Consider the following 57,671-nt stretch of genomic DNA (forward strand, 5'->3'; position numbering starts at 1 on the left):
TAGACTGGCCCCCTGAATCTCCAGACAACCAATATCACTTAAATAAGTGATAGTCTTAATACTAGTTTTTAGACTAGTCATTGGAGAGCAGATGATTGATGTCTTAGGACCGGAGAAACGCAGACGGCGTACTACACAGGAAAAGATCGCTATTGTTCAGCAGAGTTTTGAACCGGGAATGACGGTCTCCCTTGTTGCCCGGCAACACGGTGTGGCAGCCAGCCAGTTATTTCTCTGGCGCAAGCAATACCAGGAGGGAAGTCTTACTGCTGTGGCCGCAGGAGAGCAGGTCGTTCCTGCCTCTGAACTTGCTGCTGCCATGAAGCAGATTAAAGAACTCCAGCGCCTGCTCGGCAAAAAAACGATGGAAAATGAACTCCTTAAAGAAGCCGTTGAATACGGGCGTGCAAAAAAGTGGATAGCGCACGCGCCCTTATTGCCCGGGGATGGGGAGTAAGCTTAGTCAGCCGTTGTCTCCGGGTGTCGCGTGCGCAGTTGCACGTAATTCTCAGACGAACCGATGGCTGGAAAGATGGTCGCCGCAGCCGTCACTCAGATGATACGGATGTGCTTCTCCGTATACACCATGTTATCGGAGAGCTGCCCACGTATGGTTATCGTCGGGTATGGGCGCTGCTTCGCAGACAGGCCGAACTTGATGGTATGCCTGCGATCAATGCCAAACGTGTTTACCGGATCATGCGCCAGAATGCGCTGTTGCTTGAGCGAAAAACCGCTGTACCGCCATCGAAACGGGCACATACTGGCAAAGTGGCCGTGAAAGAAAGCAATCAACGATGGTGCTCTGACGGGTTCGAGTTCCGCTGTGATAACGGAGAAAAACTGCGAGTCACGTTCGCGCTGGACTGCTGTGACCGTGAGGCACTGCACTGGGCAGTCACTACGGGCGGCTTCGACAGTGAAACAGTACAGGACGTAATGCTGGGAGCGGTGGAACGCCGCTTCGGCAACGAGCTTCCGGCGTCTCCAGTAGAGTGGCTGACGGATAATGGTTCATGCTACCGGGCTAATGAAACACGGCAGTTTGCCCGGATGTTGGGGCTTGAACCGAAGAACACGGCGGTGCGGAGTCCGGAGAGTAACGGCATAGCAGAGAGCTTCGTGAAAACGATAAAGCGTGACTACATCAGTATCATGCCTAAACCAGACGGGTTAACGGCAGCAAAGAACCTTGCAGAGGCGTTCGAGCATTATAACGAATGGCATCCGCATAGTGCACTGGGTTATCGCTCGCCACGGGAATATCTGCGGCAGCAGGCCAGTAATGGGTTAAGTGATAACAGGTGTCTGGAAATATAGGGGCAAATCCAGTAAGTCCAGGTATCGTAAGTAGTAGCATTCGCCTGAGAAGTGATTGCCAGAGTGCAAGCCAATGCTAATTGTGAGACTACAAGTTTCTTTTTCCAGGAGTGCATTTGTCATCCCTCCTCAGGGACGTAATATAGTTGATCCATCAATTATCAATGCATAAAAACATACAGATGTTTAGCAAGAAGGATTATGCGGCGTCATTGCTAAAAGGTTCAATTATTCTTTATCCTCAGTCCGGATTCGGACATGAATTAAAAAGACGTAATAAAAGGAAATTTTATAATTGAAAAGCATTCTTTTTCATGACCTTACAAGAAAATAAAAAAACAAAATACATATAAGATAAATATGGATTAAAGAAAAACAAAATAAACATGAATAATGTTGAAACCCACATTTACTTAAATGACGATGAAATAAAACTAAAAACAACGTAAAACTAATTCTTATTTAAAATGATATAGTGCCTGAGGTATTAATCTTCGGTATATAAAGGAAGAGTCATGTTCTGCTGCCGCTGAGGCTGCGCCTGCTACGTTAAGGACCGTTTTCGTAAAACATCTGCCTGCAGATTCAGGTATACTGGGCCTTCGATTCCACAAACATCAGGCAGACCATGACAGACCTTATCCATCGCCCTCGCCGCCTGCGCAAATCCGCTGCGCTGCGCGCTATGTTTGAAGAGACAACACTTAGCCTGAACGACCTGGTGTTGCCGATCTTTGTTGAAGAAGAACTCGACGATTACAAAGCTATTGATGCCATGCCCGGCGTAATGCGTATCCCGGAAAAGCAGCTGGCGCGAGAGATTGAACGTATCGCAAATGCTGGCATTCGTTCCGTTATGACCTTCGGCATTTCTCACCATACTGATGACACCGGCAGCGATACCTGGAAAGAAGACGGCCTGGTGGCAAGAATGTCCCGCATCTGTAAGCAAACCGTGCCGGAGATGATCGTTATGTCCGACACCTGCTTCTGCGAATACACCTCGCACGGCCACTGCGGCGTGTTGTGCGAACACGGTGTGGATAACGATGCGACGCTGGCCAACCTCGGCAAGCAGGCCGTTATCGCGGCGGCGGCTGGAGCAGATTTTATTGCGCCCTCCGCGGCAATGGATGGACAAGTCCAGGCTATCCGCCAGGCGCTGGATGCCGCCGGTTTTACCGATACGGCAATAATGTCCTACTCCACTAAGTTCGCCTCTTCTTTCTACGGCCCCTTCCGTGAAGCAGCGGGTACCGCGTTAAAAGGCGACCGCAAAACGTATCAAATGAATCCGATGAACCGCCGTGAAGCGATTCGTGAATCACTGCTCGACGAAGCCCAGGGCGCGGATTGCTTAATGGTGAAACCGGCCGGCGCGTATCTGGACGTGCTGCGTGAAATCCGCGAACGCACAGAGTTGCCGCTTGGCGCTTACCAGGTGAGCGGTGAATACGCCATGATTAAATTTGCTGCTATGGCTGGCGCCATCGATGAAGAAAAGGTCGTGCTGGAAAGTCTGGGCTCGATTAAACGCGCCGGCGCCGATTTGATCTTCAGTTACTTCGCGCTGGATCTGGCTGAAAAAAATATTCTGCGTTAATTCTGTTACAGGGCGGCGCGCTGCCGCCCTTTCCCGACTTTACACCCCACTATTCAGTCGCAAACGCTAACCCGTTGCCGGACGCGGCTTATCCGGTTTACGGCTATTCCTCGATCGCCTGGCGAATTTGCTGCAACGACGCAGGATCGTCAATGGTTGTCAGATCGCCCGGATCGCGGCCTTCGCAGATCGCCTGGATCGTGCGGCGAAGCATCTTTCCGGAACGCGTTTTGGGGAGCTGCGAGACAAACCAGACATGCGCCGGACGACCAAAGTGACCGATCTGGTTGTCCACCAGCGCCATAATCGCGTTTTCCTCGTCGCGCGCCGCCTCGCGATCCGCCAGCGTATCGCTCTGCTTCGGAATGACAAACGCCACCGCAACCTGCCCTTTCAGAGCGTCTTTTATCCCCACTACCGCCACTTCCGCTACGTTCGGGTAGCTGGAGATACTTTCTTCTATTTCTCGCGTTCCCAGCCGATGGCCCGCAATATTAATCACATCATCGGTACGGCCCAGAATAAAGTAATACCCCTCGGCGTCGCGGATTCCCCAGTCGAAGGTGGCATAAACCTGACGGGCAAACAGCGACCAGTAAGTCTTCACAAAACGCGCATCGTCGCCCCAAATAGTCTGAATACAGCCCGGCGGCAGCGGCCCTTCGATCACCAGCATTCCCTTTTCATTTATGCCGCAAGGTTCGCCGGTGACTTCATTGAGTAGCTGGACGTTATAACCGTACATCGGCACGCCGGGACTTCCCAGACGCGACGGCCTGTCGTCCAGCGCGCGGGCCAACGCCATGATCGGCCAGCCTGACTCCGTCTGCCAATAATTGTCGATAACCGGCACACCCAGCGTCTCCGTCACCCAACTGGCCGTCGGCTCGTCCAGCGGCTCACCGGCCAGATAAAGCGCCTCCAGCGAGGAGAGATCGTGATTGCGGATTTGCGCCGTCGGGAATTTTTTCAGCACGCGAATCGCGGTCGGGGCGGAAAACATCCGGTTAACCTGGTATTTCTCGACAATTTTCCACCAGACCCCGCAGTCCGGGTACGTCGGCAGTCCTTCATAAACAATAGTCGCCATGCCTGCCAGCAGCGGCGCGTAAACGATATAGGAGTGGCCGACGACCCAGCCGATATCCGATGCGCAAAAGAATACGCCGCCCGCCTTGCCGCCAAAAATGGTGTCCATCGAGGTTGCCAGCGCCACCGCATAACCGCCGACGTCGCGCTGGACGCCTTTCGGTTTGCCGGTAGTGCCGGAGGTGTAAAGAATGCACGAGGTTTCATTGGATTCCAGCCACGCCACCGGCACGCTCGCGCCGAGATGCTGCTGGCGCAACGTGGCAAAATCCAGATCGCGCCCATCCACCCACGCCATTTTCGCCAGCCCTCTGTCCACCAGCAGAACGTGTTTCGGCTGATGCTGCGCCTGCGCAATAGCGTCATCAAGCAGCTTTTTATACGGCAGGATTTTACCGCCCCGCGCTCCGGCATCCGCCGACACAATCAGCGCCGGTCTGGCATCGTCAATGCGCGCCGCCACGCTGTGCGAGGCAAAACCGCCAAAGACCACCGAATGGATCGCGCCAATGCGCGCGCAGGCCAGCAGGGTTATCTGCGCTTCGGCAATCATCGGCATATAGACCAATACGCGATCGCCACGCTGCACGTCCAGCGACAGCAACATGGCGGCCACAGCGTTGACTTCATCATGCAACTGGCTGAAGGTAAATGTGCGCTCTTCATCGGTCTCTGATGAGACGGCAATCAGCGCCAGCGCCTCCGGCTGTTTATCCCGCCAGCGGTCAACGGCGTTATGACATAAGTTAGTGGTGCCGCCGCAAAACCAGCGGGCAAACGGTGGGCGGCTATGATCCAGCGTCTGCGTAAACGGCTGTCGCCAGTCGATACGCCGGGCCTGCTCGGCCCAGAACGCCTCCGGTTCGTTAATGGAACGCTGATAAAATTCGCTAAAAGACATCACGCTCTCCTGTTGAACTTACGCCTTACTGCTGGCTGGTTCAGATGACATATAAATCGAGGTATTCGTTAACCGGCATCTGCTCCAGGCGGGCTCTGTCCAGGGAGACATCCAGAATGCGTTGCTGCTGGCGAGTCGGGAACTGACGCGCCAGGTTAATTTTAAATTTTTCGATAAGCTTCGGAATACCGTCGGCGCGGCGACGCGCATGACCAATCGGATACTCCACGACAACCTCGCCAAAGCGTGAGCCATCAGTAAACTCCACGGTGATCGCATTGCCGATAGCACGTTTTTCCGGGTCGTGATAGTCGGCGGTAAAAGCCGGGTCCTCATAACACACGATTTTCTCGCGCAGGGCGTCAATACGCTTGTCCTGCGCCACCTCGTCTTCATAATCCGCCGCGGTTAACCGTCCGAACAGCAGCGGCACGGCGACCATATACTGGATACAGTGATCGCGGTCCGCCGGGTTATTGAGCGGGCCTTTTTTATCGATAATGCGAAGACAGGCTTCGTGGGTACGGATGGTCACTTTCTCGATATCCGCTGCCGTTTTGCCCGCGGCCTGCATCTGCTTATACAGCGTCATCGCCGCTTCGACGGCGGTTTGCGAGTGGAATTCTGCCGGGAAAGAAATTTTGAATAGCACGTTTTCCATCACGTAGGAGCCGTAAGGACGCTGGAAACGGAACGTTTCACCTTTGAATGAAACGTCGTAGAAGCCCCAGGTTTTGGCGGTGAGCGCCGAGGGATAGCCCATCTCGCCGGTTTTCGCCATCAGCGCCAGACGTACCGCGCGCGAAGTCGCATCGCCCGCCGCCCAGGATTTGCGCGTACCGGTATTCGGCGCATGACGATAAGTGCGCAACGACTGCCCATCCACCCACGCCAGCGATACCGCGTTGAGGATCTCATCGCGCGTCAGCCCCAGCATTTCAGCGACCACCGCAGTCGAGGCTACTTTCACCAGCAGCACATGGTCAAGCCCGACACGGTTGAAGGCGTTTTCCAGCGCGATGCAGCCCTGAATTTCATGGGCTTTGATCATCCCGCTCAATACCTGTTTCATGGTCAGCGGCGCTTTGCCGGCGGCGACGGCGTTGCGTGACAGCCAATCCGCAATCGCCAGAATACCGCCGAGGTTATCAGAAGGATGGCCCCACTCGGCGGCAAGCCAGGTATCGTTAAAATCGAGCCAGCGGATCATCGCGCCAATGTTAAAGGCTGCCTGTACCGGATCGAGCTGGAACTGGGTGCCCGGCACGCGTGCGCCGTTGGGCACCACCGTGCCTGGCACGATTGGCCCAAGCAATTTTTTACAGGCCGGGTATTCCAGCGCTTCCAGACCACAGCCGAGCGTGTCGAGCAGGCAATAATGCGCGGTGTCGTACGCCACCTTTGAGGTGATCTCGTAGTTCATCACGTAATCCACGATATCGACGATTTCGCGGTCAAATTCCGGGCGGATGTTCAGTTCTTGGGTAGACATAGGGTACGTTTCCTGCGTTTTATTTTTAATAAGAGTGAGTTAGCAACGATCGTCTATCGAGACAAACGGACGATCTTCCGGCCCGGTATAGTTGGCAGAGGGGCGAATAATTTTGTTGTCCTGACGCTGTTCAATAATGTGCGCCGCCCAGCCGGTAACGCGGGCGATGACAAACAGCGGAGTGAACATTTCGGTAGGGACGCCCATCATGTTGTAGGAGACCGCCGAAAACCAGTCGAGATTCGGGAACATCTTTTTGGTCTCCCACATCACCGTTTCCAGACGGTCGGCGATGTGGTACATCTTCAGCGAGCCGCCTTCTTCTGAAAGCTGTTTCGCCACCCGTTTAATCACCTGATGGCGCGGGTCGGCGATGGTGTAAACCGGATGTCCAAAGCCAATCACCACCTCTTTGTTTTCCACGCGTTTACGGATATCCGCCTCTGCCTCGTCCGGTGTTTCATAACGCTGTTGAATTTCCAGCGACACCTCATTCGCCCCGCCGTGTTTCGGGCCGCGCAGCGCGCCAATCGCGCCGATAATCGCGGAGTAGACATCCGAGCCGGTTCCGGCAATCACCCGGCTGGTAAACGTCGAGGCGTTGAACTCATGCTCGGCATACAGCACCAGCGAAATATGCATCGCCTTTTCCCAGCTTTGGGTTGGCTTTTCACCATGCAGCAGATGCAGGAAATGGCCGCCGATGGAATCATCGTCGGTTTCCGGCTGAATACGTTCGCCGTTGTGGCTGTAGTGATACCAGTAAAGAAGGATAGAGCTGAGCGAGGCCAACAGCTTATCGGCAATATCGCGCGCGCCGGAGACGGTATGTGCCTCTTTTTCCGGCAGGGTGCAGCCCAGCGCGGAAACGCCGGTACGCATCACGTCCATCGGGTGCGAGGCCGCCGGTAACGCTTCCAGAACGGTACGGACATTGGCGGGTAATCCGCGCAGCGCTTTTAACTTGCTTTTATACGCGTTCAGCTCGTCGCGGGTCGGTAATTTTCCGTGGATCAGTAAATGCGCGACTTCTTCAAATTCGCAGTGCTCCGCCAGATCGAGAATGTCGTAACCGCGATAGTGCAGATCGTTACCGCTTTTTCCCACGGTACACAGAGCGGTATTTCCGGCAGGTACGCCGGAAAGCGCGACCGATTTTTTAGGCTTAATGACATGCGTGTTGTTTTGCAGGATCGTCGTGTCTGTCATATTGTCCTCGTCATTATTGTAATGTGTAGGGTATTGAGGCGTGTAGGCCGTACCGTAGGCGGGTTAAACGTAGTGCCATCCGGCATTGCCTGATGGCGGCTTCGCCTTATCAGGCCTACAGGCTACGATTTTTTATTCCTGTACAGCGCGTCCAGCTTCTCTTCGAACTGGTAGTAATTGATGCTTTCGTACAGCTCGTTGCGGGTCTGCATGATGTCGATCACGTTCTTTTGCGTCCCTTCCTGGCGCAGCACGGTATAGACTTTTTCTGCGGCGCGGTTCATGGCGCGAAACGCCGACAGCGGATAGAGCGCCATCGCCACGTGTGCGCTGCGCAACTCGTCGGTCGTAAACAGCGGCGTCGCGCCAAACTCAGTGATGTTGGCGAGGATCGGCACCTGCGCCACGTCGGCGAACTGACGGTACATCGACAGTTCGGTGATCGCCTCCGGGAACAGCATGTCAGCCCCCGCGTCCACGTAAGCCTGCGCACGATCGAGAGCCGCCTCCAGCCCTTCCACCGCCAGCGCATCGGTACGCGCCATGATCACAAAGTTCGGATCGGTGCGCGCATCCACTGCCGCCCGAATTCGGTCTACCATCTCCTCTTTCGAGACGATCGCTTTGTTTGGACGGTGTCCACAGCGCTTAGCGCCAACCTGGTCTTCAATATGCAGCGCGGCGGCGCCCGCTTTGGCTATGGACTTTACCGTCCGCGCGACATTAAAGGCGGAGGAGCCAAAGCCAATATCCGCATCCACCAACAGCGGCAGCGGGCAAACATCCGTGATGCGCCGGATATCGGTTAACACATCATCCAGCGTAGAAATCCCCAGATCCGGCAGTCCGAGCGAGCCCGCCGCTACGCCGCCGCCAGAAAGATAGATAGCCTGATACCCGGCCCGTTGGGCCAACAGAGCATGGTTGGCATTAATAGCGCCGACAATTTGTAATGGATTCTCTTTAGCGAGCGCGGCGCGAAATGCCTGCCCCGGCGAATGTAAAGACATATCTCGTCCTCATGTTAGTAAATTGTTACTCAGAATGTATTCACCAAAGCAAAGGCTATGCCAGGCAAAGAGGCTGCGAGAAAATTAAATACAATGAGATTTAAAAACAGGTAATTACAGTCATTCCTGTTATGAATAAGCGCGATTAAGGGAAAAGAAAAACGTGTCAGCTAACGTTTCATGAAACGAATCGCCCTGTTTCATTGCAACATTTATGAAACACGTTTAAAACAAAAAATCGCCCCTTAAAGATGAACCTACTGCGATGACGACTGCCCACAGCGCTCCGCGCGATAATAGCGATAAACCGGTGATCTGGACGGTCTCCGTAACGCGTCTGTTCGAACTGTTTCGGGATATCAGCCTGGAATTCGATCATCTGGCGACCATCACGCCTATTCAACTCGGCTTTGAAAAGGCGGTGACCTACATTCGCAAAAAACTGGCGACCGAGCGCTGCGACGCGATTATCGCGGCGGGTTCGAACGGGGCCTATTTAAAAAGTCGCCTGTCAATACCGGTGATCCTCATCAAGCCCAGCGGATTCGATGTATTACAGGCGCTGGCGAAAGCGGGAAAGCTCACCTCGTCTATCGGTATCGTGACCTATCAGGAGACCATTCCGGCTTTACTTGCCTTTCAGAAAACGTTTCACCTCCGTCTTGAACAGCGAAGCTATGTCACCGAAGAGGACGCGCGCGGGCAAATTAACGAACTTAAGGCCAACGGTATTGAAGCCGTCGTCGGCGCGGGATTAATTACCGATCTGGCGGAAGAAGCGGGAATGACTGCCATCTTTATTTATTCCGCAGCGACCGTTCGTCAGGCTTTCCATGATGCGCTGGATATGACCCGTATGACACGGCGACAGCGCGTGGATTACCCATCCGGCAAGGGATTACAAACCCGGTATGAACTGGGCGATATACGCGGCCAGTCGCCGCAAATGGAGCAGCTCCGCCAGACGATTACGCTCTATGCCCGCTCCCGTGCGGCAGTGCTGATTCAGGGGGAAACAGGGACCGGAAAAGAGCTGGCGGCGCAGGCGATTCACCAGACGTTCTTTCACCGCCAGCCTCACCGTCAGAATAAGCCATCCCCTCCCTTTGTCGCCGTCAATTGCGGCGCGATTACCGAGTCGTTGCTGGAAGCGGAACTGTTTGGTTATGAAGAGGGCGCGTTTACCGGTTCACGACGAGGAGGCCGGGCGGGGCTGTTTGAAATCGCACACGGCGGCACGCTGTTTCTGGATGAAATCGGCGAAATGCCCTTGCCGTTACAAACCCGACTCTTGCGCGTACTGGAGGAAAAAGCCGTCACTCGCGTCGGCGGACACCAACCGATCCCGGTGGATGTCCGGGTGATCAGCGCTACGCATTGCGATCTGGATCGGGAAATAATGCAAGGACGTTTTCGCCCCGATCTCTTTTATCGCCTGAGTATTCTGCGTCTGACGCTTCCTCCTTTGCGCGAGCGGCAGGCTGATATTTTGCCGCTGGCGGAAAACTTTTTAAAACAGTCGCTGGCGGCGATGGAAATTCCGTTTACCGAATCGATACGTCATGGATTGACACAGTGTCAGCCGCTTTTGCTGGCCTGGCGCTGGCCCGGTAATATTCGCGAACTGCGTAATATGATGGAGCGCCTGGCACTTTTTTTAAGCGTCGATCCCGCGCCAACGCTGGACAGGCAATTTATGCGGCAGTTATTACCTGAGCTTATGGTGAACACAGCAGAGCTGACGCCTTCAACCGTGGATGCGCACACGTTACAGGATGTACTGGCGCGCTTTAAGGGCGATAAGAGCGCCGCGGCGCGTTATCTGGGGATTAGCCGCACCACTCTGTGGCGTCGTTTAAAAGCTGGTGCCAAAGACCAGTCGGATAATTAAGACAAATGACAGCGTCCTGAATGCCTGATGGCGCTACGTTTACTGCAGGCCGTCATCCGGCAAAACGGATGCCGGTTGCCAGGAATAAATATACCCGCCGGAAACCCAGGCGGGTATTTTTATGATGCAACGCTTTTATTTCTTTTTATAAATATCAGCCGTACCATGAATTTTATTTTCTGTCTGCCCGGACGTCAGCACCACCACATCCGCCCCTTTTTCATCCGCCTTTTTGATTAAATCTTCTCTGGCGTCCAGCGGCGACATTTCCCCGGTGGTGGAAATCGTGCCAATTTTCGTGTATTCGGAGGCGACTTTATCAAAGTCCGTTTTTTTCATGATTTCTGCGGCATAAACGTTTGTCACGACAAACGCTAATGCGCCAAGCATAACCTTGTAGCCAGTTTTCATAGCAAAACCCTCGTTTTATTATTACGCCATCATCGCTTTATCAGAACAAAAAGGCCGTTCGGACTGATTAAATAAGTAGTGTAGATTGCTGGAAAAATCCAGTCAGCCCCCGCTCTGTCGGCGTAACAACGCGGATTAAAACGCCCCTGCTTTGTGATCTCACTCGCAATCATCTGGTTTGACTATTAATAAGATGAAGGTTATTTCTTGAGGCTAAGAGAAGAGTTGCCTATGGAGCCGTTTCATGCCGTTGTGCTTACCGTCAGTCTGTTTGTGTTAACCTTTTTTAATCCCGGCGCGAATCTGTTTGTGGTGGTGCAAACCAGCCTCGCATCAGGACGCCGGGCGGGAGTCATCACCGGCCTGGGCGTCGCCACGGGAGACGCCTTTTATTCCGGGCTGGGGCTTTTCGGTCTGGCGACGCTCATTACGCAATGCGAAGCGGTATTTTCTCTTATCAAAATTGTCGGCGGCGCCTATTTATTATGGTTCGCCTGGAACAGTATTCGCCACCAGGCGACGCCGCAAATGAGCACGCTCCAGACGCCGATTGCCGCCCCGTGGACAATTTTCTTTCGCCGGGGATTAATGACCGATTTATCCAATCCGCAAACCGTACTGTTTTTTATCAGTATTTTTTCCGTAACGCTTAGCGCAGAAACGCCCACATGGGCAAGGTTAATGGCCTGGGCCGGAATTGTGCTGTCATCCGTTATCTGGCGTATTTTTCTCAGCCAGGCCTTTTCGCTCCCCGCAGTCCGCCGCGCTTATGGACGAATACAGCGCATTGCCAGCCGTGTTATCGGCGCCATTATCGGGATGTTTGCGCTCAGACTTCTCTATGAAGGCGTGACGCACCGCTAATGTTTGCCCGGTAGCCTTTGCTACCGGACGATAAGCGTTATCAAAACGCCCATGACACGCTGCCTACAATGCTACGCTCGGCGCCAAAATAACAATAAGAGAGCGAATTACAGGCAGCGACATAGCGTTTGTCCGTCAGGTTATTTACGTTGAGCTGGGCGCTCAAGCCATTTAACCCAATGCTGGATAAATCATACCCAACTACCATGTCGACCAGTGTATAGGACGGCAACGTGTGGGTATTCAGGCGATCGCTGGTCACGCCGTTGACGTACCGGATGCCGGAGCCCAAAGTCAGCCCCTCTAACAGACCGCTTTTCACATCGTAGCTTAGCCAGGCGCTGGCCTGGTTCCGTGGAGCATAAACCGCGCGCTTACCCTGCTCTTGCGGGCTACTTTTCTTATAACGGATATCAGTATAGGTATACGCCGCCTGCAAACGGACGCTATCCGACAAATGGCTAATGGCCTCCAGTTCAACCCCTTTAGACTCAATTTCACCAATCGAGCGGTACGGATCGGTAGGTTCTTCTTTGGTCGCGATATTGGTCTGGTTAATACGATACACGGCGGCGCTAAACTGGCTGTTCCCCCCCAGCGGTTCGTATTTTACCCCCGCCTCCCACTGCTTGCCTTTCATCGGTTCCAGCACATTGCCGTTTTCGTCGGCGAAGCTGGTCGGCGTAAACGCGGTAGAATAACTGAGATAGGGGGCGACGCCATTGTCGAACAGATAAAGCAACGCGGCACGGGTGCTGACGTTGTTTTTATCGAGATCGCTGCGTGAATCATGAAGTTTGTCGATGTTAGACACGCTGACCCGATCGTAACGACCGCCCAACGTAAAGCGCCAGCGATCCCATGACATCTGATCCTGTAAATAGTATCCGGTCTGCCGCAGCTTATGTTTTTCACGGCTATACAACGTAATGTAATCCGGCTGAGCGCCATAAACAGGGTTGAAAGCGTCAATCGGCGGAAACGCGCCATAATAGCCAGTAGTATGATTACTGCGATCCTGATAATCGATCCCCACCAGCAGACGATGATTAATCGCCCCGGTATCCACGCTGCCGTCGAGCTGATTATCCAGCGCGATAGCCGACATTTTCTCCCCGGAGCCGGAATAGCCGCGATTCAGCGCCGTTTCATTCAACCAACCTGCGGCATAGACCTGATTCAACGTCACTTTGGTATGCAAATAGCGCAATTTTTGCCGTACCGACCAGCCGCTATCGAACAGATGCTCAATGTTATAACCCACCATATTTTCACGGCGATCGTATTTGTCGTAGTCATCTTCACCTTCAAAGAAAGTGTTAGAAATTTTTCCGCCGTTATAAGGTACAACCGTGCCTTGATAAGGCAGTCCGGAGTGGCTACCGCCTTCCGGATCACGGTGCAGATAGGCCATAAGATCAAGACGCGTCCGATCGGTAATTCGCCAGGTCAGGCTCGGCATCAGCGCATAACGTTCCTCTTTCAAGGGGGTAAACTGCGAATCGGCGTAACGTGTCATGCCGCTAAGACGCGCCGCCACACGTTCATTGTCATCCAGTGGGCCGGTCACATCAAAAGCCGCCCCGCGCTGGTTGTGATTGCCGGCAAACAGCTTCACCTCTCCCCCGGCATCAAACGCCGGTTTTCGCGACGTCAGCGCGACAATGCCGCCTGGCGATGAACGTCCATACAGAACGGACGCCGGGCCGCGTACCACCTCGATATCTTCCAGAAACCAGGGGTCAACCACCAACGAACTGTGCGAATTGGTGTCGCCCATCATTTTTAACCCGTCGAGATAGACGTTATCCAGACTACCGTCCGAAAAACCACGCAATACGATGTAATCAAAGCGGTTAGAGGCGCCTATCTGATTACTGTATACGCCTGGGGTGTAGCTGACCGCCTGACGCACGCTGGTTGCGCCCTGCTCTTCAAACTGCTGGCGGGTAATAATGGATACCGACTGCGGCGTTTCAATATCTGGCGTCGCCAGCTTGGTCGCGCCACTCTGAACGGGCGAGGTGACAATGACGGTATCATTTTTTGTGGTTTCCTGGGCAGAAAGAGGAAAAGTCGCGCCGCCGATAGCTCCGCCTATCAATAGCGCCATACGCGTTGTCGCAAACATGAACATCTCCAAAGGCATCTTTATTGTAAATAAGAATTATTACCTTTTAGAGATGACGGACCACTATGCGTAACGCCAGATTGCCTATGCGCAATGATAAAAAATCACCCAAAGCGGCAGAAAACCGGGTTAGCAGCGGATATTACCGCTCTGGCGGGGCGCGTTACGCACAGTGGCGGGACGCCGTCAGAGACGCGTCACGCAGCTCGCCGGGCGAGCAGCCATAACGCCGACGAAATGCCGTCGCAAAGTTTGTGGCATGTTGATAGCCTGACATCCAGGCGGCCTGCTGCACGCTGTATCCCTCCATCAGATAACGACGCGCGCGCGCCAGGCGGCAATCACGCAGATAATCAAACACGGTACACCCATAGGCATGGCGAAACTTGCACCGCAGGCTACTTGGACTCATTGCCGCCCGACGTGCCAGTTCGTTCAGCGTGTAAGCTTTTTCCGGCGTCTGCTCCAGTAAACGCCGAATGAGCTCCAGCCGCTGATATTCACCGGTGACGGGAAGCCCGCGTTTTTGCGTTGCGGGCTGACATAGATTTAGCGCATAGCCCAGTAATTGCAGCATGATGCCTTCCAGCATTAACTGGCGTGACGCCGCATGAGGTCCGGGCTGCTGCGCATAACGTAGCCCCGAAAGCAGAAACTCCGGCACCTGCCAGACCCTCGCCGAGGCAGCGCTATTTTCCCACTCGTCTGCCAGCGAGACAGGCAAACGCTCCCGCCATCCGCCGTCCGGGTACATTCCCAGCGATAAGGTGCGCAATTTACTGTCTGCGCCGTGATGGGCGCGTATCGTCTGCTGCTCACTCAGTTGCGAGCAAAACGCCATCCCCGCGCTCAACAAAAAGGTCTGCTCATTGACAGCCAGCGCGACGTTACCTTCCAACACCACCAGCATATACAGCGGACTGCTATGGCGAGAGGTGGTTTCATAAGGTTGTAACACGTGAACATCCGAGCGTGTAATGCAAATCCCGCCGGGAAGCGCTATCTCTTCGATATCGCCATGAAGTACGGGACTACTCTGCGTATACTGCGGTAACGCAGGGAAGCGGTAATCAATGCCATAACGCTCGCCAAACGCGATGAAGTCGCTGACGGAAAAGATCTTTTTCATCGCCGGGGCGGCGGAAGAGTTACAGGAGATCGGAGACATTATCAATACCGTTTATCTGCGTTATACCAGAGCGTTAGCCACTGTGTAACCATATCACTGCGGCCCGGGAACGACAATAAAGATGAGAATAATTATCAACCGCTGTTGAGGGGAGAGATAAGGCGAGCAAAGGTGATCGATAAACGCCGATCTGTCGATAAAAACGCGCTTTCGCCAGCGACGAAAGCGCGTCCGGGGGTATCAGTCAGGAGCGAAATCCTGCGGAGGTCATGAGCAGTCTGAACAACATTCCGACGCCCGCCAGCAGAAGCACGCTGGCGCACCATATCGCGACCATCCATACGACTCGCCGCGACCATTTTTTCACTTTAACCATCAGTGATATCCCTCACCATGTCGCACTTTTCCACGGAAGACGTAGTAGCTCCAGAAGGTATAAGCCAGAATAATCGGGATGATTATCAGCGCCCCAACCAGCATAAAGCTTTGACTTTGCGGCGGCGCGGCGGCGGCATACAGCGAAATATCCGGTGGAATAATATTCGGCCAAATACTGATGCCCAACCCGCTGAACCCCAGAAAAATCAACCCTAGCGTGAGAATAAATGGACGCGCATGGGATTCTGGTTTTTTCACGCTGCGCCATAGCCAGACGCTAAAAGCCAACACCAGCACAGGCACCGGCAGGAAGTAGTATAAATTGGGCAGCGTGAACCAGCGCTCGGCGATGTCGTCGTGGGTGAGCGGCGTCCACACGCTGACGCCTCCCATCACCAGCAACAAGACGATCAACAACGGGCGCGACAGCGCGCACATCCGGCTATGCAGCGGATCTTCGCTTTTCATAATCAGCCAGGTAGCGCCCAGCAGCGCGTAGGTGACAACCAGACCGACGCCGCAGAACAGGTTAAACGGCGTCAGCCAGTCAAGCTGCGAACCGCTAAAGGTTCGCCCTTCCACCTGAAAACCGCTCACCACCGCGCCCACCACAACCCCCTGGGCAAAGGTCGCCAGGATTGACCCGACGATAAAGGATTTATCCCAGAACGCGCGATGCGACTCGGTGGCTTTAAAACGGAATTCAAAAGCGACGCCGCGAAAGATAAGACCAAGCAGCATAACCACCAGCGGGATAGTCAGCGCGTCGGTGATGACGGCATAAGCCAACGGGAACGCGCCAAAAAGCCCGGCCCCGCCCAGCACCAGCCAGGTTTCGTTCCCGTCCCATACCGGCGCGACCGAGTTCACCATAACATCGCGATCGTGTTTATCGCGAATAAACGGAAACAGGATACCGACGCCCAGATCGAACCCATCCATTACGATATACATCAGCGTGGCGAACACGATAATAGCAAACCAGATAACCGGAAGATCGATGGTCATTCGCGTTTCTCCTGCTCAAGCGATTCACCCACGGCAGAGATAGGACGCGCGGGTCTGCCATCGGTTTCAGCGGTCGGTGTCTCCGCCGGCTGCGGCCCTTTCTGGATAAGGCGAATCATATAAATATAGCCAACCCCAAACACCAAGGAATAGACCACAAAGAAGGCCAGCAAACTGATGCTCATTTGCAAGGTGCTGTGCGCGGAAACCGCATCACGCGTTCGCAGCAGGCCATAGACCACCCACGGCTGACGTCCTACTTCAGTCGTCACCCATCCGGCAAGGATGGCGATAAGCCCGGACGGCCCCATCCACAGCGCAAAGTGCATAAAGGGCCGCGAATGATACAGGCGGCGTCGGTAGCGTAGCCACAGGCTGGCCAGCCCCAGGAAGATCATCAGTACGCCCATGCCCACCATCAGACGGAAAGACCAGAACACCACGGTAGAGTTGGGGCGATCCTCTTTGGGATAATCTTTTAGCGCAGGCACCTGTTTGTCCAGGCTATGCGTCAGGATCAGACTGCCCAACGCCGGGATCTCAAGCGCATAGCGGGTCCGTTCCGCCTCCATATCCGGCCAGCCTACCAGCGTAAGCGGCGTTGGCTCGCCGGGCGTATTTTCCCAGTGCCCCTCAATCGCGGCGATTTTGACCGGCTGATGCTTCAGGGTGTTAAGGCCATGCATATCGCCAATCAATGCCTGAACGGGCGCCACCACGACCGCCATCCATAACGCCATCGAGAACATACGGCGGATAGCCGGCGTATCGTTACCTTTCAGTAAATGCCAGGCTGCGGACGCGCCGACAAACATCGCGCTACTTAAAAACGCCGCAACGGACATATGCAACAGGCGATACGGGAACGACGGGTTGAAAATCACCGCGAACCAGTCCACCGGGACCACCTGACCGTTGTGAATTTCAAATCCCTGCGGGGTATGCATCCAGCTGTTAGACGCCAGAATCCAGAACGTCGACATTAACGTGCCCAACGCCACCATACAGGTAGACAAGAAATGCAGGCCCGGCCCGACTTTGTTCCAGCCAAAAAGCATCACGCCTAAGAATCCCGCTTCCAGGAAGAATGCGGTGAGCACTTCATAGGTTAATAAAGGCCCGGTGATACTGCCGGCGAACTGGGAGAAACCGCTCCAGTTCGTTCCGAACTGGTAAGCCATGACCAGACCGGAGACCACGCCCATCCCGAAGTTGACGGCAAAAATTTTGAGCCAGAACTGATAGAGCGAGCGCCAGACAGGATTACGCGTTTTTAGCCATAAACCTTCCAGTACCACCAGGTAACTGGCTAAGCCAATCGTAATCGCGGGGAAGATAATATGAAAAGAGACGGTAAAGGCAAACTGGAGTCTCGCTAAAAAGAAGGCATCAAACTCCATGTTCCCTCCCGTTTATATATAGTCACTTCGTGTAAAATATTCACTGTTCGCAACCAGGTTGAAACGAAACGGTTATTTTCCCCAAACGTATAAACGTCGGGGAATATCCAGATAAATTACGATTTTTTTTGCGGCTGGCTGTCAGGTTTATCGCCCGACTCTGGCGCTTCGGAGGGGTCGTCTTTTTCGACAGCGAAACGGTAGTATCTATTTAGCATAACATGTCTCCCTTAGTTACATTCACTTGGCAATATCTACCTGGCCGTTATAAAAATAACGGCAAAACAAAAAAACAGCGTCTTCAAGACTATTTGCAATTTCAGCAAAATACGCTTAGCTGAAAGTTAAGAATAGACGTAAAACGATAACCTTCAAGTCAACGCAGTTTACGGGACGGGGGATTAGCACAGGGAGAATGACCGCAACGCTCGCTGCGCGGCGGCCATTTTATATGGTCTATCAAAAAGATAACCGTTAAGGTCCATTCAAACCCGTTAGTTTGCCTTCCCCTCAATCAAGCCATTGATGGTAGAAAATACCGCCAGCGCGCTGGTCGCTTCCGCAAACTCGACATTAATATTTTGCCGACGCAGCATATCGAAGAATTTACGTTGCGCATCAAGAATAACCTGATCGCCTACGCGCATATTTTCTGCTTTAGTTTCAACCAGTAAATAAACGCTGTCGGCGTCCTGACGCTCAATACGGTACACAAAATCCGGCGTAGTAGAGCCCCCCGTATATTTGGGGATCTGAATGGCCCGCTTAGGCAGTTTGCCAAACACAGAAACCTGTTGCGGATAATCGTATTTTAATAGCGGCAATTCTGGATCGACGCTGTCATAACGCAACGGCGGTATTTGATAGAGAGAACGAGGATCGTCTATCGCATTCTCATCCACATTTTTCCCCACAATTTCAGCGCTAATCTCCTCTCTGAACTGCCGTGCCGTGGAATCAAATACCGACGTTGAAGCCTGAAAATCGAGAGGCAGATAATCGTGGCGCTGCGCAAAATGCGCATTAATCCGCGTCTGTAATGCGCGGGTCATATTGTCCAACGAGATCTCGCTTAAATAGCGTGAATCTCCGTGCAAAACATCACGCAGCATCGCCATTAACACCGGGTGCAGGACGTTAACCGGCAGACTGGTGCGTAACGCCAGTTGCTTAAGAAAATGGCCATATTTCATGCCCGCCATAAATTCGCTGGCGGCTAATTCGCCTTCCCGCTGCGCCACTTCAAAACGGCCATTATCTTCATTCGATACCAGCCGTTGTTGCACCTGGCTTGGCTTCTGGCGTATATACAGCGACGGATCGCGCAGCACCTCGGCGGCAATCTGTTCCAGAGAAGCGCCGCTACGCTCGAATTGCAGCATATAACGGCGGGAAAACTGCTCCCAGATACTGCTAAGTTGTTCCCAATTCTCTTTGCGTAACCTGACTCGCAGTCGGGAGGCGGGCTTATTGTCACGAATGCGATCCGCTCGCACCCGCGCCTGCGTCAGCTCAGGGTAGAACTCCAGTAGCCACGCAAAACCACTTTTGGTTTCCCCGTTAAGCGTGACGCTGGGTTTAAACTCATTACTCCGGTTGATCAGTTTTTTATCATCCAGATCTTCCAGCAAACGAAGCTCCGTAAACGCAGGATCGACTTTTTGCCGCTCGGTGACGATGAGTGTGATCATCGCCTCATCCAGTTTCTGCTCGTTAAGCTGAACTTTGCTGTCGCGATTAATCTCATCAACCAGCATACTGGCAAACGCTTTTTCATCATAACCAATCAGAAACGACAGTCGGGACGGCCACTCTTCCTGATGAACGCGATGGCCGTTTTCATCTACCGGTAGCCGCAGGCCGCGCCCCACTTCCTGAATTTTGCTCGACTCGCTACCGGAAGAACGTAATTTAGCAATGACAAAAACATTCGGGTTATCCCAGCCTTCGCGAAGCGTCCATTTTGAAAACAGAAAGCGGCGCGTTTCCCAGTTGCCGTGATGGTCTGAAAAACTGAGCAACTTCTCTTTATTTTTCAGAATATCATCTACCTCAGCCTGGATCGCCTCATCGCCGCTTCCGCGGTCTTCGCCAAAGTAACCAGCGTGGACGTTTTGGTTATCCGAGTGCAGGCTGGCGAGCGTGGCCTGCAGAAACGACAGATACTCCACTTCTCGCGGCAGGGTCTTGCGCTGATAATCGTCAATCAGTTGCGTCAGTTTCTTTTTCAGCAAACGCTCAAAAGTGACTTTCAACCAGCCTTCGTCATCACGATAGCTTTTAATACTGTCAATAAAGAAAAGGCTTAAGGTCTTAATACGCGGGGCATTATTTTCTGGCTCATTGCTGCGTAAGAAATTTGCCTGCTCGGTGTCAAAATGCTTATCAATGGCGTCCTGAATAATCAGTTCCTGGTAGCTCGCGCCAAAGGTTCCTGGCACCAGCGCCATCCCTGCCTCCAGCTCCAGATCGTTCGACAACATTTTACTGCCGGCATATTCGATACTGCCTTCAAATCCTGCATCGACATCGGCGAGATTTTCGCCCACGCCAACCTCGGCAATTTTGCTCCCCCGTCGGAGGATTAATTTCTTTGCCGTGACGCTGTCAACGATATAACGATTGTTGGCCTGTTCTTCGGGGAGATTCGGGTAATAAATATCAATACCTTTCACCAAACCATCGTTAAAACTGTCCACCGCGTTGAGATCAAACTGCGGTTGCCGGCGATAGTAATCTTTACGTACACATTTATTTTTACCCTTACCTTCGACAATATCCGGGAAGGTAGCGCCAAAGCGGACGATCATTTGCGGCTGAATAGCCTGAATCGCTCGATAAAATTTGTTATCTCGCGCAAAACGATGCGGTTCATCAATAATGACCACCGGTCGCGTCATTTGCAGCCCTTTAACAGGCGACGTCAGCCCACCCAGTAGCGTTTGATCGTAATCGTCTCGCGTCATACTGGCGGAATTGAGCATTTGCGCATTGATCAGCAAAACCTGAATCGTATGGCTATCACGACGGCTGGCATCAGTAAAACTTAATAGCTGGGCCGGAAAATTTTTACGCCCCGACTTTACTTTAAAATCACCGGCGTTAATGGTGCAAAGTTCCATCCGCGTATTTTCGTAGAACTGTGAAAAATGCTGTCTGGCGTAATCGCTGGTGATAAAGTTCCGCGCGCCTTCTTTAATGGCTGGCGTCGGCACCACCAGCACAAATTTGAAGAGCCCGTAGTTCTGATGCAGTTCATACATCAACCGGGTATAGACATAGGTTTTGCCCGTCCCGGTCTCCATTTTAACGTCAATATTGGCCTTATCGTCGTAACGTTCCTTAATCAGCGGATTAGCATAGTGATTATGATCGGCCTGCGCGTGATCGATACCGGTGAAACTCGCCAGAATCGCCGCTAACGCCTGTTCCTGATGGGGAAGTTCTTCCAGTAAAATATTCATCATCATCCCCTCTTAATAACGCTTCACCAGGTTCACTTTTTGATCAAGCTGTTTTAAGCCGATTTCCAGTTCACGAATGGATTCAAGGTCGAAAGAGTAGCCGTAAATGACAATAGTCTGAACCGGAAGCTGATGCGTACCAATGTGGTTGAGAAGATCGCGGGTCTGCTCGGTTCCCCATCGTTCATCAATCAGATACAGGCGCGTATTATCAACATACCTGGCGCAATAGCCGGAAAAATCAACGGCCTGTACGTCAATATCCATTTTATATCCATCGGCGACCAGCCATGTCGTTAATAAGGTCTCTTCGCCGCTTGCGCCGCCCGGCACGCCCAATCCTCTGGCGGAAAAAGGATTGATCATGTCGGTAAATCCTGACTCGGTGAAAGCGGCCAGTTGACCGCTGGTATTGATAAAATGGCCGGTAGCAATATCGAAGCTATCCAGATCGTCCAGCGTCTGCTGTGTCGGAGTGGCAAAACGATAATGTTTAAAACCGAGGTCGCTATTGGTGGTGGGATTGTTGGCGCGGATCTTCGCCGCAACGCGTGTAATTCGCTCGCGGCTGATTTCATCAATAGTGTTATAACCTGCTTTTTTCGCGATAGTGTTATTGCTTAATGCCTGATCGATAGTACACAGAATAAACGTGCGCTGCCCCCCATCTTCTTCATTCAGCGCCATCACCGCATGGGCCGTAGTGCCGGAACCGGCAAAAAAGTCCAGGACGACGCCGTCTTTATCGATAGCGAGCTTGATGATTTTCTTCAATAATGCGGTCGGTTTCGGCGTATCAAAAACGTTGTCGCCGAAGAGATCCAGAATCTCCTTTTTCCCCTCTTTATTCGACGCTACGTTATCCCAGTAATTGGTCGTTGGCTGCCCTTTACTGTGATGCGCGTACATGACTCGCTGGGGAATACCGCCGTTATCTTTGCCAAAATAGACCAGATTATCGGCCACCAGTTTTTGGTAACTGGCTTCAGGATAAGCCCATAGTCTTTCGTGTACCGTACCATTCGGCGTGGTAATTTTATAGGTATAGCCGCCGCCGCTCAGCCCTTTTGACACCGTTAACGGCACCGGTCGCCATTTCCCTTCTGGAAACTGTTCGGTCGGTTCTTTATAGGATTTCTGAATATACTCTTTAGAAAGCGGTTCTAAACGTAAAGCGCCCTGACCGGTTTTGGCATAAACAAGAATGTATTCTCCCTGGATGGAAACGTTATCAGAGTCGTTAGAAATCTCTTTTTTGCGCTTCCACATCACATTGGTGACAAATCCGCCTTCGCCAAAAATCTCATCCATCATTAATTTAAGATTGGCGTACTCATTATCGTCGATAGAGATAAAAATAAATCCGGTATCTTTCAGGAGCTTCCTAGCCAGGAAAAGACGCGGATACATAAAAGATAACCACGCGGAGTGCGTCGATTTACCCTGAATGGATTTTAAACGTGCCAGTTCAGTATCATTAAGACCAAACATATCCTGCAACGCCCGATCGCTATATTCAAAATGATCGGGATAGACAAACCCGTCCGATCCGGTGTTATAAGGGGGATCGATATAGATCATATCGACGGTATCGGCGTAATTATTTTGCAGATGGCGTAACACATCCAGATTATCTCCGGTCAGAAAAAGATTATGGCTGTTTTTATTTTCTGCCAGAGTATTGTGTTCCACGTCAGGAACGATAACGGTAACGGATTTTTCACCCGCCTGTTTTTTTGCGTAATCTTTGCCAATAAAATCAATCTGATAACCGCTAGTCAGCTCATCAATATTACGCGCTTTCAACGCGCGCTCAAATTTGGCGAGATCAAATCCGCCTTTCGCGATCAGTTCGCCCTGCTCGTTATAGCGATCGGCGGTAAAAAATTCCGGTAATGCACGTTGTAACTCAGACAGAAAGGCGCTATTCGGGGCAACAGACTCGTTGTGTTTTTGGTTATCTTTCAACATGATATCTTCGCTCCGTTGATAATTTTAAGGTCCAACAATCAATTTCTTATAAAGAAAAAAGTAAGCGATGATTGTAATGGTCACGAAAGGCAGATGCCATCATTAACCTTTGTTGTTCGTTGAAAGGGCGTGAAAACGACGGGGGGAAGGCGTGCTCCCGGCGACAGTATGCGCCAGGAGCGTAGTGTTTACGTGCGATGACTGATGGCCGACTCCGGGAGGGCGTCGCTATCTGTACCGGAGATGACGACTCCCCGGGTCTCGCGACCAAATGCCACAAATACACAGATTAAAATAGCCACCGCGCCAGCCACGATCGCCATTGCCAACCCGTAATTGCCACCATGCGTTTCCGCGATGCGGGCCTGTAACGTCGCATTAACCGACGCCAGTAAATTACCGAGTTGGTAAACAAACCCTGGCAGCACGGCGCGCGCATTCGCCGGAACCAGCTCGTTCAGCCAGGTCGGCACGACTCCCCAGGCGCCCTGCACCATAAACTGCATCAGGAACGCGCCCAGGCCAATCGTGAATGATCCGCTGGAAAATGCCCATAGCGGGAGTACCGGAAGCGCAAGAAAGGCGGCGATCATGATCGCTTTTTTACGCCCAATACGTTCCGATAGCGTACCGTAGAAAATACCGCCGAGCATGGCGGCAATGTTATAAAAAATCGCAATGATACTGATCAGATGCGGATCAAAACCATGCTGCATCTTCAGGAAGGTAGGATAGAGATCCTGCGTGCCGTGACTGAAAAAGTTAAAGAACGCCATGACCAGCACCAGATACAGACACAACTTCCACTGTTTGCGCAGAACAGGAAGCAGCGCGGTATTCTCTTTACGCGCTCTGGCCGCCAGCCAGACGGGGGATTCCGGCACTTTAAACCAGATATAAGGCAGCAAGACAACAGGCAGGGCGCCAATCAGGAACATGCCGCGCCAGCCTACCATACTGTAGAAGAGGCCAAAAATAACCGAGGCGAACAGATAGCCGCAGGGATAGCCCGCCTGAAAAATGCCCGACATCAGGCCACGCGAACGATCGGGAATGGTTTCCATCGCCAGTGATGACGCAACGCCCCATATCCCGCCCATCGCCACGCCGTACATGACCCGAAAAATCAGAAATGCCATGAAGGTGGGCGACCAGGCGGAAAGCAGTTCAAACACCGTGAAGAACAGAATATTGAGCATCAGTATCGGTCGACGTCCGTACTTTTCCGCCATTCGGCCAAACAGCAGCGCGCCAATGGGACGTACCGCCAGGGTCAGCATAATCGCAATGGAAACGTCCGATACGGAAGCGTGAAACCATTCGGCGAGATCGCTAAGTACAAAGACAAGGATAAAGAAATCAAACGCATCCAGCATCCAACTGGTAAAGCTGGCAAACGCCACATGTCGTTGTGTCGTCGTCCAGTTCAGGGGGGTGTACATAGGTAGTGTCCTGCATCAAAAAATAACATCAAGCTTTGAAGCGGCGAAACGCTGGAGCGCTCCCGTCGTCAAAGCGACGTAACAAGGTAGCGTTGCGCTACTTATTTGTTATCTTTTTGTATATAGCAGGTAAAATGTTAGCAAAAATAGACAAATCATTACATATTATTAACAAAGCTTACTGGCACATGATTTGTCACAGTTTTTATGGGGATTATCTCATGCAAAGGAAAGCGAAGCGTGGCTAGCGTATCGCGACCGGCCTGTCGCCAGACCGATCGCCATTGACGATTACCTCTCGCGCGGCGGGAAACCGGCCTTTTGCAGGGCGGCGGCAATCTGCTCCGCGGATAGCGACGTTTCAACGTCAACCAGACGCGTCGCCGGGTCAGTTCTCACCGTCGCATTAGCATCGAGAGTCAGAATCGTCTTTTTTACCGTACTGGCGCAGCCGCCGCAGGTCATGTCATCAATATGGAACTGCATAGTGAACTCCTTTTGTGTGGGAACTGTTGCCAGTCTGGGCCTTGCCAGTGTTGGAAGGTCAAGCGTAATCTCAGGACTTACAGACGCTTTGCCAGTCCGTGGCGACGAGGACGGCGCAATACCGCTCCGGTACGCGCCTCCGGCTCGCTATCGTCAGGTTGTCCAAGCGTATGCAGAATGGGGCAATCTGGCAGCGCGTCGCCGGCGCAGCAGTGAATCAGCGCTTTGAGGGTTTGCGCCATGTGCTGCATGTTCTGGATACGTCTGTCCAGTTCATCAATGTGCGTCTGCGCCAGGCGTTTGACGTCAGCGCTTTGCCGCGACTGGTTATTCCAAAGATTCAGTAAGTCGCTGATTTCAGCAACTGAAAAGCCGAGGTCGCGCGCGCGGCGTATAAAATGCAATTGATTAACATCAGCCTGGGTATAGGCCCGATAGCCGGAATCCGTCCGACTTGCCGCGGGAATCAGACCAATCTGTTCATAGTAGCGAATCATTTTGGCCGAAACTTTCGATGCTTTAGCTGCTTTACCGATGTTCATGACGCTCCTCCTCATGTCGTGGATGTGTCGGATGGGGTTGCCATCGGCGCCCGGAAACGGCGCAGCCGCAAAGCGTTGCCCAGCACGAACACGCTCGACATCGCCATCGCCCCTGCGGCGAATACCGGGGACAATAATATGCCCCATACCGGAAATAGCGCGCCTGCCGCGACAGGAATCAGCGCCGTATTGTAAGCAAAGGCCCAGAACAGATTCTGGTGGATATTGCGGATGGTCGCTTTAGACAGCGCGATAGCATTCGGCACGCCTTGCAGGTTGCCGGACATTAGTACGACGTCGGCGGATTCCACCGCCACATCGGTGCCGGTGCCAATCGCCAGCCCCACGTCGGACTCCGCCAGCGCTGGCGCATCGTTGATGCCATCGCCGACAAACGCCACCTGCCCATACGCCGCTTTCAGGCGCCGTATCGCCTCGACTTTCCCTTCTGGCAATACCTCGGCGACCACGTCATCAATCCCTAACTGTCTGGCGATAGCCTGTGCCGTGCGGGCATTATCGCCAGTGATCATGGCGACCTTAATGCCGAGCTGATGTAAAGCGTTAATTGCGGCGGGCGTACTGGGTTTGATCGGATCGGCCACGGCGATAATCGCCGCCAGTTGACCGTCAATAGCCGCATAGAGCGGCGATTTCCCTTCCTGCCCTAACCGTTCGGCGGTGGTGGCGAAGCCGCTAATATCCACGCCAATTTCGCGCATATAGCGATCGGCCCCCACGTCAACACGCGTACCGTCAACGGTAGCGTATACGCCCATCCCGGTCACCGATTCGAAGCCGCTCATGCCTGGTAGCGCGATCCCTTCCTCTTCTGCCGACACGACAATCGCACGGGCAATCGGATGCTCTGAACGCGATTCTACCGCCGCGACTTTCGCCAGCACCTCACGGCGCTCAAAGCCGCTGGCCACGTCGAGATCGGTCAGTACCGGGCGGCCTTCGGTAAGCGTCCCGGTTTTGTCTACGGCCACCACCTTAGCGTCTTTGAGTAGCTGTAACGCCTCCCCCTTACGGAACAGCACGCCCATTTCCGCCCCACGACCGGTTCCCACCATAATGGAGGTCGGCGTCGCCAGGCCCATCGCGCAAGGACAGGCGATAATCAGCACCGCAACGCCATTGATCAGAGCGAAAGTCAGCGCTGGCGACGGCCCAAACGCCAGCCATACCACAAAGGTCAGCGCAGCAATAAGCATTACCATCGGGACAAACCACAGCGTCACTTTATCCACGACGGCCTGAATCGGCAGTTTTGAACCCTGCGCCTGTTCCACCAGACGAATGATTTGCGCCAGCATGGTCTGTCCGCCGACGGCGGTCGCCCGCAGCGTGAGCGCGCCTTTTTGGTTTACGGTACCGCCCACCACCGCGCTTCCTGCGGATTTCTCAACCGGTATCGGTTCGCCGGTAATCATCGACTCGTCAACGAAGCTGCGGCCTTCGGTTACTTCGCCGTCAACCGGTATCCGCTCGCCTGGCCGAACCTCCACACAGTCGCCCAGCACAACCTCGTCGACAGGGATATCCACGATGCGGCCCTCGCGTAACACATGCGCGACCCGCGCCTGTAGCCCCACCAGACGTTTAATCGCTTCGGAAGTCCGCCCCTTCGCCCTTGCCTCCAGAAAGCGCCCCAGCAGAATAAGCGCGACAATCACTGCGGCGGCCTCGTAATAGACGTTTACCGTCCCTTCAGGCAACAGGTCGGGCGTAAAGGTCGCCACCAGCGAGTAGCCGAATGCCGCTGCGGTTCCCACGGCGACCAGCGAGTTCATGTCCGGCGCCAGACGCGCCAGCGCCGGGAACCCTTTAAGGTAAAAACGGCGACCGGGGAGCGTCAGCACCAACAGGGTCAGTGCAAATTGCCAGTACCAGCTTTGTTGCAGGCCAATCGTTTTTATCACCCACTCGTGCATACCAGGAATAAGGTGCGAGCCCATTTCAAGCACAAAAACGGGGAGCGCCAGCACGCTGGCGAGAATCAGATCGCGCTTCAGCCTGACGCGCTCGGCCTCTTTTTTCTCTTCAGAGTCGTCTTCACCCTGCCCCGCCGTCTCTATCGGTCGCGCCTCATACCCCGTTTTTTCAATCGCCGCGATCACCGCCTCCGCCGACGCCGTCCCGCGAACGGTGGCGCGCTCCGTCGCCAGATTCACCGTAGCGTCCGTTACGCCAGGCACAGCCTTAATACCTTTTTCAACGCGAGCGACGCACGACGCGCAGGTCATACCTTCAATAAGCAAGCTTATCGTGTCGTGACGATTTTCTGACTGACTCATGACGAGTTCCCCATCCTGACTATTCGGTATCAGAAAGCCTAAAGCTTGCCATTGTGGGAAGGTCAAGCGTATTCAGGCTGCACGGTTCGGCGAGAATGTGAGATGGCTCATAAAAGAGGATGATGCGAGACATTTACGCCACGATGCCGACCCACGCCCCGAAAAAACCCGTCAGGAACGCTTGACCTTTCCTTCGTTGTAACGCCTAGCCTTTGCCAAAAATTCTGCGGCAGCGTTGCGGAATGGCCGACACGCTGCGGTAAAGAGGGAAACGACATGCGTAGAACATTCAAAATTATGTTGATAGCCGGCGTCATCGCCGCCATCGGGGGCGTGATTTATATGGCCGGCGAAGCACTATGGGATAAAGACAACGCCGTCGGACCACCGGCCAGCGCGCCGCCTCCACCGTCGGTACCGGTTGCTAAAGCCCTTAGCCGCACACTCGCGCCTACGGCGGAATTCACCGGTTTTCTGGCCGCGCCGGAGACCGTGGAGCTGCGTTCGCGCGTGGGAGGAACCCTTGACGCCGTCAGCGTTCCGGAAGGACGTCTGGTAAGCCGCGGACAACTGCTGTTCCAGATCGATCCGCGCCCGTTCGAGGTCGCCCTCGACACCGCCGTCGCGCAATTACGTCAGGCTGAAGTACTGGCCCGCCAGGCGCAGGCGGATTTCGATCGCATTCAACGACTGGTCGCCAGCGGCGCCGTATCACGTAAAAACGCTGACGATGTCACCGCCACGCGTAATGCGCGACAGGCGCAGATGCAATCGGCCAAAGCCGCCGTCGCCGCAGCGCGCCTTGAACTCTCCTGGACCCGTATTACCGCGCCCATTGCCGGACGCGTTGACCGCATACTGGTGACCCGGGGCAATCTGGTCAGCGGCGGCGTAGCGGGTAACGCCACGCTTCTGACGACTATCGTGTCTCACAATCCCATGTATGTGTATTTCGATATTGACGAAGCCACCTGGCTGAAGGCGTTACGGCATACCCGCTCCGACAAAAATCCACCGGTAGTCAACATGGGGTTAACCACCGATAACGGGCTGCCTTATCAGGGCGTACTCGACTTTATGGGCAATCAGATGAACCGCAGCACCGGCACTATCCGGGCGCGCGCCGTGATTCCTGACCCCGACGGAATGCTTTCTCCCGGCCTGTTTGCCCGAATCAGTTTGCCCATCGGCGAGCCGCGGGAAACCGTGCTGATTGACGATCTGGCGGTGAGCGCCGATCAGGGCAAAAACTATGTGCTGATCGTCGGCAAGGAGAATCAGGTGGAGTATCGTCCGGTTGAGCTGGGACAAATGGTCGATGGACTCCGCGTCGTTACACAGGGAGTACTGCCGGGAGAAAAAATCATCCTCAAGGGGCTGGTGCGTCCTGGCATGACCGTTGCGCCGCGTCTGGTGCCGATGCGGCAGAATGTGACCGACAAACAGACCGCGACATTGACTAAAGCGGACGGCGACAGTGCGCCGAAGGCGGTGCGCCAATGAAATTCACCCACTTTTTCATCGCACGACCCATCTTCGCCATCGTCCTGTCGCTGTTAATGCTGCTGGCTGGCGCTATCGCCTTTTTAAAACTGCCGCTGAGTGAATATCCGGCCGTTACGCCGCCCACGGTACAGGTTAGCGCCAGCTACCCCGGCGCTAACCCGCAAGTGATTGCCGATACGGTAGCCGCGCCGCTGGAACAGGTGATCAACGGCGTTGACGGCATGTTGTATATGAATACCCAGATGGCCATTGATGGCCGCATGGTTATCTCTATCGCCTTCGAACAGGGAACCGATCCTGATATGGCGCAAATTCAGGTGCAAAACCGGGTATCCCGCGCGCTGCCTCGCCTGCCCGAAGAAGTCCAGCGAATTGGCGTTGTAACGGAGAAAACGTCCCCCGATATGTTGATGGTGGTCCATCTTGTCTCGCCGCAAAAACGCTATGACTCGCTTTACCTGTCTAACTTCGCCATCCGGCAGGTTCGCGACGAACTGGCCCGTTTACCTGGCGTCGGCGATGTTCTCGTCTGGGGCGCGGGCGAGTACGCCATGCGCGTCTGGCTGGACCCGGCGAAAATCGCCAACCGCGGTCTTACCGCCAGTGATATCGTTACGGCGTTGCGGGAACAAAACGTACAGGTCGCCGCCGGTTCCGTCGGGCAGCAGCCGGAGGCCTCCGCCGCTTTTCAGATGACGGTAAACACGCTGGGCCGCCTGACCAGCGAAGAACAGTTCGGCGAGATTGTGGTAAAAATCGGCGCTGACGGCGAGGTGACGCGTCTGCGTGATGTCGCCCGCGTCACGCTGGGCGCAGATGCCTATACGCTGCGCAGTTTACTGAATGGCGAAGCGGCGCCAGCGTTACAGATTATTCAAAGTCCGGGCGCCAATGCAATTGACGTATCTAACGCGATTCGCGGCAAAATGGATGAGTTGCAGCGAAACTTCCCGCAGGATATCGAATACCGGATTGCCTATGATCCTACGGTCTTCGTGCGCGCATCGCTACAATCGGTGGCGATTACGTTGCTGGAAGCCCTCGTGCTGGTCGTCCTTGTCGTGGTGCTGTTCCTGCAAACCTGGCGGGCGTCCATTATTCCTCTGGTGGCGGTTCCCGTTTCGCTGGTCGGCACCTTTGCCTTGATGCACCTGTTTGGCTTTTCGCTGAATACGCTTTCGCTGTTTGGTTTGGTCCTGTCGATAGGTATCGTTGTCGATGACGCCATCGTTGTGGTCGAAAACGTGGAACGGCATATCTCGCAGGGCAAAAGCCCCGGAGAGGCGGCAAAGAAGGCGATGGATGAAGTCACTGGTCCCATTCTTTCTATTACCTCGGTGCTGACGGCGGTCTTTATCCCTTCCGCATTCCTGGCGGGCCTGCAGGGTGAGTTTTATCGTCAGTTCGCGTTGACCATCGCTATTTCGACCATCCTTTCGGCCATTAACTCGCTGACGCTCTCCCCTGCGCTGGCTGCCATTTTGCTAAGACCGCACCACGATACTGCGAAGGCTGACTGGCTAACGCGGTTGATGGGCACGGTCACTGGCGGTTTTTTCCATCGCTTTAACCGTTTCTTCGACAGCGCGTCGAACCGCTATGTTAGCGCCGTCCGTCGGGCCGTGCGCGGCAGCATCATTGTGATGGTGCTCTATGCTGGCTTTGTGGGGCTGACCTGGCTTGGCTTCCATCAGGTGCCGAACGGGTTTGTGCCTGCGCAGGATAAATACTATCTCGTCGGCATCGCCCAGCTCCCAAGCGGCGCATCGTTGGATCGCACAGAGGCGGTCGTAAAACAGATGTCCGCTATCGCACTGGCGGAACCCGGCGTCGAAAGCGTCGTCGTCTTCCCCGGCCTGTCGGTTAACGGCCCGGTAAATGTGCCAAATTCGGCGCTAATGTTCGCCATGCTAAAACCCTTTGACGAGCGTGAAGATCCTTCGCTTTCCGCTAACGCTATCGCCGGAAAGCTAATGCACAAATTTAGCCACATTCCCGACGGGTTTATTGGCATCTTCCCACCGCCGCCGGTTCCAGGGCTTGGCGCGACGGGCGGCTTTAAATTGCAGATTGAAGATCGTGCGGAACTGGGATTTGAAGCGATGACAAAGGTGCAAAGCGAGATTATGTCTAAGGCGATGCAGACGCCCGAACTGGCCAATATGCTGGCCAGTTTCCAGACGAACGCCCCGCAATTACAGGTGGATATCGACCGGGTAAAGGCGAAATCAATGGGGGTATCGCTCACCGACATCTTTGAAACGTTGCAAATTAACCTCGGCTCGCTTTACGTCAACGATTTCAACCGATTTGGCCGCACCTGGCGGGTGATGGCGCAGGCCGATGCGCCATTCCGTATGCAGCAAGAGGATATCGGCCTGCTTAAAGTCCGCAATGCGAAGGGCGAGATGATCCCGCTTAGCGCTTTCGTCACGATTATGCGCCAGTCGGGGCCGGACAGAATCATCCATTACAACGGCTTCCCCTCGGTAGATATTAGCGGTGGACCGGCTCCGGGCTTCTCCTCCGGACAGGCGACGGACGCGATTGAAAAGATCGTGCGTGAAACGTTACCGGAAGGGATGGTCTTCGAATGGACCGATCTGGTTTATCAGGAAAAACAGGCCGGCAACTCCGCGCTTGCTATCTTTGCGCTGGCGGTGCTGTTGGCCTTCCTGATCCTGGCGGCGCAGTACAACAGTTGGTCGCTGCCCTTCGCCGTCCTGCTTATTGCGCCTATGTCATTACTCTCAGCCATTGTCGGCGTGTGGGTATCTGGCGGAGATAACAATATCTTTACGCAGATTGGTTTCGTGGTGCTGGTCGGCCTGGCGGCCAAGAACGCCATTTTGATTGTCGAGTTTGCCCGCGCCAAAGAACACGACGGCGCAGACCCGCTGACCGCCGTGCTGGAAGCGTCCCGCCTGCGTCTGCGTCCTATCCTGATGACCTCATTCGCCTTTATCGCAGGTGTAGTACCGCTGGTACTCGCGACGGGTGCCGGCGCGGAAATGCGACATGCGATGGGCATCGCCGTGTTTGCCGGCATGTTGGGCGTCACGCTCTTCGGCCTGTTATTGACGCCTGTATTTTACGTGGTGGTTCGCAGGATGGCATTAAAGCGTGAGAACCGCGTTGATTCGCATGATCAGCAAGCATAATGATGGGAATGGCATAATGAAGATCACTTTTACAGGCTATCGGCAGACCGCCACGCTGGCGACGCTTGCTTTCGTCACCACGCTTGCTGGCTGTACGATGGCGCCGAAGCACGAACGCCCCGCATCGCCGACTGCGATGGTCTATCCCTACGCAACGTCAACCGTTTCTGGCGCGCCGGATGCCGCTGACATTGGCTGGCGTGATTTCTTCCACGATCCGCTTCTACAGGAACTGATCGCGATCGCGTTACGCAATAATCGGGATTTACGCAAGGCAGGGCTCAATGTTGAAGCCGCCCGGGCGTTACACCGTATTCAGCGCGCGGAGATGCTGCCGACGCTCGGCATCGCCACCGCCATGGACGCCGGTCGCACTCCCGCCGATCTCAGCGTCACGGACGAGCCTGAGATTAACCGACGCTACGAGATGGCTGGGGCGACGACGGCCTGGGAACTGGATCTCTGGGGGCGAGTGCGAAGCCTTAGCGACCAGGCATTAGCCGCCTATATGGCGCTTGATGAGACGTACATTGCGGCGCGAATGAGCCTGGTTTCCGAAGTCGCCAGCGCCTGGCTGACGCTACTGGCTGACCGGGAGCTGCTGCGCTTAACCGAAGATACGCTGGCCGCGCAAAAAAGTTCATACACATTGACAACCCAGCTTGCCCGGACAGGCAACGCCACACAGCTCGATCTGCGTATGGCGGAGATCGCGCTGCGTTCTGCGGAAATCAATCGCGCGGCGTATACGCGACAGTTGGCGCGGGATCGTAACGCGCTTGAATTGCTGTTGGGCCAGCCGCTCACGCCTGAGCTGTCGCGTCGACTAAACGAGGCGGTCACGCTTACGGAAGGCGCGATCCCGACCACTCTGCCAGGCGGATTACCGTCAGATCTGCTGGTACGCCGCCCGGATATTCGCGCCGCCGAGTACAGGCTGCGTGGCGCAAACGCCCGGATAGGCGCAGCGCGCGCCGCCTTCTTCCCGACCATCAGCCTGACAGGCGCGGCGGGAACGGCCAGCGCGTCTCTTAGCGGACTCTTTGAACCGGGATCGGGAAGCTGGCGTTTTCTACCGCAAATCACCTTGCCTCTCTTTCACGGCGGCGCATTACGCGCTGACCTGGATAGGGCGCATGTCCAAAAACAGATTGAAATCGCCAGGTATGAAAACGTTATTCAGCAAGCCTTTCGCGACGTGGCGGATGGTCTGGCGGGACAGCGTACGCTGAATGACCAGGTGCAATCAGAACAACGCGCGGTTGAAGCCAGTCAAATCGCCTATGAGCTGGCCGGACTCCGTTTTCAGGAAGGCGTCGATGACTACCTTACGCTGCTTGATACCCATCGTATGCTTTATGGCGCGCAACAGCGCCTGGTACGCACACGGCTCATGCAACAGCTAAATATCATTAATCTGTATAAAGCATTAGGCGGCGGTTGGCGGGAATACAGCGAGAAAAAGCAAGGTTAGCCCAAATAGCGCGCGCGTCGCCAGTGCGGCGCGCGCGCTAAACAGGCATATATTGCCTGCAAAATAAGGTTAACGAGGGCAACGATAAACGTTCCCGCTTAACGTGACATTGGTTTGTTTGCTTGAGCCAGAACCGTGCCATGAACTTCCTGTCTGGCCTGCACGCTGGGTTAACAGGACTACCGTATTTCCGCCCATTTTATAAGCTTTGTTTTTCAGATCGTTACGGGCACCCGTTTCCAGGTTACTGTTGGAAGTCCAGCCACCGGTAAAGAAATTCCCCTGGCTGCCCGTGATATCCCCTAAGTAGCTGCATTCCTTACCTGGCTCGCTGGTCATCACCCGTACCTGTTCAGCGCCATAATTCAACGAATTAGCGCTACATGCGGTTAAAGCCAAGCCGACGAAACATACTAAGATCTTTTTCATACTAATACCTGGTCTATTAATCATTAAATAATAACGCGTTCTTGCTTCTGAACGCCGTCAAGGAACTATATTTAAGATGTAACGAATGTCTTTCATTTGCTGAAGAAAAGTCTCTGTCATGATGCTATCATGTATGCTTGAGGCTATTTCTTGTTCAGTTTTTTCAATATGCTCTCTGAGCCTTATTTTTGTTTTTTCGTCAAGCGCCGAGATAAGTATCTTAATGGCAAGCAGCATAGTAGGATTGATGCTTTCACACTCTCTCATCGTTAACTTTTTCATCTTGTTTGCTTCAAGCCTGATCGGCGTTTTTGTCTACACGGCAAATTTTAGATGCGAAGATATGGCGACTTCTTTGGTAAATAAATAGCAAATGGAAAAAGCGTTTGAAGCCATATTTACGACAGATACGCAATCTATGAATGTACAAAGTCTTACGACTCATGCCATAGCTACTGGCGATCTGACTCATCGACTTTTTATATAAAAAGTGCCATAACAACTCCTCCTCCTTTTTTGTCAACGGCGCAAGTTCACCGACCGCTACTTCGTTTGCACAAGCGTATTTAATGAAATGCTCAATAAAAACAGGCTTTGCCAAATCGGGATCGATATCAGGATCTCTATCGCAGCCATGTGGATAAAGTTTTCCAATATCTCTGCGCGTGAGCCAGATTCGACGAGCATGTGGATAATGCTGCATGAGCGCCTTAAAACCTTTCCAGACCCCCTGAATCAAAACTCGTCCATCAATAATAATTATGATATCTTCGCTAGCTGATATCTGACACGAATTATATTCTCCATTGAGTGGGAACATAAAGCACTTCCCATCCTCAAAGAGTGAAGCGATGCCTAAATAAGTATAATAATCATCCGTTAAAACTATACCTATCGTTTTTAACGGAAGTTGTTCCGATAGTGAATTTATCATAATTTCATCAATAGAATAACGCTACGGTGAGTGTTTTATCTTCCTCTTAAGATTACCTGAGCGCTCATAACCATCCCTATTCTGTAGCAGCGCCATATTATTTTTAATTCCTTGCCATAAACGTAACGCTTATACTTTTAATATCAGAAGCGATAACCTACGCTGACACCAAATGTATTGGTATCCACAGCGAAGAAACGACTGGCTTCCCATGATGCATCGATAGATATACTCTTAACTGGATTAAATATTACGCCAGCGCCGTAGGCAAAGGAGTCTTCTTTTGAGTGTTTATTAAATTTCATCGTCGCTATACCCGCATTACCGTACAGGCTCACATAGTCATTAAAACGATATGTTGGTCCAAACATCAAAGAACCATAGTCTACAGAATCGGAACCATTTTTATGCAATTTCCCCTCTTTCCAGGTGTAGTTCTCCATTTCATTGCGCGTCGCGGTGAATGAGCCTAACATCCCCCAGGTCTCATTAAACTCGTAACGATATTTAAAATTAAAGCCTCGCAGATCTTTGCTATCGCTATTTTTCAATGAACTGAGATGAGTTTGTGCATAACCAAACGATACGGTGTGCTGATCGTTAGCCAAAGCTAAAGGTGACGCTAATAATAAACCTAAAAAAACAAGGAACGAAGACCGTCTTTTCATTAAAACCACTCCATTTTTGATATATAATTAAGGCGGTACCGAAACTTATGGCACACAAATAGCATTTAGATTAAGAGCACCTAATGCGCTTATTACCAGTCATGCCAACTGCGGAGGTAATATAACCTGATATATTCGATAATGGATATGAAATCAGTCTTACAGAGTTCTTACTTTTTTATTAATGGCGGATTCATAGTTGCTTCAGACCCGATCCTGGCATCGCATCCGTCAGGCGGACTGCGAGAGGTTATCAGCGAGTATCAGTTACCTCCCTGACGAGTAAAAAATTCATAACTCATTGTTTTGCATGTATTTTAATTGATTATTGAGTTAACCTTTACCCTTGCGGAGGGCAATTTCGCAACTCGCTTTCTGACACATTCAGACAACATTCAGATCTACTGCGCGGTACAAACGTTATAAAGCTGCCGATTAAGAGAATAAAAAAAGGTTTTCTCACCCACTTTAGATATTCGAATCTCATTAGCCGCTTCCGGATGCAGAACCCGTAAATATGATAACAGATCGCCAGCCGTGTCCGTGGCAAAGACTTTTACCTGGGATACTTCGAACGTATAAACACCAGGCGCTGTTCGATGTAAATTTTTCATATATACGTCCCGGTATAATATTTTTACACCGTTATCTTTTGTTTTTATTTCATATTGAAGCGTAATTCTCTTCATCTTAAAATCAAGAACAAGACTGCCATCGGCATGGATATCTTTAGGCTGTATCGTCGTTACCGTTCTTGTCGTGCATAAAAATTCATTAGTATTAATAGAACTATGGCTACTGTTTCGTACCCAAACTACCATCAGTACGACTGAAACAGCCAACATACCAAGCGTCGCCACGCTTAATAACGTTCTTTTATAGAAATGCATTTCGGCTCCGCTATATCAAGTTGGTTAAGACACTGGACAAAAATATTTGTATTAGGAACGCGAATGTAATAAATGATTTTTCCGTTTTGTTTATGTATTTCATTACTCATCTCAGAGTACGCTTCAACGATATCCGTCAGATGGGTTTTATCATGCCCGACACTATAAAAAGTGTATCCATCATACGAACCCTGAAGGGTAAAGTAATCAATATTTTCACCCTTAACTTTATACATCATAAAAAACATTAGAAGCGCGGCCAGGCAAAAGTAGAGCCAATCTTTTTTATTCACAGCGCCCGGTATTGGGGGGATAATAGTGTCATCGCGTCGCACTTCAACCGTCGATAATTCTGTTTCAGCAACAGCAGGCAACGGCGTATTTTGCGCCTCATCACTCAACGGTTCAATGGAAACTGAGAGTAAAACACCCACGCGAGGACGAGTCACAACAGACGCCCCCTTAAGACCAATTTTATCAAATGACCCTCGTAGCTGGTTAATCAATTTATAATAACTGGCATCAGAGACCACGACACCTTTGCGCCCCCAGACATAGTTAATTAAATCATCTTTTTTAAAAAGGCCTTCATGAAAAGCGATAAGCAAACTGCGTTCCGATTCAGATATCGTTATCGACTCTCCGGCGCAGGAAAGCGTCATTCGTTCACAATCAAGAATAACTCTTTTGTCAATCAGATAATTGTTCTGACTCATAAAAATATCCGCCCCAGTGCTATCACGTTTCTTCACGGCATAAACATATTACCAGGATATATCGCGCTATTGAATTTTTTTCCGTAGCGAGCTCCTGTATTATTCAGCCACCAGACCGCTCGCAGATTCGTTTTCCCCCTTGAGCAGACCATTTTGCCTCTGGGCCGACTTGCCAAGCCAGCTCATAAAGTCATTAGCCCCCATCGGCCTGGCATAAAGAAATCCCTGAACGAATCCTACCCCGTGGCTTAAGATGTAACGCAATTGGTGCTGGGTACTGACCCCTTCGGCAACCACATTGAGCCCCAGTCGCTGACTCAGCGTAATGATAGTATCCAGGACAGGAACATCATTGCTGCTGGTATCAATGGTATCGATAAACGTTCTGTCTATTTTAAGAGAGTCTACAGGTAATTGCTGGAGATAGGAGAGTGAGCAATAGCCGGTTCCAAAATCATCAATCGCTATTAACACGCCTTTTTCACGGAGCGTTGAAAGTTTTTCTGCGACCTGTGAAGGTTCTACAATCAGGCTACGTTCGGTGAGCTCCAACATAAGCGTTATCGTTCCCAAACGAGTCCTGAGCGCCTCTATATCTTGTATAAAACCGTCATCCATAAGATGCGCAGGCGATATATTTACGCTGATATAGAAATCATCCGGTACAGTCCAGTTTATCACGTCATGAGCAATCAGTTCGAACAGATGACGAGAGAGTGGAATAATCATGCCTTCATTTTCTGCGGCGGTAATAAAAATATCCGGGGTTATAAAACGGCCATCCGGTTGCGGCCAGCGCATTAGCGCCTCCACGCCACCGCAACTACCGTGTTTAACATTAAAAACAGGTTGATAATGTACCGTAAACTCATTGTGCGTTATTCCCCTGGCAATCTCCCGGGCCAGAGATAAACGTTTTAAATACCAGCGCCTGTAGAACAATATCATCCCTACAGAAAGACACAATGACAGCGGAACAAAAATAAAAAGGTTTTGTAACCAGTATGCCGATAACGTTGAGAAAGGGGTTCGCACCATCAGCTGGATAGTGTGATCGGTTGAGGTGAAGCGCTGCGTTAAAAACGCCTTACCGCGCAACGTCGCAGCGCTGGTAATTGCCTCCCCTGCGCCGAATGTCAGGCTAAAGGCTGATGCTCTCTCTGCAGCCAATATCTCCATGAGCTCCTGGACATACTGCGAATCCACAATGACGAAGGCCGCTTTATTCGCTGCTACTTTTTTCACATAAACCACAACAAGGCGATCGGGTCCTTCGGCCATACTACCGATAGATCGCAACCACCGTTCCGGATAAGAAGCAGGTAAAGAAAGCCCTGCCAGCCGGGAAAAATGATAGCGTTCGGTTCCTGTGACAAAGGAGCAAGTGATATCACCATTTTCCAGAAACCCAATGTCACGGACATAAGGAGTGAAGGCCCGCGTTCTGGACAGTTCTTTCAGCGTGTCAGTACAGGAACTCTCAGCCAGTCTGGCGGCTTTTCCGGCGACTTGCCAGGAGGCGGCAGATATATCCGCGCTAAACCGCAGCAGCGTATTGGCGCTGACGGCGATATCTCGTTTTAGCTGGAAGATACCCGCGAGTAACCCCACCAATATCATTACGATCAGTGGAACGGCAATAAACAACATCAGAAATAGCTTTCTTACTTTCAAATCATTGCCCTCTTACCGGCCTTCCTTTTGCCACTGTACGCTTTTATAAGTTAACTAAAGTAACATTAATATAGAAAAGCAATATTGAGAGATAGGTTATACGTTCTTAATGATAGCAAGATGGCACTCCCTGTGCCGAAAATAGACAAGAAAATATCAATACCCAACAGGGGCAGGATACTATCGTTAAAATAAGCGATAGCAGATATCTAAATTCAATATGTTAGCCAGATGCCAGGTTCGCTGCCTGATGAGGCATAACCATCACGGAACGAATTCCCATCAATACAGAGATTATTGGCTACAACTCAACGTTACTACTGGTGGTACACACATTATACAAATGTCGATTAAGCGAAAACATGTAGGTATTTTTCCCAATTTTGACCATCTTTAACTCATTAATCGTACCAGGCTGTAACAGTCTCAACCAGGAAAACAAATCGCCAGCAGTATCAGACTCAAAAGTCTTAACTGAATTGACTTTAAAAGTAAATGTTTTCATACCCGTTCTGCGTAGTTTGCTGATGCAGATATCACGAAAAAAAAGCCGTTTCTCTTTCGTATCGGTAGTAACATCGTAGTGTAGGGTAATCCTGCCGGATTTAAGATCCAGCACAAGTCCACCATCCATGTACAATTTTCGTGGCGCAATATACGCTTCTGATTTTGTCGTGCATATAAGATTATTGGTTCTATAAGAGTCACGATTTACCCACTCAAGCGCTATTACCGATCCGATTGCGACAATGGCGATAAATATTACAAATATAATCAGTAACGTTCTTTTACTGTAATACATTTTGGCACCGCCATTTCAACAGGATTTAAGCATTGCAGAAAAATATTCATATTAGGCTCCCTGATATAATAAAGATGGCGTCCATTTTGCCGGTAAACTTTAATTTTCAGAGAGTTAAAAGCAAAAACTACTTCACTTAATGTGACCTTATCCTCTTTTGTTTTATAGATTGCATAATCGTTATATTCGCCAAGATATGTAAAAAAACTATCAGGGCTGTTACGAACAGGCGCTTTATATATAGTAAATACACCATAGAGCAATGCCAGAAGAATGGCTCCTGCTAATACCACAAATACGCTGTGACGTTTAATTTTGTAAAATATGTTCTCCCGAGTCGGGGTGCCTTTAACGTTTTCATCACTCACCTTTAGGGAGGTAATTTTTTTTATAGGTTCAATGGCAACAGACAGCGACACCCCCACTCGAGGGCGAGTTACGATGTCAGATGACTGTAGACCGATGCTACTAAAATCATTTCTCATTTGATTAATGAGTTTATAGTAACTTGATTCTGAGACGCAGCCTCCACGATTTTCCCAAACAAAATGAATAATATCTTCTTTTTTGTAAAGACCATGCCAAAAAGCAAGAAGCAGATGGGTCTCAGCTTCTGATATTCTGATTATCTCATTACCATGCGATAAGGTCATCTTCGTACTATCAAATACAACACGCTTATCAAGTAAAAATATGCTTTCATTCATGACAATCCTAAAGGTAACTGCATCCATCATTCAGACGACATATTATCATGCTCAAAAAAGAATTCAGCCCCCTAATTAACCTGAGTTTAACTTATAAGTCTCACTTATAGTAAACAATAATTGACACAAGTATTACCTGCACATTACAAATCAAACAGTTATAGGTAAATCTGAACACTTTTCTTTACCTTAACGCAAACTCAGGAAACTTCTGAAAGGCCAAAAGTAAGAAAAAAGTAAGACTAATTATACTGTTTCAGAAGCACATTTCAGAAAATTTACCTTAATCTCACCATCGTATTATCCATCGGGAGGTTTAACTGATGCGGATTTTACATAGCAAAAATGTGCAGGTTTGTATTGCAACATAGTCTATCTATTCAGACGCGGAGAGAATTGTTATCGGATTACACTCAATCAAATGATAACACTATCAGTTGTACTAATGAGATGTATGGACGAAAGCGCTTATCGCTCTATTTCATGATAAGAGAAATAAGTCTGTTTGTTTTATATCGCATTATCAATAGTCAGGAGGGTATAGCTCACATCCAAAAATAGAGTTAATGATCGTTATTTTTACCACTCCTCCATAAGCACGAAACATTCGGGCGAATTGCACTCGTCCTGAAAAAGTAAAGATTAATACAGGAACATTATCATATGTCTATGAAAAAATATTTAGCAATGATCACAGGCTCGCTTCTTGTCTCCAGCAGCGCGATGGCTGTTTCTGATAACACCATCACCTTTCAAGGGGAAGTCTCTGATGAAACGTGCTCTGTCGCGATTAATGGTAATCAGGCTAAACCCGTCGTGTTATTGCCAACAGTAAGTACTAAAGACTTATCAGAACAAGGGAAAACTGCGGGGCCAATAACGTTTGATATTGGGCTGTCCGGGTGTACCGGCTCTCAGGACAAAACAACAAAAATTTCCACTGTCTTTGTCGGTAATCAGGTCACCAGTAACGGTAACCTGGGTAATACTGGCAGCGCGAAAAATGTTGAAGTCCAATTACTCGACACTTCAGGGGAGCCAATCAATCTGACCGGCGGCTTTACTGGCGACGGCGACCTACAGCTGGAACCAAATGCTTCTGAAGCGAGCGCGACTTATACCGCGCGGTATTACTCTACCGGGAAAGCAGAGGCTGGGACAGTCGCTGCCACCCTTCAATACGCCGTTTCGTATAAATAATTGTCGCTACGGTCTGGCGTTGAAACGCCAGACCATTTTCAATCGCCAGGGAGTTGTTGAGATGAAAATGGATACCCGACATTCCGCATTATATTACTTAATAGTTTTTCTATTGCTGGCCCTACCCGCCACAGCATCGTGGGCGAGCGTTACTATTTTGGGTAGCCGAATAATTTACCCATCAACAGCCTCCTCCGTAGATGTGCAGTTAAAAAATAATGATGCAATACCTTATATCGTACAAACCTGGTTTGACGATGGCGATATGAATACCAGCCCGGAAAATAGCAGCGCGATGCCGTTCATTGCCACGCCGCCGGTATTTCGTATTCAACCCAAAGCAGGCCAGGTGGTACGCGTAATTTATAACAACACGAAAAAATTGCCGCAGGATCGTGAGTCAGTATTCTGGTTTAACGTATTACAGGTACCACCAACGAATATTGGCAGCGACAGCGGACAAAATAAAATGTTGGTGATGTTGCGTTCAAGAATAAAACTTTTCTATCGTCCTGACGGGCTAGGCAAACCTGATAATCTGGCGAAAAAACTACAGATTAAAACGGTAAATAAGGGTTCCGGAAAAAGCGGTATTGTTATTGTTAATCCGCAGCCCTGGTTTGCCTCTTTAAGTAATCTGAATGTAAAAGTGAACGGCGCTTCGTATAACCTGGATGCTGACATGATTGCCCCTTTCTCCAGTCAAACCTGGTGGCTGCCGGGCAAACGGTCACTCAAATCCTTCTCCGGTACAGTCACCGTTACTTTGGTTAACGACCTGGGCGCAAGGATAAGCGAGAGCTACGATGTCCCCCACCATTAATTTGAACCGCAAAAGCCTTGCGCTATTGATCGCCATAGTTTGCTCAGGCTCCGCGCAGGGTGAAGAGTATTATTTTGATCCTGCGCTACTTCAGGGGGCCACTTACGGACAAAATATTGCCCGTTTTAATGAACAGCAAACGCCTTCCGGAGACTATCTTGCCGACGTTTACGTTAATGGCACGCTGGTAACCTCGAGCACTAATATTCGATTTAATGCTGTAAAAGAGGGTCAACAGACTGAACCCTGCCTGCCCTTATCGGTGATGAAAGCAGCACAGATAAAATCACTCCCCGCGACCGACGCTGCGACCGAGTGTCGCCCGCTCAGGGAGTGGGTGCCTCATGCCGGCTGGCAATTTGATAGCGCCACGCTTCGCCTGTTGCTGACGATTCCAATGACCGAACTTACGCACAAACCGCGCGGTTATATCTCCCCTTCAGAGTGGGATAGCGGCGCGCTGGCGCTGTTTTTACGCCATAACACAAACTGGACCCACACCGAAAATACCGACAGCCATTATCGCTACCAATACTTATGGAGCGGTTTAAACATGGGCGTTAACCTCGGACTTTGGCAGGTCCGTCATCAAAGTAATCTGCGCTATGCCAATAGCAACCAGAGCGGAAGCGCCTGGCGCTATAATAGCGTTCGAACCTGGGTGCAAAGACCTGTCGCGTCTATTAACAGTATCCTGTCGCTGGGCGATAGCTATACGGACTCCAGCTTATTCGGCAGTCTGTCTTTTAACGGGGCTAAGCTTGTCACCGACGAGCGGATGCGCCCGCAGGGCAAACGCGGTTATGCGCCGGAAGTTCGGGGCGTAGCGGCCAGTAGCGCGCACGTGGTAGTAAAACAACTGGGGAAAGTGATTTATGAAACCAACGTTCCGCCGGGCCCATTTTATATTGACGATCTGTACAACACCCGTTATCAAGGCGATCTGGAGGTAGAGGTTATCGAGGCCAGCGGTAAAACCTCACGTTTCACCGTGCCTTATTCTTCCGTGCCGGATTCGGTACGTCCCGGTAACTGGCACTATTCGCTGGCCTTCGGCAGGGTTCGTCAGTACTACGATATTGAAAATCGGTTCTTTGAGGGAACGTTCCAGCACGGCGTTAATAACACCATTACCCTCAACCTCGGTTCACGAATTGCGCAGCGTTACCAGGCATGGCTGGCGGGCGGCGTCTGGGCCACCGGTATGGGCGCGTTCGGCCTTAACGCCACCTGGTCGAATGCGCGCGCAGAGCATAACGATCGCCAACAAGGCTGGCGCGCGGAACTCAGTTACAGCAAAACGTTTACCACCGGCACTAACCTGGTACTGGCGGCTTATCGTTATTCAACCAACGGCTTTCGCGATCTTCAGGACGTGCTCGGCGTACGCCGGGAAGCAAAAACGGGGATTGATTACTACTCCGACACGCTGCATCAGCGCAATCGCCTGTCCGCGACGGTAAGCCAGCCGTTAGGACGGCTTGGTACGCTTAACCTCAGCGCCAGCACCGCAGACTACTACAATAACCAATCGCGTATAACACAGCTACAAATGGGGTATAGCAACCAGTGGCGGAATATAAGCTACGGGGTGAATATCGCACGACAGCGCACCACCTGGGATTACGATCGCTTTTATCACGGCGTTAACGAACCACTGGACGTGAGTAGCCGACAAAAATATACCGAAACCACAATGTCGTTTAATGTCTCTATACCGCTGGATTGGGGCGAAAACAGAACGTCTGTCGCCATGAATTATAACCAGTCCAGTCAAAGCCGTTCCTCAACCGTATCCATGACCGGCAGTAGCGGTGAAAACAGCGACCTGTCATGGTCGGTTTATGGCGGCTACGAGCGTTATCGCAATAGTAATAGCGATAGCAGCTCGCCAACGACGTTTGGCGGTAATCTACAACAAAACACCCGGTTTGGCGCACTTCGCGCCAACTATGACCAGGGTGATAACTATCGTCAGGAAGGACTGGGCGCGTCCGGCACCCTGGTACTCCACCCTGGCGGTCTGACGGCTGGCCCCTATACCAGCGATACCTTTGCGCTTATTCATGCCGATGGCGCGCAGGGCGCGATCGTACAAAATGGCCAGGGTGCAGTGGTTGATCGCTTTGGTTACGCCATTCTGCCTTCGTTATCTCCTTACCGCGTCAATAACGTTACGCTCGATACCCGTAAGATGCGCAGCGATGCCGAACTGACGGGAGGAAGTCAGCAGATTGTGCCCTATGCCGGCGCCATCGCGCGTGTCAATTTCGCCACTATCAGCGGCAAAGCAGTGCTGATCTCCGTGAAGATGCCGGATGGCGGCATACCGCCAATGGGCGCTGATGTTTTCAACGGTGAAGGCACAAACATCGGCATGGTCGGCCAGAGTGGGCAGATTTATGCCCGTATCGCCCATCCGTCGGGTTCTCTACTGGTGCGCTGGGGAACAGGGGCAAACCAGCGTTGCCGGGTTGCCTACCAACTCGATCTTCACACCAAAGAACCGTTTCTCTATCTGAACAAAATCTGCGAGAAGGAATAGCACAATGCTTTTTAGTTTCCGAACGCTATTGTTTATCACCAGCCTGTTCGTCAGCGCCGGAACATGGTCGTCATGTATCAAAGTCACCGATAAGAGCGCGCTCTCTGACGCGGCGATAAAAGCGGGCTACACGGCGCAAAACTGGATCGGCGCAACTGACACAAATACCGGTAATATCGGTTTGCCAACGGTGATTAGCGTCAGTAATAGTGAAACATTTCAACCCTCCGGCACGCTATTGGCCAGTGGGATCGGTAACTTCCTGACGGCTGCCACCGGCACGCCCTATTCCAGTAAACAGGTACTTTACCGCTGCGATTCTGCCGATGCCGGGAAGCTCTATGAGATGTATTCGACAAATGGCGATAGCGCTTTTGCGGGGGCATTTTTTACTCCCGAAGTAGAAGGCGCCTATTATGATGTGGAGCGTAATGTTGCTGTCCGTATGACAAACCTCAGTACCGGCGAATATTACAGCCGTTTCTGGAAAGAACGCCAACTTACCGCAGATAGTTGGTTTCAGGATGACAAATATATTTATATTCCTGCCAGCGCGTTTAGCAACGTGCTATATGAGATGTTTAAAATTGACTCAAGAAAATATTTTGCCTACCAGAATCCAATGGACCGAGATACCTGGACGCAGCCTCGGGGTTATATCGCGTTTAAAGGCCCAGGCTTGATTACCGAGCGGATCAAAGCGGGACTGGATCATGCCAGCGATTATTATGGCTGGCCCAGCTATTGGCCCGGGGCATGGAGTACATATAATAGCGTCACCTATGTTCGCGGCGCGTTATGTAAAATCACAGATTATCCTGCGATCGTGAAAATTCCCCCTGTCGCCGTCGGCATATTAGCCGCCGGAGGCAATAGCCAGGCGCCTTTCCACGTCAGCCTGGAATGTGAGTCCGGCGCCGTGTCCAGCGCCCTCCCGTCCACCAGCGCCGCTAATGTCGCAATGGGGTTTGTCGTTAATCAACCCACCGCCGTGGCGGCGGCGCGTCGCCTGGGGCTAACCACATCCGCAGGCGGTCTGTCGTGGCTACTGGACACCCATTATGGCGAACCTGGCGTAGCTTCCGGAGTGGGTATCCGCATCTATAACGATGCCGGTACGCCGATTAACCTGTTACCCGATCGGATCAAGACAGGCACTGGCAACGCCCGAGGCTGGTATGGCTATAAAGATTTAACCACACGGGTATCATCCGGTTCAGTAGAAACCTATAGCGGTGATTTTACTGCCTCGCTTGAGGCGATCGGCGGACAAACAGTAACGGCAGGAAGCGTGAATGCGCAATTACAGGCAGTGGTTAGTTTTCAGTAAAGTCATATTAACGCTACTTGGGTTGACGGGATGGTATGGCCCGGCACAAGCCGCCGTTAATATTGACAGAACCCGAATTATTTTTGCTTCAGATGAGGTCGCTCAATCGTTGACATTATCCAACGATAATACAACGCCGATGCTGTTACAGGTATGGACCGACGCCGGAAACATTGACGCCTCTCCGGATAACAGCAAAACGCCGCTAGTGGCGCTGCCGCCGGTATTTAAAATGCAGCCAGGAGAACTGAGAACGCTTCGCCTGCTCCTGAGTTCCCGCCAGCAGCTTGCAACGGACCGGGAGAGTCTCTTCTGGCTAAACATTTATCAGATACCGCCAGTCACCCAGGACATTAAAAACCACCCGCGAAAACTGGTGTTACCGCTTCGTTTGCGACTAAAAATTTTAATTCGCCCGACCGGATTAAAAGCGCCAACGGAAGCGGAGGAGAAAAAATTACGCTTTATTGCTAAAGAGAATACTATACGGATAGTTAACCCCACCTCGTGGTATATGAGTTTAACGTTAACGATGGATAACAAGAAAAGTATCGGCGATATCATGGTTGCGCCGAAAACAGCACTTGATGTGCCGCTAACACGCTCGCCAACGCCGGGAGCATCGATAAATTATGCAGTAATCAATGATTCCGGGAACTGGCGACAATATACCGCCATACTGGAAAAATATATTAGTAAGAGTAATTTTATTCCTGAGTTTTGATGGGAAATATTCAGGGATACGATCGTATCCCTGAGACAGGCCAGAATTCAGCATGTTCCATTGTCAAAAATAGCATTAAGCTGATATTTTACTTTTTGCACGGCATCTTTGTTCTGTTGAGTTCCCTTCTCCTCAACAGACATATCCCATACGTTTTCATTATCTGATTCAATTAATGTGTAGAACGTATTATTATTACGCATCATATAACCACGAAAATTATTTTCGATGCCCGTTGTCACAGGCTTAGCAGCCCCTGAAATAACAGACTCCATCTCTTTATTGAAAATCTGGTATTGAATATTTGCGCAGTTTAAATCACAGGGGGAACATTTAAGATTTAAAACAAGCAGTATCGTGTTATTTTCAAAAACAAGGGCATAATGATTGCTGGCAGATGAACATAACGGGAATAACGCGAGAAGGAGAATTATTATCAATTTCATATTTTTATATAGACTCCGTCAAAGAAAACTTTCATTTCACGCCCCTGAGAATAGCGAAAGGCATACCATGCAGAACGAATGCTTTCCGAGCTGACGTCCTCATAGACATTTATACCATGCTCAGCAAGTATGCGAGAAAGAAAATGAGAAGATTGTTATGACAGAAAAGGTTGTAACGATAACAGGAACAATACCTATTTCATATTCATTTAATTAATAATATTAATTTTCTATTTCATCTTTGGTAATACCCCCAATGGATTTTCCGCCTATAATGCTGCACAGGTAGCTGCTTCTCTTTTGCTGTGAGAAAACATTACATTGGTGTAACTAATGAGAATGAGCAGAGGCATTAAGTCACGTAATATTGCGTTTCCTCTGTTAAGGCTTTTGTGTGAAAAGAGCATTACTTTTAGTCAGTTAGGTAGCATTACATAAGCATAACTAAATTTGAGAAAACCTCGAAAAATCAGCATATTGAATTGATGTATGGTATTGTTTTTTTAAAAGGATTTTAATTTCCAACCTGCGATAATACGCTTAAGATGAACACATATCTATTGAGCTAAAGTAGTCGCTCAATCAATCTGATTGTTATGGAGTGAGTGTGTGATACTTACAATGCCATCCAGCCGATACCAATAGAATCCTCAACCTCCGATAATCGTCACCCAAAAATCAGAAGATAAAATATGACGTTAAAACCAGGTGAGAAATCCGGTAATAATGGAGGTATCTATGTGGAGGTTGGGCCGCGTGGTGGGATAAAAGATAACTTCGCCACGATAGCGGAAACAAAACCGCGCCACCAACGCAACGCCCTAAAAGCTACTGGGTGCTGGCAAAAAGAACACCTAACAGTAAACGTAAGTCAGAGCATCTGGCGCCACGACAGTTGGCGCCGACTGATCACAATACGCCCGGTGCTTTACCGCCTGGCAAGCATTGTGCAAGATGCTCCGTGAGGAAATCGATGCAGATTTTGATACGATCAGAACTTGATGAACGCCGGGTATATACAGCCCAGATATTCGCTTCCTGATACCACTGAGGCAACACGCGAACCAGCTCACCTCGTTCAATATACTGCGCAACATCCCATTCCGACCGCAATGTAATGCCATGGCCTTTCAGGGCCCAAATAAGCACCACACTGCCGCTGTTGGAAGAATGAAAACCGTTTAGTCGGCAATGTGTCTGCTGCTTACCGTCCGTTAATATCCAATTGCCAAATGCCGAGTTTTTTTCCTGAATCATTAGGCAATCGTGCTGCACAAGCGCACTAACAGACTCTGGCTTGCCGTGGCGTTCGAGGTATTCAGGGGAAGCACACAGGATCCGTCGATTAGTGGCTAACTGCCGTGCGATATACAATTCGTTGATATCATCCCCAACGCGAATTTCAATATCGATCCCCTCTTCCACCAGATCCACTTCACGATCCGTTAGCGTGAGTTTTACCGTAATATCAGGATAGGCGATCATAAATGACGACAGCGCCTCTGCGACATATTTATGCCCAAAACCAAATGAGCAGTTGATGGTGATATTACCAGCCAACACACCACGTTGATTATCCAGACGACTTACAAAACCATCCATTTCACTGACGACCTGCATAGCCCCACCCAGCGCATTTTCGCCTTCCGGTGTGAGACGCATCACTCTGTTATTTCGAAAAAAAAGCCGGGCGTTGAGACATTTTTCAAGGATAGCGATACGTTTGCTGATATAGGAGGGAGATAACCCCAGCTCCAGCGCTGCCCGGGCAAATCCACCGTTGCGAGCAACGGTGACAAAAACGAAAAGATCTTCAACAGAAGGCCAGCCCTCAAGGGGCTGGCGATGTTTTTTTCCTACAGGTGTCGTTTTCATAGCATCAGTGCGAAGTTGCAAAAGATGACCGAGTTATAACACTGAATGTAAAAAGGACTGAAGTTTCTGGATAAAGTACTCAGGACACTCTTCCTGCGGGGAGTGTCCGCAAGGCAATGCTTCCCCCTGAACGTTTAGCGCCTTTTCTTTCCAGGTACCAACCACATCATATAGTTGCCCTACCGTTCCCAGCCCTCCCCACAGCAACTGTAACGGACACCGGATACGCGCCGACGTATCTGCGGCATCATCGTCCAAATCAATGGTCGCAGCAGCCCGGTAGTCCTCACAGATCGCGTGGATCATCTCAGGGTTCTGGTAACAGCGCAGGTATTCATTGAATGCTTCCTGCGAGGTCGCGCCCTCTATTTTTAGCTGGCCAGAAATATGCTTACGCAGAAAAAATGCCGGATCGTGCGCAATCATCGTTTCAGGTAACGGGAACGGTTGAATCAGGAAAAACCACCAAAAGTAACGCGTAGCAAAGGATTTATCGGTCAAGGCGTACATCGTCGCGGTTGGAGCAATGTCGATAAAAGTACAACAGGTCACACGATCCGGATAATCCAGCGCGAGCCTGTGTCCTACGCGTCCGCCACGATCATGCCCTACGAAGGCAAAACGGGAAAAGCCGAGCGCGTCCATTAACATGACGATATCCTGCGCCATGGTGCGCTTTGAATAGGTACGGTGCGCCGGATCGCTCGTTGGTTTATCGCTGTCGCCATAGCCACGCAAATCCGGCAAAATGACTGTATGATTTTGCGCCAATGTCGGTGCGACTTTCCGCCATGTTGTATGATTCTGCGGATGCCCATGTAGCAGTACCAAAGGTGAACCGCTGCCTCCGATAGCCACTCTTACCGTCAGACCATTTTCCAGACGAACATCCTTGAGCGCAAACCCCGGAATAAACGGAGAGGCGCCGCATTCAATCAGTGTACTCATCACTTTCTCCCGTCATGCCAGCTAACAGATGATGTTAAATAACGGCTATCCCGGACGACATTGCGCAGGGTTCCAATATGTTCAATCTCAACTTCAATAACATCACCATCGTGTAAAAACAGCGGTGGAACGCGTTTTTTGCCCACTCCACCAGGCGACCCTGTGAGGATCGTGTCGCCAGGGGAAAGCAGAGTAAAGGTGCTTATATAAGCAATGAGTGAAGCGATAGGATGGATCATATTTGCCGTAGATTCGTTCTGCACCTCCCGCCCGTTTAGTCGTGTCAGTAAACGTAGCATCTGGGGATCGGGAATGTCGTCTGTGGTCACCAGACACGGACCGAATGATCCTGTCGAAGGCCAGTTTTTTCCAGCCGTAAACCAGCTATGCTGCCAGTCCCTCACTGAACCATCCATATAGCAGCTGTATCCGGCGACATAATCTAAAGCATCCTCAGCGCTGACCCGGGAGCATCGCCGCCCAATCACTACGGCTAATTCACCTTCGTAGTCGAACTCATTGGTATTTTCAGGCTTCAGCAGCAGGCCATTATGCCCGGTCTGAGAATCCGCAAAGCGGACAAAAAGGGTTGGGGCCGGGTTGGTTTCATTAAACTCAATACGCTTATCGGCGTAATTCATTCCGACACAGATGATCTTCTGCGGATCGTCAATCACCGGCAGAAAAGTGACTTCCTGGTAGTAATAATCCGCCGGCTCATCACACCATAACGCCGCATCCGTCAGCGCATTAGCGCACAGTAGAGATTTCAAAGTGGGATATTTGTCGCCAAGCCGCTGCGAGAGATCAATTATTCCGGTTTCCTGCATAATGCCGTAGCGTTTGCCACCGTTCACAAGATATTGAACCAGTTTCATTGCAGTCTTCTTCCTTAACCGCGCGGAGATGCAGGGCGTTTTAACCACGGCCGCCGTGAATAATGCGCAACCTCAAAATTTTCAATCTCCGGCAAGTATTGCAATGTCCAGGCTATCGCATCTTCGCCTGCGGCCAGCATCGCCCGTTTGAGTTCATTGATCACAAAGGAGATCGTTTCCTCTGCCGTCGTAATTTCGCAGCGATCGAGTGAAACAGTGATAGAATTGGTATCAGCACTCGCGGCAAGCTGCGCCAGGCGCGCCAAAGCAGGTTCATCTAATGAGACCGTGAGGATCCCGTTGCGTTGGCAGTTATCATCGAAAATGCCTGCAAATGTGCTACCTATCAGCCCCCGTATTCCCAGTTGTTTTAATCCCCATACGGCGTGTTCACGACTCGATCCACAGCCAAAATTGGGGCCAACCAGCAGGAATGTCGCGCTCTGCCAGCCCGGCATGTTCAGAATAAAATCAGGATTTGGTTGGCCGCCAGCCATAAAGCGACGATCGAAAAACACCCCTTTATCCAGCCCCTGGCGATCGATCCCTTTCAGGAACTGTTTTGGCATAATCACATCAGTGTCGATATTCGGTTCCAGCATCGGCGCAATTCGCCCGCTGATTTGCTTAAACGTATCCATCTTATTCCCCTGCCTGAAGTAATGACCGAACATCGACCAGATGCCCCGCTACCGCCGCCGCCGCAACCATCGCCGGGCTCATCAAATGCGTTCTTGCTCCAGCGCCCTGTCGTCCAGGGAAATTACGGTTCGTACCTGATGCACAGCGATCGCCGGGCGACAACACATCTTCATTCATCGCAAGGCACATTGAGCAACCCGACTGCCGCCATTCAAAACCGGCAGCAATAAAGATTTTCGCCAGTCCTTCTTCTTCCGCCTGGCGTCTTACCATTGTTGAACCAGGCACAATGATCCCGCGAACATGGCTGGCGATTTTGCGCCCTTCAAGCACCTTCGCAACGGCACGCAAATCCTCAATGCGACCATTTGTGCATGAACCAATAAAAGCGTGAGAGATACGAATATCTTTCAGCAACATGCCAGCCGTTAATCCCATGTAATGAAGGGCCTTCTCAAGCGCCAGGCGCTTAAGCGGATTGGTTTCCTGTTCCGGGAAAGGGACACGTCCGGTGATGGAACCTGTTTGATCCGGACTGATTCCCCAGGTGACTTTAGGCTCAAGATCATGGCAGTTGATCGCCACCGTCTTATCAAATACCGCATCAGCATCGCTGCTCAACTGTGACCATTCCAGCAATGCCTGCTGCCAGAGTTCACCTACAGGCATTTGCGGTTTACCGTAGATATAGTCAAAAACCTTTTTATCCGGCGCAATAATGGCACCACGCGCCCCCACTTCTACCGCCATGTTGCAGAGCGTCATTCGTCCTTCAACGCTCAACGCGCTGATGGCCTCACCCACAAATTCAATGGCATATCCGGTCGCGCCATCAGCGCCAATACGTTCAAGCAATTCAAGAACAATATCTTTTGCGGAACAGGCGAAAGGTAGCTCTCCCTGAACACTTACGCGCATGGTTTTGAGCTTGCGGTAAACCAGCGTCTGCGTGGCCAGCAGATGTTCAATTTCCGACGTCCCGATACCAAAGCCCAGCGCGCCAAATGCACCGTAGGTTGTCGTGTGACTATCCCCGGCGGCGATCACCATGCCAGGCATCACTAGCCCTTGTTCATGAGCAACCACGTGTTCAATCCCCTGACGCGGATCCAGCACATCAAATAATGTGATGCCAAAGTCAGCGGCATTTTCCCGAAAGTAATCAACCTGTAGCTGTCCTCCCGGATCGGTCATTAAGTCATCCCGTTGCGACCGCGTGGGATTAACATGGTCAATATTCAATAAAAACGTGTCGGGGTGCCGAACGGTGCGGCCGCGTTCTCTTAACCCGCTAAATGCCTGCGGGCTGGTATATTCATTCAGTATTGAACGATCAATATAAAGTAAAACATGTCCTTCGTTATCAAGTTCACGAATGGTATGTGACTCAACTAATTTTTCATACAGCGTTTTAGCAGACATATATATTCCTGGAGCAACGAATATCCGGGTAGCCAAATATTCACAGTTTAAGCTTTTAGCTATAGTGACACATTAATGAAAAAATGATGATTCCATTATGGAAAGTATAAAAACACACTTCGTGTCTATAATCAGAAACTCTCCTGAACTGACTGTTTTTTGATTTGCGGTTGTTTCTCATATTTTGCGAAAATAAACCGGCAGATAAATAATCCTATCCCCAGCATCATCAGACATGATGCCGCAATAGCATTCCATCCCTGCCAGGAGAAAAGATACCCGTTTAAATACCCCATTACTGCACCGCCAGAGTAGTAGCAAAGCAGATAAAACGATGTCGCCTGTCCTTTTGCGTTTGGACTCCGTGAACTGACCCAGGCTAATACGGTGGAATGAGCAGAGAAAAATGCGACTGACAGTAAAACGATACCTGAAATGAAAACCCACAGAGAAGGGGCGATTAGCGTAAGAAATGCACCGACCATCATACAGATGATCAGCATACTGAGCGCATTCATCGACCCAATATTCAACGCGACACGGGCAGCATATGGCGCAAGAAAAAAAGTTAATGAGAAGCTAACTGGAATCAAACCTATCCAGGTGTAGCTCAGCTCATAAGGCGGTCGATGCAGGTAAAACGCCAGAAAATTAAAGATGGACGTAAAAGAGCCGAAAAGAATAAATCCAATGACAAAACATAATGATACGCGGATATTCTTAAAATGTTCCAACCCGCCTTTCAACACTGCACCAAGCTGTAGTGAAGGTGTAGGAACAAACTGTCGGGATGTCGGGAGAAACAACTTCACCGCGAGTGCCATAGCAATCAGAACACCACCGAAGATAAAGAAAATCGTATCTATAGATACATGCTCCATCATCAAAGTTGCAAACACACGACCAGACATACTCCCTAGCGAATTGCCAAAAATAAAATATCCAGTAACAATCCCTGCCAAAGCAGGAGAGACTTCTTCACTGATATAGACTGTAACGGCCGCCGTAATACCACTTACTGCAATGCCGAGCAAAGCGCGGTATACCACCAGCATCGGCCATGATGATGCAGTTGCGCACAATAGAGTTAAAATACCTCCTGCCAGCAACGAATAAAAAATGATTGGCTTTCGCCCAAAACGGTCAGATAACGTGCCGCTAAATAACATGGCTAATGCCAGAAACCCCACCTCAGCAGACAAAATCATCCCTACCTGATTCAATGGGATATTATAAACCTCACTTAACTTTGGTAATAAAGCCTGGATTGAATATAAAGAAGCTAACTCTGCCAAACCCGCCAGAGGTAATATCATTAAAATAGGCAAGTACTTACCTATTGTCTCTTCAATATTATTTTTCATACACAATGTTCCGTAAAAGATCCTGATTGCCATCTGCCTGTTTGCCAACAAACATCCGTGTATACAATATTTATCTTTTACGTTTGCAGAATTGACAGCGTTCACATTTTATTTTTCTTAATAGAGACAAAATGGAATCAAGTATTTTATGAAATGTAGATCATCTAAGAATGACGCGGTAATGGCAACGTAGTAAGTTATGAACTATATATTTATTCAATAAATATATAGACATTAATTTGACGAAAAGAAATGAATCGGCAGTCCAAAACTGTCACTGGCAACCCCTTCTGGACGCCGCCATCCTTAGATGGAAACGTCCGTTAGCGTTTTATTCGATAGTCAGCTCACACGAGTTCTTTGAGCTGCTCCTGCATATAGGTTGAAAAATACTCTGGGTTTTTGATAAGGATGCGGTTACCGGAGGCGACTTTTTCTGCCCATCCGGCCACTTTTTTCGTGAACTCAGGATTCCATCCCTCCTGCTCACCCCGTGCCATCACAACTTCCGGGCTTACTGGCACGCCTAAATCATGCAAATACTTTAAAATTCCCTTAGCGGTACTTTCATCCATTGAATGGGGTACTGACGCCGATGTGTTCATACCACCAATAAAATCCAAGGCTTTCTCAATTGCTGTTGGCATGCTCTTATCCTTAAAATTAACCACGTGAGAGACACCTTGATACTATGTACCCAACTCCGCCGGGATATCAAAGAGAACATCGCCTTTCTTTGACTTACCCCGCAGCTAAACGCTTGCGCGGCTGTTTTCTGCGCTATTTTTTGGCTTCTCCGGCTAAAACCAGCCCGGTTGCCACCGCATTGCGTGGGCCTTCAGTACCCCGGATGTTGCCCTGCCCGGCGACAACGCCGTAATGCGCCAGCGCATCGGTGATCATCTGCGGAATTTCAAAATCCAGCGATGAGCCGCCTACCAGCACCACAAAAGTGATATCGCGAATCGAGCCACCGGGCGAGACCTGACGTAACGCGCGTAGACAGTTGGTCACAAAGACTTTCTCTTTGGCCTGACGGCGCACCAGACGAATCTTCTCCAGCGAGGTCTGGTTATCGACCGGGATCAGCTCGCCCTCTTTCAGATACACCACTTTGGCAAATACTGACGGGCTGAGCGGTTCACGAAAAAACTCCACCGCGCCGTTCTCGTGGCGAATGCTGAACAGGCTCTCCACTTTGGCCAGCGGGTATTTTTTAATTTCCTCTGCCAAAAACAGATCGCTTAAGCCCAGTTCCGTTTGAATTAGCAGACTGACCATATTCCCCGCCCCGGCAAGGTGTACCGCCTTCACTACGCCATCGTTATTGATAATGGCGGCATCGGTGGATCCTGCGCCTAAATCGAGGATCGCCAGCGGAGCGTCGCATCCAGGCGTCGTTAACGCGCCAGCCACAGCCATGTTGGCTTCCACACCACCGACTTCAACTGGGGTATTTAACCGGGCGCTTAGCTCGCTGGCGATAGCCTGCATCTGTAAGCGGTACGTCTGGCATCAGCGTCGTCATCAGATAAACCGGCGTCAGCGGTTCCACCTTGTCTGTGATAACGTCTTCCGGGAAGCATTCAGTGACGCAAAACAACGCTATGGTGCGCCACGCCTGACGGATGAGCTTCGTGCTCAGGGTTACCAGTTCAACGTGAAAACCGTGGCGGCCAGCCTGCGTCGGCAGGGGCTGCGGGCGAAAGCCTCGCGCCGGTTCCGTCCGGTCAGTTACCGCAAACATGGTCTGCCAGTCTCAGAGAATCTGCTGAAGCAGGACTTTTACGCCAGCGGCCCGAATCAGAAGTGGGTGGGTGACATCACGTATCTTCGCACTGGTGAAGGCTGGCTTTATCTGGCCGTGGTTATCGATCTGTGGTCGCGGTCAGTCATTGGCTGGTCGATGTCTTCGCGGATGACAGCACAGCTTGCCTGCGATGCGTTACAGATGGCGCTGTGGCGGCGTAAATGTCCGGAAAATGTCATCGTGCAGACAGACAGAGGCGATCAGTACTGTTCAACGGATTACCAGAGCTTACTGAAACGCCATAATCTGCGGGGAAGTATGAGCGCCAGAGGTTGTTGTTACGACAATGCCTGTGCGGAAAGCTTCTTCCATACGCTGAGGGTGGAATGTATCCACGGAGAGGACTTTGTCAGCCGGGAAATAATGCGGACAGCAGTGTTTAATTATATTGAGTGTGATTACAATCGGTGGCGTCGTCACAGTGCCTGTGGCGGTCTCAGTCCGGAACAATTTGAAAACCAGAACCTCGCTTAGGGTTGTGCCCATATTACGCGGGTAGGATCACAGTTCTTTCCTTCTGCCACAAGTTTTCGGGCATCATCACGACGAGAACTGGCATCTGCAAGTGTGATCGTCGGATACACACCCAGCGAGATCATTTTTGGCTTACCGGCAAAACGATAACGGAACCGCCAGCTCTTGCTTCCATTAGGTTCAATTAG

At 51.1% G+C, this 57,671-nt stretch carries 46 protein-coding genes and 6 pseudogenes (1 of these 52 running past the window's edge); 14 read left to right on the forward strand and 38 right to left on the reverse strand.

The window, feature by feature from the left end:
• Positions 1 to 91 precede the first annotated feature (91 nt).
• Positions 92 to 1,320, forward strand: a protein-coding gene (locus ABVN36_RS19030) for an IS3 family transposase (protein ID WP_164528041.1) whose coding sequence is annotated in 2 segments (ribosomal slippage) — positions 92 to 407 and positions 407 to 1,320 — 1,230 coding nt in all. Because the reading frame shifts where the segments join, the coding sequence is not laid out codon by codon here.
• On the opposite strand, the pseudogene ABVN36_RS19035 reads toward ABVN36_RS19030, so the two are convergent.
• Positions 1,320 to 1,436 (reverse strand): annotated as a pseudogene (locus ABVN36_RS19035) (hypothetical protein); the annotation flags it as partial. The gene ABVN36_RS19030 and the pseudogene ABVN36_RS19035 sit on opposite strands and share 1 nt — an antisense overlap.
• A gap of 512 nt (positions 1,437 to 1,948) precedes the next feature.
• On the opposite strand from ABVN36_RS19035, the gene hemB reads away from it, so the two are divergent.
• The gene (gene hemB, locus ABVN36_RS19040; protein ID WP_000130724.1) at positions 1,949 to 2,923 is read left to right on the forward strand and encodes a porphobilinogen synthase; all 975 of its coding nucleotides are present in this window, start codon (positions 1,949 to 1,951) and stop codon (positions 2,921 to 2,923) included.
• Positions 2,924 to 3,026: 103 nt separating this feature from the next.
• Here hemB and prpE read toward each other — a convergent pair whose 3' ends face one another.
• The 4 genes from prpE to prpB all read right to left on the reverse strand — a co-directional run bounded on the left by prpE (position 3,027) and on the right by prpB (position 8,624).
• Positions 3,027 to 4,913 (reverse strand): propionate--CoA ligase, encoded by a 1,887-nt coding sequence (gene prpE / locus ABVN36_RS19045; protein WP_023139039.1) that lies wholly within the window; start codon positions 4,911 to 4,913, stop codon positions 3,027 to 3,029.
• 40 nt (positions 4,914 to 4,953) lie between these two features.
• Positions 4,954 to 6,405, reverse strand: coding sequence for a bifunctional 2-methylcitrate dehydratase/aconitate hydratase (locus ABVN36_RS19050; RefSeq protein WP_023139040.1), 1,452 nt, complete (start codon positions 6,403 to 6,405; stop codon positions 4,954 to 4,956).
• Between the two features lie 39 nt (positions 6,406 to 6,444).
• The gene (gene prpC, locus ABVN36_RS19055) at positions 6,445 to 7,614 is read right to left on the reverse strand and encodes a 2-methylcitrate synthase (RefSeq protein WP_000132746.1); all 1,170 of its coding nucleotides are present in this window, start codon (positions 7,612 to 7,614) and stop codon (positions 6,445 to 6,447) included.
• A gap of 122 nt (positions 7,615 to 7,736) precedes the next feature.
• Positions 7,737 to 8,624 (reverse strand): methylisocitrate lyase, encoded by an 888-nt coding sequence (gene prpB / locus ABVN36_RS19060; protein ID WP_000052221.1) that lies wholly within the window; start codon positions 8,622 to 8,624, stop codon positions 7,737 to 7,739.
• Positions 8,625 to 8,889: 265 nt separating this feature from the next.
• On the opposite strand from prpB, the gene prpR reads away from it, so the two are divergent.
• Positions 8,890 to 10,515 (forward strand): propionate catabolism operon regulatory protein PrpR, encoded by a 1,626-nt coding sequence (gene prpR, locus ABVN36_RS19065; protein ID WP_000205289.1) that lies wholly within the window; start codon positions 8,890 to 8,892, stop codon positions 10,513 to 10,515.
• Between the two features lie 135 nt (positions 10,516 to 10,650).
• On the opposite strand, the gene yahO is transcribed toward prpR, so the two are convergent.
• On the reverse strand, positions 10,651 to 10,926 hold the full coding sequence (yahO, locus tag ABVN36_RS19070) for a DUF1471 family periplasmic protein YahO (RefSeq protein ID WP_000848026.1): 276 nt from the start codon (positions 10,924 to 10,926) through the stop codon (positions 10,651 to 10,653).
• A 231-nt stretch (positions 10,927 to 11,157) separates the two neighbouring features.
• On the opposite strand from yahO, the gene ABVN36_RS19075 reads away from it, so the two are divergent.
• Positions 11,158 to 11,790: a LysE family transporter gene (locus tag ABVN36_RS19075; protein WP_000433131.1), complete on the forward strand. Its 633-nt coding sequence runs from the start codon at positions 11,158 to 11,160 to the stop codon at positions 11,788 to 11,790.
• Positions 11,791 to 11,830: 40 nt separating this feature from the next.
• Here the strand turns inward: ABVN36_RS19075 and foxA are convergent, their stop codons facing one another.
• The 13 genes and pseudogenes from foxA to golT form a co-directional block, all read right to left on the reverse strand.
• Positions 11,831 to 13,939: a ferrioxamine B receptor FoxA gene (gene foxA, locus ABVN36_RS19080; protein WP_100228717.1), complete on the reverse strand. Its 2,109-nt coding sequence runs from the start codon at positions 13,937 to 13,939 to the stop codon at positions 11,831 to 11,833.
• Between the two features lie 145 nt (positions 13,940 to 14,084).
• A complete protein-coding gene (gene foxR, locus ABVN36_RS19085; protein ID WP_023139042.1) occupies positions 14,085 to 15,089 on the reverse strand; it encodes a ferrioxamine uptake transcriptional regulator FoxR in 1,005 nt (334 codons plus the stop codon).
• 95 nt (positions 15,090 to 15,184) lie between these two features.
• Positions 15,185 to 15,376 (reverse strand): hypothetical protein, encoded by a 192-nt coding sequence (locus ABVN36_RS19090; protein ID WP_229023495.1) that lies wholly within the window; start codon positions 15,374 to 15,376, stop codon positions 15,185 to 15,187.
• A pseudogene (locus ABVN36_RS19095) lies at positions 15,355 to 15,426 on the reverse strand (DUF2474 family protein); the annotation flags it as partial. The gene ABVN36_RS19090 and the pseudogene ABVN36_RS19095, both read right to left, overlap by 22 nt.
• On the reverse strand, positions 15,426 to 16,436 hold the full coding sequence (cydB, locus tag ABVN36_RS19100) for a cytochrome d ubiquinol oxidase subunit II (RefSeq protein WP_000151047.1): 1,011 nt from the start codon (positions 16,434 to 16,436) through the stop codon (positions 15,426 to 15,428). The pseudogene ABVN36_RS19095 and the gene cydB, both read right to left, overlap by 1 nt.
• Positions 16,433 to 17,836, reverse strand: coding sequence for a cytochrome ubiquinol oxidase subunit I (locus ABVN36_RS19105; protein WP_000393711.1), 1,404 nt, complete (start codon positions 17,834 to 17,836; stop codon positions 16,433 to 16,435). Before ABVN36_RS19105 ends, cydB begins: the two co-directional genes overlap by 4 nt.
• Positions 17,837 to 17,952: 116 nt before the next feature.
• Positions 17,953 to 18,054 (reverse strand): small effector SsaA, encoded by a 102-nt coding sequence (gene ssaA / locus ABVN36_RS19110; RefSeq protein ID WP_000934834.1) that lies wholly within the window; start codon positions 18,052 to 18,054, stop codon positions 17,953 to 17,955.
• 276 nt (positions 18,055 to 18,330) lie between these two features.
• The gene (locus ABVN36_RS19115; protein ID WP_077908647.1) at positions 18,331 to 21,303 is read right to left on the reverse strand and encodes a type III restriction-modification system endonuclease; all 2,973 of its coding nucleotides are present in this window, start codon (positions 21,301 to 21,303) and stop codon (positions 18,331 to 18,333) included.
• A gap of 9 nt (positions 21,304 to 21,312) precedes the next feature.
• Positions 21,313 to 23,271 carry a site-specific DNA-methyltransferase gene (locus ABVN36_RS19120; protein ID WP_023139044.1) on the reverse strand — a complete coding sequence of 653 codons (1,959 nt, stop codon included), beginning with the start codon at positions 23,269 to 23,271 and terminating at the stop codon, positions 21,313 to 21,315.
• Positions 23,272 to 23,459: 188 nt separating this feature from the next.
• Positions 23,460 to 24,713 carry an MFS transporter gene (locus ABVN36_RS19125; protein WP_000288503.1) on the reverse strand — a complete coding sequence of 418 codons (1,254 nt, stop codon included), beginning with the start codon at positions 24,711 to 24,713 and terminating at the stop codon, positions 23,460 to 23,462.
• Positions 24,714 to 25,004: 291 nt separating this feature from the next.
• The gene (golB, locus tag ABVN36_RS19130; protein ID WP_001159470.1) at positions 25,005 to 25,199 is read right to left on the reverse strand and encodes a gold resistance metallochaperone GolB; all 195 of its coding nucleotides are present in this window, start codon (positions 25,197 to 25,199) and stop codon (positions 25,005 to 25,007) included.
• A gap of 77 nt (positions 25,200 to 25,276) precedes the next feature.
• Positions 25,277 to 25,741, reverse strand: coding sequence for an Au(I) sensor transcriptional regulator GolS (gene golS / locus ABVN36_RS19135; protein WP_001020583.1), 465 nt, complete (start codon positions 25,739 to 25,741; stop codon positions 25,277 to 25,279).
• Between the two features lie 11 nt (positions 25,742 to 25,752).
• Positions 25,753 to 28,041 (reverse strand): gold/copper-translocating P-type ATPase GolT, encoded by a 2,289-nt coding sequence (gene golT, locus ABVN36_RS19140; protein WP_000083304.1) that lies wholly within the window; start codon positions 28,039 to 28,041, stop codon positions 25,753 to 25,755.
• 276 nt (positions 28,042 to 28,317) lie between these two features.
• On the opposite strand from golT, the gene mdsA reads away from it, so the two are divergent.
• From mdsA to mdsC, 3 genes are read left to right on the forward strand one after another with little or no spacing between them, the layout of a single operon-like run.
• Positions 28,318 to 29,544, forward strand: a complete 1,227-nt coding sequence (gene mdsA / locus ABVN36_RS19145; protein WP_001254848.1) for a multidrug efflux RND transporter periplasmic adaptor subunit MdsA — start codon at positions 28,318 to 28,320, stop codon at positions 29,542 to 29,544.
• Positions 29,541 to 32,708 (forward strand): multidrug efflux RND transporter permease subunit MdsB, encoded by a 3,168-nt coding sequence (mdsB, locus tag ABVN36_RS19150; protein ID WP_023139046.1) that lies wholly within the window; start codon positions 29,541 to 29,543, stop codon positions 32,706 to 32,708. Before mdsA ends, mdsB begins: the two co-directional genes overlap by 4 nt.
• A gap of 16 nt (positions 32,709 to 32,724) precedes the next feature.
• A complete protein-coding gene (mdsC, locus tag ABVN36_RS19155; protein ID WP_023139047.1) occupies positions 32,725 to 34,182 on the forward strand; it encodes a multidrug efflux transporter outer membrane subunit MdsC in 1,458 nt (485 codons plus the stop codon).
• Between the two features lie 69 nt (positions 34,183 to 34,251).
• On the opposite strand, the gene ABVN36_RS19160 is transcribed toward mdsC, so the two are convergent.
• The 9 genes and pseudogenes from ABVN36_RS19160 to ABVN36_RS19200 all read right to left on the reverse strand — a co-directional run bounded on the left by ABVN36_RS19160 (position 34,252) and on the right by ABVN36_RS19200 (position 41,002).
• Entirely contained in the window at positions 34,252 to 34,611 is a 360-nt protein-coding gene (locus ABVN36_RS19160; RefSeq protein WP_000722978.1) for a DUF4156 domain-containing protein, read from the reverse strand.
• A 57-nt stretch (positions 34,612 to 34,668) separates the two neighbouring features.
• Complete coding sequence (locus ABVN36_RS19165; protein ID WP_000737127.1) at positions 34,669 to 34,893, reverse strand: membrane protein; 225 nt, start codon at positions 34,891 to 34,893, stop codon at positions 34,669 to 34,671.
• Between the two features lie 10 nt (positions 34,894 to 34,903).
• Positions 34,904 to 35,545, reverse strand: a complete 642-nt coding sequence (locus ABVN36_RS19170) for a helix-turn-helix transcriptional regulator (RefSeq protein WP_000610827.1) — start codon at positions 35,543 to 35,545, stop codon at positions 34,904 to 34,906.
• Positions 35,546 to 35,688: 143 nt separating this feature from the next.
• A complete protein-coding gene (locus ABVN36_RS19175) occupies positions 35,689 to 36,213 on the reverse strand; it encodes an Ail/Lom family outer membrane beta-barrel protein (RefSeq protein WP_000830237.1) in 525 nt (174 codons plus the stop codon).
• A 401-nt stretch (positions 36,214 to 36,614) separates the two neighbouring features.
• A complete protein-coding gene (locus tag ABVN36_RS19180; protein WP_000545949.1) occupies positions 36,615 to 37,103 on the reverse strand; it encodes a hypothetical protein in 489 nt (162 codons plus the stop codon).
• Complete coding sequence (locus ABVN36_RS19185) at positions 37,076 to 37,819, reverse strand: transcriptional regulator (protein WP_000081365.1); 744 nt, start codon at positions 37,817 to 37,819, stop codon at positions 37,076 to 37,078. Before ABVN36_RS19185 ends, ABVN36_RS19180 begins: the two co-directional genes overlap by 28 nt.
• Positions 37,820 to 37,918: 99 nt before the next feature.
• Positions 37,919 to 39,493, reverse strand: a complete 1,575-nt coding sequence (locus ABVN36_RS19190) for an EAL domain-containing protein (protein WP_000868293.1) — start codon at positions 39,491 to 39,493, stop codon at positions 37,919 to 37,921.
• Positions 39,494 to 39,994: 501 nt separating this feature from the next.
• Positions 39,995 to 40,295, reverse strand: a pseudogene (locus ABVN36_RS19195) (hypothetical protein).
• Positions 40,268 to 41,002 (reverse strand): hypothetical protein, encoded by a 735-nt coding sequence (locus ABVN36_RS19200; RefSeq protein ID WP_023139048.1) that lies wholly within the window; start codon positions 41,000 to 41,002, stop codon positions 40,268 to 40,270. Before ABVN36_RS19200 ends, ABVN36_RS19195 begins: the two are co-directional and overlap by 28 nt.
• Positions 41,003 to 41,665: 663 nt before the next feature.
• On the opposite strand from ABVN36_RS19200, the gene ABVN36_RS19205 reads away from it, so the two are divergent.
• The 5 genes from ABVN36_RS19205 to stbE all read left to right on the forward strand — a co-directional run bounded on the left by ABVN36_RS19205 (position 41,666) and on the right by stbE (position 47,624).
• Complete coding sequence (locus tag ABVN36_RS19205; protein ID WP_023139049.1) at positions 41,666 to 42,202, forward strand: fimbrial protein; 537 nt, start codon at positions 41,666 to 41,668, stop codon at positions 42,200 to 42,202.
• Positions 42,203 to 42,263: 61 nt separating this feature from the next.
• A complete protein-coding gene (gene stbB, locus ABVN36_RS19210) occupies positions 42,264 to 43,025 on the forward strand; it encodes a fimbrial biogenesis chaperone StbB (RefSeq protein ID WP_000781492.1) in 762 nt (253 codons plus the stop codon).
• A complete protein-coding gene (locus ABVN36_RS19215; RefSeq protein ID WP_023139050.1) occupies positions 43,009 to 45,570 on the forward strand; it encodes a fimbrial outer membrane usher protein in 2,562 nt (853 codons plus the stop codon). Before stbB ends, ABVN36_RS19215 begins: the two co-directional genes overlap by 17 nt.
• A 4-nt stretch (positions 45,571 to 45,574) precedes the next feature.
• Positions 45,575 to 46,900 carry a fimbrial usher protein StbD gene (gene stbD / locus ABVN36_RS19220; protein WP_000899098.1) on the forward strand — a complete coding sequence of 442 codons (1,326 nt, stop codon included), beginning with the start codon at positions 45,575 to 45,577 and terminating at the stop codon, positions 46,898 to 46,900.
• On the forward strand, positions 46,866 to 47,624 hold the full coding sequence (gene stbE, locus ABVN36_RS19225) for a fimbrial biogenesis chaperone StbE (protein WP_001247037.1): 759 nt from the start codon (positions 46,866 to 46,868) through the stop codon (positions 47,622 to 47,624). The genes stbD and stbE overlap by 35 nt, the downstream gene beginning before the upstream one ends.
• A 47-nt stretch (positions 47,625 to 47,671) precedes the next feature.
• Here stbE and ABVN36_RS19230 read toward each other — a convergent pair whose 3' ends face one another.
• Positions 47,672 to 48,070, reverse strand: a complete 399-nt coding sequence (locus ABVN36_RS19230) for a hypothetical protein (protein WP_023139051.1) — start codon at positions 48,068 to 48,070, stop codon at positions 47,672 to 47,674.
• Between the two features lie 692 nt (positions 48,071 to 48,762).
• Here ABVN36_RS19230 and ABVN36_RS19235 point away from each other — a divergent pair.
• Positions 48,763 to 49,035, forward strand: coding sequence for a hypothetical protein (locus ABVN36_RS19235; protein ID WP_033903679.1), 273 nt, complete (start codon positions 48,763 to 48,765; stop codon positions 49,033 to 49,035).
• Here ABVN36_RS19235 and ABVN36_RS19240 read toward each other — a convergent pair.
• The 8 genes and pseudogenes from ABVN36_RS19240 to ABVN36_RS19275 form a co-directional block, all read right to left on the reverse strand.
• Positions 48,980 to 49,945 (reverse strand): LysR family transcriptional regulator, encoded by a 966-nt coding sequence (locus tag ABVN36_RS19240; RefSeq protein WP_000859023.1) that lies wholly within the window; start codon positions 49,943 to 49,945, stop codon positions 48,980 to 48,982. The genes ABVN36_RS19235 and ABVN36_RS19240 overlap by 56 nt on opposite strands.
• Positions 49,946 to 49,978: 33 nt before the next feature.
• Positions 49,979 to 50,893: an alpha/beta fold hydrolase gene (locus tag ABVN36_RS19245; RefSeq protein WP_000105592.1), complete on the reverse strand. Its 915-nt coding sequence runs from the start codon at positions 50,891 to 50,893 to the stop codon at positions 49,979 to 49,981.
• Positions 50,893 to 51,771, reverse strand: coding sequence for a fumarylacetoacetate hydrolase family protein (locus ABVN36_RS19250; protein ID WP_000780210.1), 879 nt, complete (start codon positions 51,769 to 51,771; stop codon positions 50,893 to 50,895). Before ABVN36_RS19250 ends, ABVN36_RS19245 begins: the two co-directional genes overlap by 1 nt.
• Positions 51,772 to 51,785: 14 nt before the next feature.
• Positions 51,786 to 52,412, reverse strand: coding sequence for a 3-isopropylmalate dehydratase small subunit (gene leuD / locus ABVN36_RS19255; protein WP_023139053.1), 627 nt, complete (start codon positions 52,410 to 52,412; stop codon positions 51,786 to 51,788).
• A 1-nt stretch (position 52,413) separates the two neighbouring features.
• Positions 52,414 to 53,835, reverse strand: coding sequence for a 3-isopropylmalate dehydratase large subunit (gene leuC / locus ABVN36_RS19260; RefSeq protein ID WP_001274857.1), 1,422 nt, complete (start codon positions 53,833 to 53,835; stop codon positions 52,414 to 52,416).
• Positions 53,836 to 53,966: 131 nt separating this feature from the next.
• Positions 53,967 to 55,205 carry an MFS transporter gene (locus ABVN36_RS19265; RefSeq protein WP_012543325.1) on the reverse strand — a complete coding sequence of 413 codons (1,239 nt, stop codon included), beginning with the start codon at positions 55,203 to 55,205 and terminating at the stop codon, positions 53,967 to 53,969.
• A 341-nt stretch (positions 55,206 to 55,546) separates the two neighbouring features.
• Positions 55,547 to 55,870, reverse strand: coding sequence for a DUF1889 family protein (locus ABVN36_RS19270; RefSeq protein WP_071591294.1), 324 nt, complete (start codon positions 55,868 to 55,870; stop codon positions 55,547 to 55,549).
• 109 nt (positions 55,871 to 55,979) lie between these two features.
• Positions 55,980 to 56,702 (reverse strand): annotated as a pseudogene (locus ABVN36_RS19275) (diol dehydratase reactivase subunit alpha); the annotation flags it as partial.
• Between the two features lies 1 nt (position 56,703).
• Here ABVN36_RS19275 and ABVN36_RS19280 point away from each other — a divergent pair.
• Positions 56,704 to 57,483: pseudogene (locus ABVN36_RS19280) on the forward strand (IS3 family transposase); the annotation flags it as partial.
• Positions 57,484 to 57,500: 17 nt separating this feature from the next.
• Here the strand turns inward: ABVN36_RS19280 and ABVN36_RS19285 are convergent.
• Positions 57,501 to 57,671: pseudogene (locus tag ABVN36_RS19285) on the reverse strand (Arm DNA-binding domain-containing protein); its annotated part runs 87 nt beyond the window's last position; the annotation flags it as partial.

The sequence above is a fragment of the Salmonella sp. SJTUF15581 genome (assembly GCF_043356775.1).
Classification (GTDB): Bacteria; Pseudomonadota; Gammaproteobacteria; order Enterobacterales; family Enterobacteriaceae; genus Salmonella; species Salmonella enterica.

What these genes read in the sequence shown, in the direction of transcription:
- ABVN36_RS19240 (WP_000859023.1), bottom strand. Translation starts at nt 49,945, where the DNA reads ATGAAAACGACACCTGTAGGAAAAAAACATCGCCAGCCCCTTGAGGGC.
- ABVN36_RS19230 (WP_023139051.1), bottom strand. Translation starts at nt 48,070, where the DNA reads ATGAAATTGATAATAATTCTCCTTCTCGCGTTATTCCCGTTATGTTCA.
- ABVN36_RS19120 (WP_023139044.1), bottom strand. Translation starts at nt 23,271, where the DNA reads ATGTTGAAAGATAACCAAAAACACAACGAGTCTGTTGCCCCGAATAGC.
- leuD (WP_023139053.1), bottom strand. Translation starts at nt 52,412, where the DNA reads ATGGATACGTTTAAGCAAATCAGCGGGCGAATTGCGCCGATGCTGGAA.
- ABVN36_RS19165 (WP_000737127.1), bottom strand. Translation starts at nt 34,893, where the DNA reads ATGAAAAAGTTAACGATGAGAGAGTGTGAAAGCATCAATCCTACTATG.
- ssaA (WP_000934834.1), bottom strand. Translation starts at nt 18,054, where the DNA reads ATGCTAAATAGATACTACCGTTTCGCTGTCGAAAAAGACGACCCCTCC.
- ABVN36_RS19115 (WP_077908647.1), bottom strand. Translation starts at nt 21,303, where the DNA reads ATGATGAATATTTTACTGGAAGAACTTCCCCATCAGGAACAGGCGTTA.
- prpE (WP_023139039.1), bottom strand. Translation starts at nt 4,913, where the DNA reads ATGTCTTTTAGCGAATTTTATCAGCGTTCCATTAACGAACCGGAGGCG.
- ABVN36_RS19200 (WP_023139048.1), bottom strand. Translation starts at nt 41,002, where the DNA reads ATGAATGAAAGCATATTTTTACTTGATAAGCGTGTTGTATTTGATAGT.
- ABVN36_RS19050 (WP_023139040.1), bottom strand. Translation starts at nt 6,405, where the DNA reads ATGTCTACCCAAGAACTGAACATCCGCCCGGAATTTGACCGCGAAATC.
- ABVN36_RS19185 (WP_000081365.1), bottom strand. Translation starts at nt 37,819, where the DNA reads ATGAGTCAGAACAATTATCTGATTGACAAAAGAGTTATTCTTGATTGT.
- mdsA (WP_001254848.1), top strand. Translation starts at nt 28,318, where the DNA reads ATGCGTAGAACATTCAAAATTATGTTGATAGCCGGCGTCATCGCCGCC.
- mdsB (WP_023139046.1), top strand. Translation starts at nt 29,541, where the DNA reads ATGAAATTCACCCACTTTTTCATCGCACGACCCATCTTCGCCATCGTC.
- golB (WP_001159470.1), bottom strand. Translation starts at nt 25,199, where the DNA reads ATGCAGTTCCATATTGATGACATGACCTGCGGCGGCTGCGCCAGTACG.
- golS (WP_001020583.1), bottom strand. Translation starts at nt 25,741, where the DNA reads ATGAACATCGGTAAAGCAGCTAAAGCATCGAAAGTTTCGGCCAAAATG.
- ABVN36_RS19075 (WP_000433131.1), top strand. Translation starts at nt 11,158, where the DNA reads ATGGAGCCGTTTCATGCCGTTGTGCTTACCGTCAGTCTGTTTGTGTTA.
- cydB (WP_000151047.1), bottom strand. Translation starts at nt 16,436, where the DNA reads ATGACCATCGATCTTCCGGTTATCTGGTTTGCTATTATCGTGTTCGCC.
- ABVN36_RS19090 (WP_229023495.1), bottom strand. Translation starts at nt 15,376, where the DNA reads ATGGTGCGCCAGCGTGCTTCTGCTGGCGGGCGTCGGAATGTTGTTCAG.
- foxA (WP_100228717.1), bottom strand. Translation starts at nt 13,939, where the DNA reads ATGCCTTTGGAGATGTTCATGTTTGCGACAACGCGTATGGCGCTATTG.
- prpR (WP_000205289.1), top strand. Translation starts at nt 8,890, where the DNA reads ATGACGACTGCCCACAGCGCTCCGCGCGATAATAGCGATAAACCGGTG.
- hemB (WP_000130724.1), top strand. Translation starts at nt 1,949, where the DNA reads ATGACAGACCTTATCCATCGCCCTCGCCGCCTGCGCAAATCCGCTGCG.
- ABVN36_RS19235 (WP_033903679.1), top strand. Translation starts at nt 48,763, where the DNA reads ATGACGTTAAAACCAGGTGAGAAATCCGGTAATAATGGAGGTATCTAT.
- stbB (WP_000781492.1), top strand. Translation starts at nt 42,264, where the DNA reads ATGAAAATGGATACCCGACATTCCGCATTATATTACTTAATAGTTTTT.
- stbD (WP_000899098.1), top strand. Translation starts at nt 45,575, where the DNA reads ATGCTTTTTAGTTTCCGAACGCTATTGTTTATCACCAGCCTGTTCGTC.
- ABVN36_RS19160 (WP_000722978.1), bottom strand. Translation starts at nt 34,611, where the DNA reads ATGAAAAAGATCTTAGTATGTTTCGTCGGCTTGGCTTTAACCGCATGT.
- stbE (WP_001247037.1), top strand. Translation starts at nt 46,866, where the DNA reads ATGCGCAATTACAGGCAGTGGTTAGTTTTCAGTAAAGTCATATTAACG.
- ABVN36_RS19170 (WP_000610827.1), bottom strand. Translation starts at nt 35,545, where the DNA reads ATGATAAATTCACTATCGGAACAACTTCCGTTAAAAACGATAGGTATA.
- yahO (WP_000848026.1), bottom strand. Translation starts at nt 10,926, where the DNA reads ATGAAAACTGGCTACAAGGTTATGCTTGGCGCATTAGCGTTTGTCGTG.
- ABVN36_RS19205 (WP_023139049.1), top strand. Translation starts at nt 41,666, where the DNA reads ATGTCTATGAAAAAATATTTAGCAATGATCACAGGCTCGCTTCTTGTC.
- mdsC (WP_023139047.1), top strand. Translation starts at nt 32,725, where the DNA reads ATGAAGATCACTTTTACAGGCTATCGGCAGACCGCCACGCTGGCGACG.
- ABVN36_RS19245 (WP_000105592.1), bottom strand. Translation starts at nt 50,893, where the DNA reads ATGAGTACACTGATTGAATGCGGCGCCTCTCCGTTTATTCCGGGGTTT.
- ABVN36_RS19215 (WP_023139050.1), top strand. Translation starts at nt 43,009, where the DNA reads ATGTCCCCCACCATTAATTTGAACCGCAAAAGCCTTGCGCTATTGATC.
- ABVN36_RS19125 (WP_000288503.1), bottom strand. Translation starts at nt 24,713, where the DNA reads ATGTACACCCCCCTGAACTGGACGACGACACAACGACATGTGGCGTTT.
- ABVN36_RS19175 (WP_000830237.1), bottom strand. Translation starts at nt 36,213, where the DNA reads ATGAAAAGACGGTCTTCGTTCCTTGTTTTTTTAGGTTTATTATTAGCG.
- leuC (WP_001274857.1), bottom strand. Translation starts at nt 53,835, where the DNA reads ATGTCTGCTAAAACGCTGTATGAAAAATTAGTTGAGTCACATACCATT.
- prpC (WP_000132746.1), bottom strand. Translation starts at nt 7,614, where the DNA reads ATGACAGACACGACGATCCTGCAAAACAACACGCATGTCATTAAGCCT.
- golT (WP_000083304.1), bottom strand. Translation starts at nt 28,041, where the DNA reads ATGAGTCAGTCAGAAAATCGTCACGACACGATAAGCTTGCTTATTGAA.
- ABVN36_RS19180 (WP_000545949.1), bottom strand. Translation starts at nt 37,103, where the DNA reads ATGCATTTCTATAAAAGAACGTTATTAAGCGTGGCGACGCTTGGTATG.
- foxR (WP_023139042.1), bottom strand. Translation starts at nt 15,089, where the DNA reads ATGTCTCCGATCTCCTGTAACTCTTCCGCCGCCCCGGCGATGAAAAAG.
- ABVN36_RS19250 (WP_000780210.1), bottom strand. Translation starts at nt 51,771, where the DNA reads ATGAAACTGGTTCAATATCTTGTGAACGGTGGCAAACGCTACGGCATT.
- ABVN36_RS19105 (WP_000393711.1), bottom strand. Translation starts at nt 17,836, where the DNA reads ATGGAGTTTGATGCCTTCTTTTTAGCGAGACTCCAGTTTGCCTTTACC.
- prpB (WP_000052221.1), bottom strand. Translation starts at nt 8,624, where the DNA reads ATGTCTTTACATTCGCCGGGGCAGGCATTTCGCGCCGCGCTCGCTAAA.